Source organism: Streptomyces sp. NPDC044002 (assembly GCF_056434525.1).
The window spans coordinates 1-55,692 of the sequence record NZ_JBWKEZ010000003.1; the positions used below are offsets into that span (position 1 = coordinate 1).

At 75.4% G+C, this 55,692-nt stretch carries 51 protein-coding genes (1 of these 51 only partly in view); 28 read left to right on the forward strand and 23 right to left on the reverse strand.

The window, feature by feature from the left end; translation table 11 throughout:
• Positions 1-78 precede the first annotated feature (78 nt).
• Positions 79-1,125, forward strand: a complete 1,047-nt coding sequence (locus AC07A6_RS03090) for a hypothetical protein (protein ID WP_478775845.1) — start codon at positions 79-81, stop codon at positions 1,123-1,125.
• A gap of 757 nt (positions 1,126-1,882) precedes the next feature.
• Here the strand turns inward: AC07A6_RS03090 and AC07A6_RS03095 are convergent.
• Together AC07A6_RS03095 and AC07A6_RS03100 are read right to left on the reverse strand one after the other, a co-directional pair.
• Positions 1,883-2,806, reverse strand: a complete 924-nt coding sequence (locus AC07A6_RS03095) for an ADP-ribosylglycohydrolase family protein (RefSeq protein ID WP_478775846.1) — start codon at positions 2,804-2,806, stop codon at positions 1,883-1,885.
• Complete coding sequence (locus tag AC07A6_RS03100) at positions 2,803-3,399, reverse strand: TetR/AcrR family transcriptional regulator (protein WP_478775847.1); 597 nt, start codon at positions 3,397-3,399, stop codon at positions 2,803-2,805. The genes AC07A6_RS03095 and AC07A6_RS03100 overlap by 4 nt, the downstream gene beginning before the upstream one ends.
• A gap of 143 nt (positions 3,400-3,542) precedes the next feature.
• Here AC07A6_RS03100 and AC07A6_RS03105 point away from each other — a divergent pair, with 143 nt between their 5' ends.
• The 5 genes from AC07A6_RS03105 to AC07A6_RS03125 all read left to right on the forward strand — a co-directional run bounded on the left by AC07A6_RS03105 (position 3,543) and on the right by AC07A6_RS03125 (position 8,061).
• Entirely contained in the window at positions 3,543-4,664 is a 1,122-nt protein-coding gene (locus tag AC07A6_RS03105) for an FAD-dependent oxidoreductase (protein ID WP_478775848.1), read from the forward strand.
• Between the two features lie 113 nt (positions 4,665-4,777).
• Positions 4,778-5,293 (forward strand): hypothetical protein, encoded by a 516-nt coding sequence (locus AC07A6_RS03110; protein WP_478775849.1) that lies wholly within the window; start codon positions 4,778-4,780, stop codon positions 5,291-5,293.
• 53 nt (positions 5,294-5,346) lie between these two features.
• A complete protein-coding gene (gene lnt, locus AC07A6_RS03115) occupies positions 5,347-6,978 on the forward strand; it encodes an apolipoprotein N-acyltransferase (RefSeq protein ID WP_478775850.1) in 1,632 nt (543 codons plus the stop codon).
• Between the two features lie 37 nt (positions 6,979-7,015).
• The gene (locus AC07A6_RS03120) at positions 7,016-7,516 is read left to right on the forward strand and encodes an NUDIX hydrolase (RefSeq protein WP_478775851.1); all 501 of its coding nucleotides are present in this window, start codon (positions 7,016-7,018) and stop codon (positions 7,514-7,516) included.
• A 41-nt stretch (positions 7,517-7,557) separates the two neighbouring features.
• Complete coding sequence (locus tag AC07A6_RS03125; protein WP_478775852.1) at positions 7,558-8,061, forward strand: DinB family protein; 504 nt, start codon at positions 7,558-7,560, stop codon at positions 8,059-8,061.
• Positions 8,062-8,111: 50 nt separating this feature from the next.
• On the opposite strand, the gene AC07A6_RS03130 is transcribed toward AC07A6_RS03125, so the two are convergent.
• Positions 8,112-8,903, reverse strand: coding sequence for a trypsin-like serine peptidase (locus AC07A6_RS03130; protein WP_478775853.1), 792 nt, complete (start codon positions 8,901-8,903; stop codon positions 8,112-8,114).
• Between the two features lie 274 nt (positions 8,904-9,177).
• Here AC07A6_RS03130 and AC07A6_RS03135 point away from each other — a divergent pair, with 274 nt between their 5' ends.
• On the forward strand, positions 9,178-10,467 hold the full coding sequence (locus AC07A6_RS03135) for an ATP-binding protein (protein ID WP_478775854.1): 1,290 nt from the start codon (positions 9,178-9,180) through the stop codon (positions 10,465-10,467).
• Between the two features lie 385 nt (positions 10,468-10,852).
• Entirely contained in the window at positions 10,853-11,179 is a 327-nt protein-coding gene (locus AC07A6_RS03140; RefSeq protein ID WP_362472187.1) for a DUF6191 domain-containing protein, read from the forward strand.
• On the opposite strand, the gene AC07A6_RS03145 is transcribed toward AC07A6_RS03140, so the two are convergent.
• The 5 genes from AC07A6_RS03145 to AC07A6_RS03165 all read right to left on the reverse strand — a co-directional run bounded on the left by AC07A6_RS03145 (position 11,157) and on the right by AC07A6_RS03165 (position 16,444).
• Positions 11,157-11,774 (reverse strand): hypothetical protein, encoded by a 618-nt coding sequence (locus AC07A6_RS03145; RefSeq protein WP_478775855.1) that lies wholly within the window; start codon positions 11,772-11,774, stop codon positions 11,157-11,159. The two genes, AC07A6_RS03140 and AC07A6_RS03145, sit on opposite strands and share 23 nt — an antisense overlap.
• The gene (locus AC07A6_RS03150; RefSeq protein ID WP_478775856.1) at positions 11,771-13,396 is read right to left on the reverse strand and encodes a serine/threonine-protein kinase; all 1,626 of its coding nucleotides are present in this window, start codon (positions 13,394-13,396) and stop codon (positions 11,771-11,773) included. The genes AC07A6_RS03145 and AC07A6_RS03150 overlap by 4 nt, the downstream gene beginning before the upstream one ends.
• Before the next feature lie 126 nt (positions 13,397-13,522).
• A complete protein-coding gene (locus tag AC07A6_RS03155; RefSeq protein ID WP_362472180.1) occupies positions 13,523-14,779 on the reverse strand; it encodes a Tm-1-like ATP-binding domain-containing protein in 1,257 nt (418 codons plus the stop codon).
• 48 nt (positions 14,780-14,827) lie between these two features.
• Positions 14,828-15,319 carry an NUDIX hydrolase gene (locus AC07A6_RS03160; RefSeq protein ID WP_362472177.1) on the reverse strand — a complete coding sequence of 164 codons (492 nt, stop codon included), beginning with the start codon at positions 15,317-15,319 and terminating at the stop codon, positions 14,828-14,830.
• A 63-nt stretch (positions 15,320-15,382) separates the two neighbouring features.
• Positions 15,383-16,444, reverse strand: coding sequence for a cation diffusion facilitator family transporter (locus AC07A6_RS03165; protein ID WP_386274982.1), 1,062 nt, complete (start codon positions 16,442-16,444; stop codon positions 15,383-15,385).
• A gap of 160 nt (positions 16,445-16,604) precedes the next feature.
• Here AC07A6_RS03165 and AC07A6_RS03170 point away from each other — a divergent pair, with 160 nt between their 5' ends.
• From AC07A6_RS03170 to AC07A6_RS03180, 3 genes are read left to right on the forward strand one after another with little or no spacing between them, the layout of a single operon-like run.
• A complete protein-coding gene (locus AC07A6_RS03170) occupies positions 16,605-18,965 on the forward strand; it encodes an FHA domain-containing protein (protein WP_478775857.1) in 2,361 nt (786 codons plus the stop codon).
• A 9-nt stretch (positions 18,966-18,974) separates the two neighbouring features.
• Complete coding sequence (locus AC07A6_RS03175; protein WP_478775858.1) at positions 18,975-19,592, forward strand: hypothetical protein; 618 nt, start codon at positions 18,975-18,977, stop codon at positions 19,590-19,592.
• Positions 19,589-20,548, forward strand: coding sequence for a serine/threonine-protein kinase (locus AC07A6_RS03180; RefSeq protein WP_362472165.1), 960 nt, complete (start codon positions 19,589-19,591; stop codon positions 20,546-20,548). Before AC07A6_RS03175 ends, AC07A6_RS03180 begins: the two co-directional genes overlap by 4 nt.
• 7 nt (positions 20,549-20,555) lie before the next feature.
• Here AC07A6_RS03180 and AC07A6_RS03185 read toward each other — a convergent pair whose 3' ends face one another.
• The gene (locus tag AC07A6_RS03185) at positions 20,556-21,794 is read right to left on the reverse strand and encodes a streptophobe family protein (protein ID WP_478775859.1); all 1,239 of its coding nucleotides are present in this window, start codon (positions 21,792-21,794) and stop codon (positions 20,556-20,558) included.
• Between the two features lie 137 nt (positions 21,795-21,931).
• Here AC07A6_RS03185 and AC07A6_RS03190 point away from each other — a divergent pair, with 137 nt between their 5' ends.
• Both AC07A6_RS03190 and AC07A6_RS03195 read left to right on the forward strand, forming a co-directional pair.
• Positions 21,932-23,311 (forward strand): DUF6777 domain-containing protein, encoded by a 1,380-nt coding sequence (locus AC07A6_RS03190; protein WP_478775860.1) that lies wholly within the window; start codon positions 21,932-21,934, stop codon positions 23,309-23,311.
• A 102-nt stretch (positions 23,312-23,413) separates the two neighbouring features.
• The gene (locus tag AC07A6_RS03195; protein ID WP_478775861.1) at positions 23,414-25,483 is read left to right on the forward strand and encodes a SpoIIE family protein phosphatase; all 2,070 of its coding nucleotides are present in this window, start codon (positions 23,414-23,416) and stop codon (positions 25,481-25,483) included.
• 6 nt (positions 25,484-25,489) lie between these two features.
• Here AC07A6_RS03195 and AC07A6_RS03200 read toward each other — a convergent pair whose 3' ends face one another.
• The 4 genes from AC07A6_RS03200 to AC07A6_RS03215 all read right to left on the reverse strand — a co-directional run bounded on the left by AC07A6_RS03200 (position 25,490) and on the right by AC07A6_RS03215 (position 29,935).
• Positions 25,490-26,317 (reverse strand): DUF4328 domain-containing protein, encoded by an 828-nt coding sequence (locus AC07A6_RS03200; RefSeq protein ID WP_478775862.1) that lies wholly within the window; start codon positions 26,315-26,317, stop codon positions 25,490-25,492.
• Positions 26,318-26,450: 133 nt separating this feature from the next.
• Positions 26,451-28,376 carry an ABC transporter permease gene (locus AC07A6_RS03205; RefSeq protein WP_478775863.1) on the reverse strand — a complete coding sequence of 642 codons (1,926 nt, stop codon included), beginning with the start codon at positions 28,374-28,376 and terminating at the stop codon, positions 26,451-26,453.
• A 145-nt stretch (positions 28,377-28,521) separates the two neighbouring features.
• On the reverse strand, positions 28,522-29,343 hold the full coding sequence (modA, locus tag AC07A6_RS03210) for a molybdate ABC transporter substrate-binding protein (protein ID WP_478775864.1): 822 nt from the start codon (positions 29,341-29,343) through the stop codon (positions 28,522-28,524).
• Between the two features lie 196 nt (positions 29,344-29,539).
• Positions 29,540-29,935, reverse strand: a complete 396-nt coding sequence (locus AC07A6_RS03215; RefSeq protein WP_478775865.1) for a TOBE domain-containing protein — start codon at positions 29,933-29,935, stop codon at positions 29,540-29,542.
• Between the two features lie 134 nt (positions 29,936-30,069).
• Between AC07A6_RS03215 and AC07A6_RS03220 the strand changes: the two genes are divergently transcribed.
• Positions 30,070-30,453, forward strand: coding sequence for an RNA-binding S4 domain-containing protein (locus AC07A6_RS03220; protein WP_478775866.1), 384 nt, complete (start codon positions 30,070-30,072; stop codon positions 30,451-30,453).
• Positions 30,454-30,675: 222 nt separating this feature from the next.
• Here the strand turns inward: AC07A6_RS03220 and AC07A6_RS03225 are convergent, their stop codons facing one another.
• Genes AC07A6_RS03225 through dhaK form a run of 3 tightly spaced genes read right to left on the reverse strand, consistent with a single transcriptional unit; the run spans position 30,676 to position 32,689 of the window.
• Complete coding sequence (locus AC07A6_RS03225) at positions 30,676-31,083, reverse strand: PTS-dependent dihydroxyacetone kinase phosphotransferase subunit DhaM (RefSeq protein WP_478775867.1); 408 nt, start codon at positions 31,081-31,083, stop codon at positions 30,676-30,678.
• Positions 31,080-31,688 carry a dihydroxyacetone kinase subunit DhaL gene (gene dhaL, locus AC07A6_RS03230; RefSeq protein WP_478775868.1) on the reverse strand — a complete coding sequence of 203 codons (609 nt, stop codon included), beginning with the start codon at positions 31,686-31,688 and terminating at the stop codon, positions 31,080-31,082. The genes AC07A6_RS03225 and dhaL overlap by 4 nt, the downstream gene beginning before the upstream one ends.
• A 2-nt stretch (positions 31,689-31,690) precedes the next feature.
• Entirely contained in the window at positions 31,691-32,689 is a 999-nt protein-coding gene (gene dhaK, locus AC07A6_RS03235) for a dihydroxyacetone kinase subunit DhaK (RefSeq protein ID WP_478776010.1), read from the reverse strand.
• 135 nt (positions 32,690-32,824) lie between these two features.
• Between dhaK and AC07A6_RS03240 the strand changes: the two genes are divergently transcribed.
• A complete protein-coding gene (locus AC07A6_RS03240; protein ID WP_362464711.1) occupies positions 32,825-33,469 on the forward strand; it encodes a hypothetical protein in 645 nt (214 codons plus the stop codon).
• A gap of 119 nt (positions 33,470-33,588) precedes the next feature.
• Here AC07A6_RS03240 and AC07A6_RS03245 read toward each other — a convergent pair whose 3' ends face one another.
• On the reverse strand, positions 33,589-34,053 hold the full coding sequence (locus AC07A6_RS03245; RefSeq protein WP_478775869.1) for a MarR family winged helix-turn-helix transcriptional regulator: 465 nt from the start codon (positions 34,051-34,053) through the stop codon (positions 33,589-33,591).
• Between the two features lie 120 nt (positions 34,054-34,173).
• Between AC07A6_RS03245 and AC07A6_RS03250 the strand changes: the two genes are divergently transcribed.
• Together AC07A6_RS03250 and AC07A6_RS03255 are read left to right on the forward strand one after the other, a co-directional pair.
• Positions 34,174-34,734 carry a DoxX family membrane protein gene (locus AC07A6_RS03250; RefSeq protein WP_478775870.1) on the forward strand — a complete coding sequence of 187 codons (561 nt, stop codon included), beginning with the start codon at positions 34,174-34,176 and terminating at the stop codon, positions 34,732-34,734.
• A gap of 72 nt (positions 34,735-34,806) precedes the next feature.
• The gene (locus AC07A6_RS03255; protein WP_478775871.1) at positions 34,807-36,600 is read left to right on the forward strand and encodes a glycoside hydrolase family 15 protein; all 1,794 of its coding nucleotides are present in this window, start codon (positions 34,807-34,809) and stop codon (positions 36,598-36,600) included.
• A gap of 64 nt (positions 36,601-36,664) precedes the next feature.
• On the opposite strand, the gene AC07A6_RS03260 is transcribed toward AC07A6_RS03255, so the two are convergent.
• From AC07A6_RS03260 to AC07A6_RS03270, 3 genes are all read right to left on the reverse strand, one after another.
• Positions 36,665-38,071, reverse strand: a complete 1,407-nt coding sequence (locus AC07A6_RS03260; RefSeq protein ID WP_478775872.1) for an APC family permease — start codon at positions 38,069-38,071, stop codon at positions 36,665-36,667.
• A gap of 489 nt (positions 38,072-38,560) precedes the next feature.
• Positions 38,561-40,768 carry a PP2C family protein-serine/threonine phosphatase gene (locus AC07A6_RS03265; RefSeq protein WP_478775873.1) on the reverse strand — a complete coding sequence of 736 codons (2,208 nt, stop codon included), beginning with the start codon at positions 40,766-40,768 and terminating at the stop codon, positions 38,561-38,563.
• Between the two features lie 4 nt (positions 40,769-40,772).
• Positions 40,773-42,185, reverse strand: a complete 1,413-nt coding sequence (locus AC07A6_RS03270; RefSeq protein ID WP_478776011.1) for an MFS transporter — start codon at positions 42,183-42,185, stop codon at positions 40,773-40,775.
• Between the two features lie 258 nt (positions 42,186-42,443).
• On the opposite strand from AC07A6_RS03270, the gene AC07A6_RS03275 reads away from it, so the two are divergent.
• Positions 42,444-43,361: a LysR family transcriptional regulator gene (locus tag AC07A6_RS03275; protein ID WP_478775874.1), complete on the forward strand. Its 918-nt coding sequence runs from the start codon at positions 42,444-42,446 to the stop codon at positions 43,359-43,361.
• 99 nt (positions 43,362-43,460) lie between these two features.
• Positions 43,461-44,177 (forward strand): class I SAM-dependent methyltransferase, encoded by a 717-nt coding sequence (locus AC07A6_RS03280; protein ID WP_478775875.1) that lies wholly within the window; start codon positions 43,461-43,463, stop codon positions 44,175-44,177.
• 15 nt (positions 44,178-44,192) lie between these two features.
• Here the strand turns inward: AC07A6_RS03280 and AC07A6_RS03285 are convergent, their stop codons facing one another.
• Entirely contained in the window at positions 44,193-45,104 is a 912-nt protein-coding gene (locus AC07A6_RS03285; RefSeq protein ID WP_362464688.1) for an alpha/beta hydrolase, read from the reverse strand.
• A gap of 227 nt (positions 45,105-45,331) precedes the next feature.
• Here AC07A6_RS03285 and tdh point away from each other — a divergent pair, with 227 nt between their 5' ends.
• The 5 genes from tdh (at position 45,332) to AC07A6_RS03310 (ending at position 50,310) form a co-directional block, all read left to right on the forward strand.
• The gene (tdh, locus tag AC07A6_RS03290) at positions 45,332-46,360 is read left to right on the forward strand and encodes an L-threonine 3-dehydrogenase (RefSeq protein ID WP_362464686.1); all 1,029 of its coding nucleotides are present in this window, start codon (positions 45,332-45,334) and stop codon (positions 46,358-46,360) included.
• A gap of 474 nt (positions 46,361-46,834) precedes the next feature.
• On the forward strand, positions 46,835-48,043 hold the full coding sequence (locus tag AC07A6_RS03295) for a glycine C-acetyltransferase (RefSeq protein ID WP_362464683.1): 1,209 nt from the start codon (positions 46,835-46,837) through the stop codon (positions 48,041-48,043).
• 12 nt (positions 48,044-48,055) lie between these two features.
• Positions 48,056-48,970, forward strand: a complete 915-nt coding sequence (locus tag AC07A6_RS03300) for a LysR family transcriptional regulator (RefSeq protein WP_478775876.1) — start codon at positions 48,056-48,058, stop codon at positions 48,968-48,970.
• Positions 48,971-49,039: 69 nt separating this feature from the next.
• A complete protein-coding gene (gene cpt / locus AC07A6_RS03305; protein ID WP_362464723.1) occupies positions 49,040-49,600 on the forward strand; it encodes a chloramphenicol phosphotransferase CPT in 561 nt (186 codons plus the stop codon).
• A 74-nt stretch (positions 49,601-49,674) separates the two neighbouring features.
• Complete coding sequence (locus AC07A6_RS03310; protein ID WP_362464677.1) at positions 49,675-50,310, forward strand: VOC family protein; 636 nt, start codon at positions 49,675-49,677, stop codon at positions 50,308-50,310.
• 57 nt (positions 50,311-50,367) lie between these two features.
• Here AC07A6_RS03310 and AC07A6_RS03315 read toward each other — a convergent pair whose 3' ends face one another.
• On the reverse strand, positions 50,368-51,240 hold the full coding sequence (locus AC07A6_RS03315; protein WP_478775877.1) for a LysR family transcriptional regulator: 873 nt from the start codon (positions 51,238-51,240) through the stop codon (positions 50,368-50,370).
• A 71-nt stretch (positions 51,241-51,311) separates the two neighbouring features.
• Here AC07A6_RS03315 and AC07A6_RS03320 point away from each other — a divergent pair, with 71 nt between their 5' ends.
• Positions 51,312-51,695: a nuclear transport factor 2 family protein gene (locus AC07A6_RS03320; protein ID WP_362464671.1), complete on the forward strand. Its 384-nt coding sequence runs from the start codon at positions 51,312-51,314 to the stop codon at positions 51,693-51,695.
• A 54-nt stretch (positions 51,696-51,749) separates the two neighbouring features.
• On the opposite strand, the gene AC07A6_RS03325 is transcribed toward AC07A6_RS03320, so the two are convergent.
• Positions 51,750-52,538: a DeoR/GlpR family DNA-binding transcription regulator gene (locus AC07A6_RS03325; RefSeq protein WP_478775878.1), complete on the reverse strand. Its 789-nt coding sequence runs from the start codon at positions 52,536-52,538 to the stop codon at positions 51,750-51,752.
• Positions 52,539-52,715: 177 nt separating this feature from the next.
• On the opposite strand from AC07A6_RS03325, the gene AC07A6_RS03330 reads away from it, so the two are divergent.
• The 3 genes from AC07A6_RS03330 to AC07A6_RS03340 form a co-directional block, all read left to right on the forward strand.
• Positions 52,716-53,618, forward strand: coding sequence for an SIS domain-containing protein (locus AC07A6_RS03330; protein ID WP_478775879.1), 903 nt, complete (start codon positions 52,716-52,718; stop codon positions 53,616-53,618).
• Positions 53,615-54,457: a class II fructose-bisphosphate aldolase gene (locus AC07A6_RS03335; protein WP_362464662.1), complete on the forward strand. Its 843-nt coding sequence runs from the start codon at positions 53,615-53,617 to the stop codon at positions 54,455-54,457. Before AC07A6_RS03330 ends, AC07A6_RS03335 begins: the two co-directional genes overlap by 4 nt.
• Positions 54,458-54,576: 119 nt before the next feature.
• Positions 54,577-55,692: the 5' portion of an LLM class flavin-dependent oxidoreductase gene (locus AC07A6_RS03340; RefSeq protein ID WP_478775880.1), read on the forward strand. The gene runs 57 nt beyond the window's last position; the window shows 1,116 of its 1,173 coding nt (coding positions 1-1,116); it begins with the start codon at positions 54,577-54,579; the stop codon falls past the right edge of the window.

The following is a 55,692-nucleotide window of genomic DNA, read 5'->3' on the forward strand; positions in this document are numbered from 1 at the left end:
GGGGGGAGACGGGCGGGTGTGGGGGGGGAGGGGAGGCGTTGCGGTCCGGTGGTTGGGTTGGTGGCCTCCTTTCTTCTCTTGTACCTTTCCCCCCCCACCGCGGCCGCGGCGGCCGCCGCCCTGCTGGTCGCGGAGTCGGCCGCCGCGCTCTCCCGGGGGCCCGGGGCCGCCCTCGTGTGCCTGTCCGCCGCGTGGGCGCTGGCCGGGGCGCTGCTGCGGCTGCGGTCCCGGCGCGCGCAGGAGCGGCTGGCCCTCGACGCCGCCGGCCCGGCCCGCTTCCCGCTCCCCGACCGGCTGCCGTCCGGGCAGGAGCGGCGCGGGAACACCCGGATCATCGTCGGGGCGCTGCTCTGCCTCGCCGCCGCCGGGATCCTCGTGGACGGCCTCGTCGAAGACCTCGGGAGCGGGCCCGGCGGCTCCCCGTACGACGCGGTCGGCCAGCAGCGCGTGGCCCTGGTCCTGCTGGTGCTCGGGAGCACCCTCCTGGGCCGGGGCTGGGCCGCCGACCTGGCCACCCGGCGGCTGTACGAGGACGACCAGCCCGCGCTGGTGGTAGGCGTACGGATCTCCCCGTCGGGGCACTTCTGGCTGCTGCCCGACGCCGACGACACGGCGGGCCGGCCGCTGCTCTGCTACCGCCCGGCAGACCGGGACACCCTCAAGGGCGCCCGGCTGCTGGCCGCCGGGACGGAGGGCCTGCCGCGGGGCGGGCTGCACGACGTCGACGCCCGCGCCGAACCCTTCGAGGCGCTGCTCCACGGGGTGCCGCGCGAGGGGGCCGAGGTGGTGCTGGAGTACGCCGTGCACCAGGACTACGGCAGCGGCATCTCCTGCCAGGTCACGGGCGCCCCCCTGCTGCCCCGCCGGCGCCACGGGCTGGACCCCTGGAGTCCGGCCGGGGTGTCCTACCGGGAGACGACCCGGGGCTGGCGGGAACGGGAGGAGGCGCGCCGCAGGGAGGCCGAGCGGCTCCGGAGACAGGCCGACCGCGCGAAGAACGCCAAGCGGACCACGGCCTCCGGCACCGCCGGCACGACCGCGGCCGGCGGCTGCGGCGGGGGAGGCGGAAGCTGCGGGGGCGACGGCTGCGGCGGAGGCGGCTGCGGAGGCTGCGGCTGCGGCTGACCTCCGGTCGGGGGGCGGGGGCCGGTCCGGGTCCCGCCCGGAGCCGGAACCCCGAGCCGGGGCCCCGCCCGGAACCCCGAGCCCGGGCACACCCGCCCGGATCCCGGCCCGGGGCCCGCCCGGAGCCCCGGGCCGGGGCGATGGCCGGGGTCCGTGCCTGCTCCGCCCGGCGCCGTCGGCTGCGGCTGACCTCCGGTCCGGGGAGGGGCGGGCGACAGCCTGGCCGGGCCGCGCCCGAACCCCGGGCCGGCCGGACGCTCCAGGGGCCGGCCCCCGGCTGCGTGCCTCCGGGCCCGGATCGGCCCCGGAGCCCCGGGCCGCGGCGAGGTGCCGGCCGGTGTCCTGCCCGCTCCGCCCGGCCGCGCCGCTGGTCCGGCGCGGCCGGGTCGCCCGCGTCGGCGTCCGCGGGTGACCTCCGCTTCGGGGCGGGGCGGCGGCCGGGCCGGTTCCGCCCCGGAGCCCCGGGCCGGCCCGTCGGCCGGGGGTTGCAGCCGGGCCTCGGCCCCCGGCCGTGGGCCGTCGGGGCCAGGGTCGGCCCCGGCAGGGCTGAGCCGGACCCCGGGCCCGGAAGCTTCGCCGGGCTGGTCCGGAACCAAGCGCGCTCCCGGGCCGGTCCGGACCGCGGGCGGGACCGTGCTCGGCCGGGATGATCCGGACCCGGGCGCGGCCGGACTGGTCGGGACCCGGCCCCGCCGGGGCTCGGCCAGTCCGGCCGGGATGTCAGGGGCCCGCCCGGGCGTGGCCCGGGCGGCCGGGTTCAGGCCGGGGCTGCGAGGCGGCGGGCCAGGGTGCGGAGTGCGTCGGCGTCGAGGGTCCGGCCGTCGAAGCCGGGCAGCGGTACGTGCAGCGGGCCCGTCCACGCGTCCGGTACCGCCGCCTGCCCGTACACGGCGCCGGCCAGGGTCCCCGTCACGGCGGCGACCGTGTCGGTGTCCCCGCCCAGGTCCACGGCGGCCCGTACGGCCCCGGCGAACCCGCCGGTGGTGCGCAGGGCCCACACCGCCGAGCCCAGGCAGGGCCACACCGCCCCGTTGAACTCGGTGGCCAGACCGGGGTGCCAGTCGGGGGCGAGGACGCGGGCGTACCGGTCGCGATGGTCCGGGTGCACGGCGTCCAGCGCGTCGGGCAGCGCGGCCGCCGGATCGCCGCCGTCCAGGGCCACCCGGACGAGCTCGTGCAGGAGGGCGGTGCCCTCCCAGGCGGCCCGGTCCCCGTGGGTGAGGGCCGCGATGCGCCGGGCCGCGTCCATGGTGGCTTCGCGCCCGGCCGCCGCGAAGTACACCGCCGAGCCGGCGGCCCGCATCAGGCTGCCGTTGCCCGCGGCCCGCGCGTTCACCTGGAAGTGGACGGCGGCGGCCTGGTCCCAGGGCAGGCCGCTGGTGAGGACGTCCTCGGTCTGGAGCCCGATGTCCTTGGGCTCCGCGGCCGCCCAGCGCTGGAAGCGCGCGAAGACGTCGGGGAGTTCGAGACCGCCGTGCTCCAGCAGGGACTCGGCGACCAGGACCGTCATCTGGGTGTCGTCGGTCGCCTCGCCCGGATCCCAGCCGCCGCCCCCGCGCATCTCCTCGCCCCGCGCGCTCAGCTGCCCCGCGGGCCCGAACTCGTACGGAGCCCCCAGCGCGTCTCCCGCCGCCGAGCCCAGTACGGCTCCGACGGCCCGGTCCTGCCGGCTGGGGGTCACGGGGTCTGCACCCCCTCCGGGCACACGGCGGCGAGCAGGCCCCGTGTGAAGCGGTCGAGGTCGTCGAGCCCGGCCGCGGCCAGTGTCCCGGGGGAACCCGCCAGGAGGTGGGGGATCGCCCCGTGCAGCGCGAGGGTCAGGGCGCGGGTCGGCTCCGGCCCGGCCGGGAGGCCGGCCCCGGACAGGAGGGCGCGGTGCGCGGCGAAGTCCCCGGAGGCGATCGGGTCCAGCAGCGCGGCCAGCCAGGGCCGCCGGGTGGCTTCGGTCTGGAGCTCCAGGTAGGCCAGCACCCGCGGGCGCCCAGGGCCGGCCACGTTCCGCAGCAGCCCGGCGAGCAGCGCCGCCAGGCCCGCCCGGTCCGACGGCTCCGGTCCGGCTCCCGCCAGGGCGGCGGCCACGGCACGGTACTGCTCCAGGCAGCGTTCGGCCACGGCCCGCAGCAGCGCGTCGCGGGTCGGGAAGTAGTTCTTGGCCGTGCCCAGCGGCACATCGGCGGCGGCGTCGACGGCCCGGTGGGTGAGCCCGCGCCCGCCCGCCTCGGCCAGCACCGCGATGGCCGCGTCGCGCAGCCGGTCCCTCCGGTCCTGATTCACCTTGCCAGGATAACCACACCCGTGGTACCACGGATGGGGTACCACGGGTGTGGTGACGTGGTGCCGTGGTACCACGGATGGGGTACCACGGCTGTGGTGACGTGGTGCGGTTCTGTTCGTCCGACGGATCGAGGGGGCACGTCATGACAGACGACCGGCACGGCGAGAACGGCGAGAACGGCGAGAACAGCGAGAACGGCGAAAAGAACGGAAACGGCGAGAAGAACGGAAACGGCACCGCCGTGGTCGTCGGCGCGGGCGTCGGCGGGCTCGCCACCGCCATCGGGCTCCGCCGCGCCGGCTGGTCCGTACGCGTCCTGGAGGGCCGCACCGCCCTGGAGCGCTACGGCACCGCCTTCGGCATCCACCCCACCGCCCAGTCCGCCCTGGAGCGCCTCGGCCTCGGCGAAGCCCTCCGCGCGCGGGCCCTCCCCTACCGCCGGGCCCACATCCGGCGCCCGGACGGCAGGGTGCTCGCCGCCCTCCCCCTGGAACGCGTCGAACGCAAGGCAGGCCGCCCCGAACTGCTCGTCTCCCGGCCCCACCTGATCGACGCGCTGCTCGCCGAACTCGCCCGGCTCGGCGGCGCCGACGTCCAGTACGGGCAGCGGCTCACCGACCCCCGCACCCTCGACGCCGACCTCGTCGTCGGCGCCGACGGCATCAACAGCGCCGTCCGCACCGCCCACTTCGGCACCCGCAGCGCGGTGCGCGCCGTCGGCACCGTCGCCTGGATCGGCATCGCCGGCTTCGAGACCGGGATCTACGGGGAGACCTGGGGCGACGGCCGCTTCTTCGGGATGACCCCCGTCGAGCCGGGCCGCACCAACTGGTACGCCACCGTCCCCGAGGCCACCACCGCCGACGAACTGCGGGCCGCCTTCGCGGGCTGGCACGACCCGGTCCCGCGCGTGCTCGCCGAGACCGACCCCGCGACCTGGATCCGGTACGAGATGCGCCACCTCCACCCGGCGCTGCCCGCCTTCGTCACCGCCGGCCGGATCGCCCTGGTCGGCGACGCGGCCCACGCCATGACCCCCAACCTCGGCCAGGGCGCCTGCACCGCCCTCCTCGACGCCGAGGCCCTCACCCGCGCCGTCGCCGCCCACGGCCGTACGGGCCTGCCCGCGGCCCTGCGCGCCTACGACGCGGAGCGCCGCCGCAGCGCCCAGCGGGTGGCCCTCGGCTCCAGGACCCTGCACCGCTTCGTGACCACCCGCCGCCCGGCCCTCCGCGACGCCCTGATCGGCCTCCTCCCCACCTGAGCGGTGTCCGTTTCGGCGGGCCGGGCGCGGGCAGGCGCCAGCCCGTGAAGGACGATGCGCCGACTGGCGCAGAGGTGGTGGCAGGGATGCGGAACGTGGGTACGCTGCTGCTCATGACGGGTCACCCACCGGGCCCCCTCTGGACGGGCCGGGCTTCCAACCGCGCGCAGTGGCTGCTGGCCGCAGCCGGTGCGGCCTGCCTGGCCCTGGGGGTGGAGCTGGCCGTCGACAACTCCTGGACCGCCGGGTACGTCCCGCTGCTGATGTCCGTGATCGGCTGCCTCGCGGTCGGGCTGCTCATCCTCTACGGCACCCTCGCCTTCGTGCACGTCGCGGTCACCGTCGACGCGGAGGCCCTCGAAGTGCGCTGCGGCCACATCGGACTGCCCCGCCGCAAGATCCGCCTCGCGGAGGTCGCCTCCGCCGAGTTCCGCCCCCGCATCACCCCCCAGCAGTGGGGCGGCTGGGGCTACCGCTGGCGCCCCGAGAAGGGCACCGCCGTCATCGTCCGGCGCGGCGAGGGCGTCGAGCTGCGGCTCGGCGACGGCAAGCTGTTCACGGTCACCGTCGACGACGCCGAGAACGCCGTCCGGGTCATCCGCACCCACCTGCGCGCCCTCGCCCGGTAGCGTCGGGCGGCTCCTTACCGGCCCTTGGGGTGCGGGGACGTACACTCCGCCAGATGAGCAGCAGTGTCACCCGCGCCGCCGAGAGCGAGCCCTCGCAGCCCGCCGGACGGACCGCGGCCGTCGCCCCGTCCGAAGCCGCAGCCGGCACCTCCCCGCGCCGGGAGGAGCACAAGGCCGCCTGGCTGGTGCGCTCCGCACTGGCCGGAGCCGCCGGGGTGCTGCTCTACCTCAGCTTCCCGCCCCGCCCCCTGTGGTGGCTGGCCCCCTTCGCCCTCGCCCTGCTCGCCGGCTGCCTGCGCGGCCGCCGCGCCCGGGCCGGCTTCGGCCTCGGCTTCCTCTTCGGGCTCGGCTTCCTGCTGCCGCTCCTCGTGTGGACCAGCGAGGGCGTGGGCCCGGTCCCCTGGATCGCCCTCGTCACCCTCGAATCCCTCCTCATCGGCCTCACCTGCCTCGGCATCGCCCTCGTCAGCCGGCTGCCCGGATGGCCCCTGTGGGCCGCCGCCGTCTGGATCGCGGGCGAGGCCCTGCGCGCCCGGGCCCCCTTCGGCGGCTTCTCCTGGGGCAAGCTCGCCTTCGGGCAGGCCGACGGCGTCTTCACCCCGCTCGCCGCCGTCGGCGGCACCCCGCTGCTCTCCTTCGGCGTCGCCCTGTGCGGCTTCGGCCTGTACGAGGTCCTGCGCACCTCCCGCCGCGACCCCCGGCGCGGCGCCGCCGCGCTCGCCGCGCTCGCCGTCGCCGCCCCCGTCGGCGCGGGCCTCGCGGCCCGCCCGCTGGTCTCCGGCGCCGCCGAGGACGGCACGGCCGTGGCCGCCGTCATCCAGGGCAACGTGCCGCGGGCCGGCTTCGACTTCAACGCCCAGCGCCGCCAGGTCCTGGACAACCACGCGAACCGCACCGTCCAGCTCGCCGAGGACGTCAAGGCCGGCCGCGTCCCCAAGCCGGACTTCGTCCTGTGGCCGGAGAACTCCTCCGACATCGACCCGTTCACCCAGCCCGACGCCCACGCGGTCATCGACAACGCGGTCAAGGCCGTCGGCGTGCCCACCGCGATCGGCTCCGTCCTCGCCCCCGAGACCGGACCGCTGCGCAACACCATGATCCTGTGGGACCCGGCCAAGGGCCCCACGGACACCTACGACAAGCGCAAGATCCAGCCCTTCGGCGAGCGCATCCCCATGCGCTCCTTCGTCCGGCTCTTCAGCTCCGACGTGGACCGCGTCCGCCGCGACTTCGGCCCCGGCAAGGAGCCCGGCGTCTTCGACATGGCGGGCACCGGCGTCGGCATGGTCACCTGCTACGAGGCCGCCTTCGACGACGCCGTCCGCTCCACCGTCCGGGCGGGCGCCCAGGTCATCGCGGTGCCCAGCAACAACGCCACCTTCGGCCGGACCCAGATGACCTACCAGCAGCTGGCCATGGACCGGATCCGCGCCGTCGAGCACAGCCGCACCGTCCTCGTCCCCGTCACCAGCGGCGTCAGCGCCGTCATCCAGCCCGACGGCAAGGTCACCCAGCAGACCGAGATGTTCACCGCCGACGCCCTCGTCGCCGAGATCCCGCTGCGCTCCGGACAGACCCCGGCCACCCGCCTGGGCCCGCTCCCCGAGTACGCGCTGCTCCTCGTCGCGGCCGCCGGGCTCGGCCGGGTGCTGACCCGCCGGGTTCGCGCCCGCCGGGCCGCATGACGACGGCGGCCGCGCCCGGGCCCCGTAGGGTCGGGGCATGACCACACCCGAGTACATCCGCGAAATCAGGGAGAGCGGCGCCGGCCACCGGCTGCTCCTGCTGCCCGGCGTCACCGCCGTCGTCGTCGACGACCTGGGCCGGCTGCTCCTCGGGCGCCGGGCGGACAACGGGAAGTGGTCCCTGGTCGGCGGGATCGCCGAGCCGGGGGAGCAGCCCGCCGTGACGGCGGTGCGCGAGGTGTACGAGGAGGCGGCCGTGCGGTGCGTCCCCGAGCGGGTGGTCTTCGTGCAGATGCTCGAACCGATCACGTACCCGAACGGCGACGTCTGCCAGATCCAGGACATCACCTTCCGCTGCCGGGCCACCGGCGGCGAGCCCCGCGCCGCCGACGGGGAACTGCTGGAGGCGGCCTGGTTCTCCCCGGACGCCCTGCCCCCGCTGGACCGCTTCGCCCTGGACCGCATACGCCACTCCCAGGCGGACGGGCCCACCTGGTTCGAGGCCCCGGCCGGGACCGTGGACCAGGCGGTTTCCTGAAGGACATCGGACCGGGTGAACCTGTCACCTACGGTTTCGTCATGACGACCACCGAGCCCCGACCGGACCTCCGGCCCCCCGGCCTGAACGCCGACGAGAAGACCACCCTGCTGACCTTCCTGGACTACCTGCGCGAGTCCGTCCTCGCGAAGGCGGCCGGTGTCCCCGAGCCGGCCGTCCGCACGGCCGGTGTTCCTTCCGGGACGAGCCTGCTCCAACTGCTCAAGCACCTGACGGCGGTCGAGCTCAACTGGTTCGTCTGGGCCTACGCCGGCGCCGACCGCGAGCAGTGGGAGGACGAGGCCGCGGTGTCCGCCGACGACACCGCCCCGGACTTGGCGCACGCCTATCGCGAGGCGATCGCCCGGGCCAACGAGGTCGCCCTCGCCTGCACCGACCTGGACCGCCCCGGCGCCCGCTCGCTGCGCGAGACCCCGCCGCCGTCGATGCGCTGGGTGCTGGTCCACATGATCGAGGAGACCGCCCGGCACGCCGGCCACGCGGACATCCTGCGCGAGCAGATCGACGGCTCGATCGGACGGTGATACGGGCCCTGACCGTCCCGGCCGAGCCGCCCGAGCCGTTGTGACGCGGACTACGGCGACTGCTCCGCCGCCTCGCGGTACAGCTCCAGCGCCGTGGTGCCCAGGACCGCGCTGTAGGAGACGTCCGGGACCGTGCCGCCGCCCTCGTGGCCGCCCAGTACGCCGGCCAGGGTGCCGCCCGCCAGCCAGGGGCTGCCGCTGGTGCCGCCGCTGAGGGCGGGGCAGTCGATGCGGCGCTGCGTCGCCGAGAGCAGGCTCGTCGCGTTCGAGCAGCGCAGCGGGGCCTCCTCGGTGCTCGGGTAGCCGACGACGGTCACCGTCACGTCCCCCGGCTGCCCGGCGGCCACCGGGAAGCCGCCGACCACGTCCTCCACGTTCCCCGTCACCGCACCGTCCGCCGGGGCGACCGTCGCGAAGGCGATGTCCGCGTCCGGGTCCTCCCCCTCGGTCCAGGCCGGGGCCGTGAACACCCCGGTCACCCGCCACAGACCGTACGGGGCCTCCCCGTCCCGGTAGCCCGGGGCGAAGACCGTGCCCTCCGGGTGGCCCAGGCAGTGCGCGGCGGTGGCGATCACGTCGCGGCCGGCGCTGCGCACCACGGAGGCGGTGCAGAAGTGCCCGCCTTCCGTGCCGCCCGCGAACAGGGCGCCCACCCGGGCCGCCGTGGCGTCGGTGTCGGCGCGCACGGTCACGCCGAGCGGCGGCAGCGCCCCGGCCTCGGGGAGGTCCAGGCTCAGCAGGGCGGCCATCGAGGTCAGCGCGAGCAGGATCCGCGCCGCCCGCCGGGCGCGGGCACGGGAGCGGGGGCGGCCGGCCGGTCGGGGGAGGGTGCGAGGGATCATGCGTCCGAGCCTCCCCGGCGAAACTGTGCCCGGAGCCCGGTGTTCCGTATGAATCCGCTGTGAATGCGGATCCCCTGTGGGTGCGGAATCCGCCGTGGATGTGTCGGAAAGCCCGAAGGCGCGCCGGCCCCGGGCGGGCGGCTTCGGCGGAACGCACCGGTCTATGGACGCCGCGGCGGACTTCCCGGCCGGCTGTTGTGCACCGCGGTGCGTGATCGCCGGGCCCGCCCGCCCCTAGCCTCGGCGCAGGAGCACGAACGAGGGGCGGTACCGAGTGAACTGGCTCATCCACGACTACCGCGAGAGCGATCTCGCGGCGGTGGTCCATCTCATAGACACCACGGCCGAACTGGGCCAGGAGTCCGTCTTCTCGCTCGCCGAGTGCATCAGCGCGCTGACCGACCGGCAGCCCTGCGTCGTCGCCGTCCACCAGGGCGTCCCGATCGGCGCGGCCCTCGCCAGCGTCACCGGCGAGCGGGCCTGGGTGATGCGGATCGCGATCGCCTCCGGCTGGCGCGGCCGGGGCCTGGCCAGCGCGCTCCTCGTCGAACTGGAGCGGCGCCTGATCGCCGCCCGCGTCGGCCGGATCGCCTACGTCCTGCCCGAGGAGGACCTGCTCGGCGAGGGCCTGCTCAACGCCGGCTACACCCGGCAGCCCGCCGTCGCCTACTTCGAGAAGACCGAGCCCCTGCACGGCCCGGCGGCAGGCCTCCTCGACGACCTCGGCGGCCGCTTCCTGCCCAACGACCTGTGGGCCAAGGTCGCCGGCATGGAGACGGAGAAGGAGCTCATCGAACGGCGCGTGGTCCTCCCGCTCGCCGAACCGGAGCGGGCCGCCGCGCACGGGGTCCGGCCGCCGCGCGCGATCACCCTCTTCGGGCCGCCCGGCACCGGCAAGACCACCTTCGCCCGCGCCATCGCCTCCCGCCTGGGCTGGCCCTTCGTCGAGCTGCTGCCCTCCCGCCTCGCCGACGAGGGCAACCTCGCCGCCGCGCTGCGCGTCGCCTTCGCCCGGATCGCCGAGCTGGAGCGGGTCCTCGTCTTCATCGACGAGGTCGAGGAGATCGCACCCGTACGCACCGAGCCGGCGCAGCCGGGCGGCATCCACGGCGTGACGAACGAGCTGCTCAAGCTGATCCCCGGCTTCCGGGAGGGCGACGAGCGGCTGCTGGTCTGCGCGACCAACTCCATCCGCTCCCTCGACCCGGCCTTCCTGCGGCCCGGCCGCTTCGACTACCTGATCCCCATCGGCACCCCCGACGCCGGGGCGCGCGCCGCCATCTGGTCGCGCTACACGGCCGGGCGGACCGGCGTGGACGTGTCGGCACTGGTGGCGGCGACCGAGCTGTTCACCCCGGCCGACATCGAGCACGCCGCGCGGACCGCCGCGCAGGTGTCCTTCGAGCGGGACCTGGAGGCGGTGGGCGCGCGCGGCGCGGCGGCCGCGCAGCTCGGCGCCACCACGGAGGACTACCTGGCGGCCGTGGCGCAGTGCCGGCCGACGGTCACCCCCGCGATGACCGGCGAGTTCCAGGCCGACATCACCGCCCACGCGCGGTTCTAGCCACAAGACCCCCGGACGGGACACCGTCCGGACCGGGAGCCGACCGGCGCCGTCCCGCCGGCCGCTCCCCACAGGCACCGTCCCCCGGTTGCGGCGGGGGACGGGAACGCGAAACGGCCCGCGGCCGCTCCCCAAAGCGGCCGCGGGCCTCCCGCGCGGACTCGGCATCCGTGCGGGACGGCCGCGTTCCGTGGGGTGTCGCATGCCGGAACACGGCACGCAGCGGTGCCTGAGGGCGTCCTGCACGCCCTCGTCTACGCCTTCGATCCAAGCAGGGCGGCCCCCGCCCGGGCTTCGGCCGGACGGCCACACCCGCCCCGGCCGGAAGTACGGCTCAGGGTCCCCGCCCCTGGGGGCGAACGGCCCGGTGGGCTACGGTCGGGCCATGGGCTTCGTCATCTTCATGACCCTGCCGGGACTGGCGCTGCTGCTCACCGCGACGGCCTTCGCGGACTTCGCGCTCGTGCGCGCCGGCCGCGCCGGTCTGCTGCCCTGGCGGTGGAACGGCCGTCAGGGGCAGATCTCCGCCACCGGCTTCGAGCAGCTGCACGCCGGCTTTTCGCCGGGCAAGCAGAACGAGCTGAGGGAACGCCAGAGCGCCCTCCTCGTGCGCGACGACGAGGAGGACGGCGCCCCGCCGCACTCCCGCGTCGACCTCGACGGCGGACGCGCGGTGATCAGGCTCCCCGCTACCGGGGGCACCGGTAGGTGAACTCGACCGCGGCCGTCCGCTCGACCGGCGAGATCAGCTGGAGCTCGGCCCGCGCCGGGTAGCTGCCCGTGCCCTGGAAGGTCCACAGCAGGTGCAGCGTGGCCTCCTTCCGCCCGGCGGGCACCCGCTCCGTGAGCTCCTCCGACCGGGTGCCGTCGCTGCGGACCCAGCGGTAGGTGAGGGTTCCGGGGCGTCCGTCGGTGCGTACGACGGCCACCACATCGGCGGCCGCCCCGCACCCGGGACCCCGCGGGTCGGTGGAGACCGCCACCTCCCGCACCTCCACGGCCGGCCCGAACCGCTGCCAGGCCAGGTAGCCGAGCACCGCGGCCAGCACCACGGCCGCCAGGGTGTACCGCCGCCAGCCCCCGCCGCGCCGCGCGGGCGGCCGCGGCCCGGGCGGCGTGGCGGGCACCACCGGGAACGGCGGCGCCATGGCCGCCGTCACCCCCGGCCCGAACCGCATCACGGAACCCTCGACCCGGTCGGGCGCGGCGTCCGCCGGGGGCGGCGGGCCGCTGAACCAGTGGCTGCCGAGCACGGTGGCGCTGTATTCGTCGTCGGCGGGGTCCTGGGGGACGCGCGGGTCGTTCATCGGGGAACCTCCTGGGGTTCCTGGGTCTGGCAGCGGTACAGCAGTGCGGAGGCGGAGGCCGAGCCGTTCGCGGCGGCCGGCCTGGTGGTGACCCGGACCCCGCCGTAGCAGCCGTGGCCCCGGCTGAAGTTGTGCGCCTGGACCACGGGGGCCAGGGAGCCGGCCTGGACGACGACGGTGTCGGTGCCGTCGGGGACGGAGAAGGCGCCCTGCGAGCTGCCGAGGAACCACTCCAGGGTGACGGTGACCGGCCCGCTGCCCTGGGCGGAGAGGGAGACGGTCGCGTCGCCCCGGTAGACCCCGGGCTTGAGCGAGACGTCGAGCTTGGTGACCCGCAGCGTCGGCGACGGCGTCGGGGTCGGGGTCGGCGAGTGGCTGACCGTCGGCTTCGGGGTCGGGCTCGGAGAGGGGCTCCAGCTCGCGGAGGGGGAGTGCGTGGGCGTCGGGGACGCCGAGGTGCTCGGCGAAGCGGACGCCGACGCGGAAGGGCTCGCGGACGGCGAGTGCGAGACGGACGGCCCCGGCGCGGGCGAAGCCGGCCCCGGCGTGGCCGGGTTCGTCGTCGCGAAGTCGCTGAGCGCGGAGGCACCCGGCGGGGTGCCGGCGCCCGCGTCCGTCGTGAACACCAGCACCGCTCCCAGCACCAGCGCCAGGCCCGTCGCCAGCCAGCCGCCGCGCCCCGGCGCCCAGCCCGAGCCCCCGCCGACCGAGGTGGTGGCCACCGCGGTGGTGCCCGCCGCCGCGCCGGCCGCCGACGGGAACAGCAGCGGCAGCAGGGCCGCCAGCGCGGCGAGCTTGCGCTGCCCGCGCTCCTCCCACTGGGGGCCGTACGCGGCCACCGCCACGGCCTCCAGCTCGGCCACGAACGCCTCGGCGTTCTCCGGGCGCTGCTCCGGCCGCTTGGCCAGGCCCCGCCGGATGAGCGGCCGCACCGGCTCGGGGGCCTCGGTCTCCGGGACCGGGGCCTCGATGTGCTGGACGGCGAGTTCGGCGAAGCTCGCCCCGTCGTACGGTTTGCGGCCGGTCAGGAACTCGAAGAAGGTCGCGGTCGCCGCGTACACGTCGGCCGTCGGCGAGGCCGGCTGACCCTGCCACTGCTCCGGCGCCATGTAGGCGGGGGTGCCCGCCACCCCGGGGGTGGTGCCGCGGCCCGCCGCGATCCCGAAGTCCACCAGCTTGGAGGAGCCGTCGGGCGCGACCAGTACGTTCTCCGGCTTGTAGTCCCGGTGCACGACGCCCGCCCGGTGGGCCGCGGCCAGCCCGAGCAGGGAGCCCTTCAGCACCACCAGCGCGGCCTCGGCGTCCGCCCGGCCGGTCTCGCGCAGCACGGCGCGCAGGGAGATCCCGTTGACCAGCTCCATCACGATCGCCGCGCCGGCCGGGGCCTCCACGTACTCGTACAGGCCCACCACGTACGGCGACACGAGCCCGCCCAGCAGCCGGGCCTCGGCGCGGAACTCCCGGACGAAGGCCGGGTCCTCGCGCATCCGGTCGCTGAGGTACTTCACCGCGACGGCCGTGCCCGTGGCGTCGTGGAGCGCGAGCACGACCCGGCCGCTGCCGCCCGCGCCGAGCTCACGCACCTCGGTGTAACCGGGTACCGTCCAGCCGTTGCCCATCATGCGCCCCCGTCCGTGGCGTCACCGGCCGCCCGCGGGCGGCCGGCCGGTCGTCCCCCGACCGGCCACCTGCTGGGACACTTTTCCGCCACGGCCGGTTCCCAATCCGGCGCGCGTCCCGCATGCCGGTCAGGCGGCCGCCGACACCGCCCCGATCATCGCGTGCAGCCGGTCGGCCGCCGCCCGCCCGAAGGACGGGTCGTTGATGTGGGTGTCGTAGTCGTAGAGCCGGGCCGCACTGCCCCGCAGCCCCTCGCGCAGCGCCGAGAACAGCGCCAGGTCCGCCCGGGGGTCGTGGTACGGGCCGCCCGGCGCGCCGAGCGTGGACAGCCCGCGCAGGGGGACGCAGACCGCCGTCGGCCCGGTCGCCGCGCGCAGCTTCGCGGCCACCCGCCGGCCCAGCTCCGCGCACTCCGGCTCGGTCGTGCGGATCACCGTGATCGAGGGGTTGTGGACGCGGACCCGGCGGTAGCGGGCCCGTTCGGGCAGGGTCTCCAGCGGCCCGAACTTCACCATGTCCAGCGCCCCCAGGCTCACCACCTGCGGCACCCCGGCCCGCCCGGCCGCGCTGAGCCGGTCGGGGCCGGCGGTGAGGATGCCGCCGCACAGGTCGTCGGCGAGTTCGCTCAGGGTCAGGTCCAGCACCCCCGCGAACACCCCCTGCCCGGCGAGGGTCTCCAGGGTGCGGCCGCCCGCGCCGCTGACGTGGAAGACCAGGACCTCGTACCCCAGTTCCTCCAGCCGCTCCCGGGCCGCGTCCACGCCGATCGTGGTCACCCCGGCCATGCTCGCCGCCACCAGCGGCCGCGAGCCCGAGCCCAGGCGGGCCGGCCGGCTGCGGTCCAGCGCGGCGCGCGCGTACGCCTTCGCCATCCCGGCGACGGCCTCCGCGGCGTTGGCCAGCACCGGGGCCGAGACGCTGTTGATCCCGGCGATGTCCACCACGCTGTACATCATCGTGATGTCCGCCGAACCCACGTACGGGGACACGTCCCCGGACGCCATCGAGGAGACCATCACCTTCGGCACGCCCAGGGGCAGCGCCCGCATCGCCCGGGTCGCGATGGAGGTGCCGCCGCTGCCCCCGATCGCGAGCACGCCGTGCAGCCGGCCCTCGGCGTGCAGGCGTAACAGGGCCGCCTCGGCGCCCCGGGCCATCGTGGTCACGGCCGCGCCCCGGTCGGCGGCCGCGCGCAGTTCCGTCAGTTCCGTGCCCGCCGCCCGCGCCACCGCTTCGCGCGGCACGTCGGCGGGCACGCGGGGTTCTCCCATGATCCCCGTGTCCACCAGCACCACTTCGACGCCGGCGCGCAGCAGCCTCTCGCGCAGCCAGCCGTACTCGACACCCTTGGTGTCCAGGGTTCCCACCAGCACGACGTTCGTCATAGACGCAATGTCCATGCAGGTGGGGTTTGTTGGCAAGTAAAGGTCAGGTCAATCCGCCAATAGCACCAACAATCGTTCCAGGAACGGAATTTGACCGACAATCAGCTTGTTTCGTGCGATCGGGGGAGTGAACCAGGCCACCCGGTCCAGCTCCGGGAACTCCCGCTCGACCCCCGAGTGCGGGGGCCACTCCATCGTGAAGGTGCCCGGCACCGTCAGCGCCGGGTCGAGGTCCGCCTCCACCGCCCAGATCGTCACGAGCTTCCCGCTGCTCAGCCGGACGTCCCCCAGCGGCAGGTAGTCCCCCTCCGGCGGGGGCACCCCCAGCTCCTCCGTGAACTCCCGGCGGGCCGCGTCCCGGGGCGTCTCGTCCGGCCCGTACTCGCCCTTCGGGATCGCCCAGCCCCCGGCGTCCCGCCCGGCCCACAGCGGACCGCCCATGTGGCCGAGCAGCACCTCCACCCCGTGCCCCGCGGTCCGGCGGAACAACAGCAGGCCGGCGCTCCGCCTGTACCTCTTCGCATCCGTCACGGGAGCCATACATGCCCCGCCGGAGCCCCGCTCAGTGCTCGGGGCCTCGGTGCGCGCGCCGGTGCGCGTGCGTCAGTGCGCGTGCGGGCCCTCGCGGTGCACCGGACCGTGGGCGTCCGCGCAGTGCGGGTCCACGCCCTCCGGCTCCTCGCCCGGCCGGCCCACCGACAGCAGGGCGTCCTGGACGTGGTCCACCTGGAGGGTGGTGTGCGTGATCCCGTACTCCTTCGCCAGCAGCAGCTCCAGCTCCCGGCGCACCGCGTGGCAGTCGCCCTCCTCCTCCACCAGCACGTGCGCGGACAGGGCCGCCTGCCCGGAGGTGATCGTCCAGATGTGCAGGTCGTGGACCTCGGTCACCGGCACGTGGGCGACGAGCCGGTCGCCGACCGCGTCCGGGTCCACGTGCGCCGGCGCGGCCTCCAGGAAGATCCGCCCCGACTCCCGGACTAGCCCGTAGCCCGCCTTCACCATCAGCACCACCACCACGAGCGTGGCGATCGCGTCGGCCTGCACGAAACCGGTCGTGAGCACGATCAGACCGGACACCGCCGTCCCGATGAACGCGAACAGGTCGTTCAGGATGTGCTGGTAGGCGCCCTCCACGGCCAGCGAGGACCGGTTCGCCCGCGAGATGCACCAGGCCGCGCCGACGTTCACCACGATCCCGGCCAGCGCCGTCACCAGCACCAGCCCGCCCTCCACCGGCGGCGGGTCCAGCAGCCTGCGCACCGCCTCGTACGCCAGCCACACCGCGAGCAGCAGCAGCGTCAGCCCGTTGGCCTGCGCGGAGAGTATCTCCGCCCGCTTGAGGCCGTACGTGAACCCGCCCCGCGCCGGACGCGCCGCCAGCCGCATCGCGATCAGCGCGAGGACGATCGAGACGGCGTCCGTCAGCATGTGCGCGGCGTCGGAGATCAGGGCCAGCGAATGGGCCATCACGCCGATGACCACCTCGACGGCCATGAAACCGCCGATCAGGGCGAGCGCGATCGCCAGCCAGCGGCGGTCGGCGTCCGGGTCCACACCGTGGCTGTGCCCGCCGGGACCGTGCCCGTGCCCGTGCCCGTCGTGCCCGTGCCCGGTGTGGTCCGCCCCGGTGTGCTCGTGCGCGTGGTCGTGGTCGTGCCGGCTCATGGCTTCCCCCGTTTGTTCGGTTCCGACGCGTGAAGTGAAGCGCACCGCGACGAGATCGGCAAAGGCTGCAACGGGGACCGTTGTCATTCCCCATAAGAACCCTCTGACCTGCGGTGATGTCCCTCCTGCCGGTTTCCGCGGTTCGTGGGAAAATCTGTCCATGGTCCAGCGGCCCGGTGCGGCGACCGCGCCCGAACTCGTCCTGGAAACCGCCATGGGCTCCACCGAGATGAGCCCGGGCCGGAGCTACCGCGTCGGCCGCGACCCCCTCTGCGAGATCTGCCTCGACGACGACCGCGTCTCCTGGCACCACGCCGTCCTGCGCCCCGAGGGCGACCACTGGACCCTGGAGGACGAGGACAGCACCAACGGCACCTGGGCCGACGGCCACCGCGTCCACGAATGGGCCGTCGGCCCCGGCAGCGAACTGCGCTTCGGCAGCGCCCAGGACGGCCCGCGCGCCCTCCTCAGCAGCCGTACGCCGCCCCGCGCCGCCGCCTCCCGCCCCTCCCGGGTCGCCGACCCGGCCATGACCGGAACCTTCCGCAGCCCCACCAGCATCCGGCCACTGCCCGCCCGGACCAGCATCCGCATCGGCCGCGACCCCGGCAACGACCTCGTCATCGACGACCTCGTCGTCTCCCGCAGGCACGCCGAACTGCGCGCCCTCGCCGACGGCGGCTACGAGATCGCCGACCTCGGCAGCCACAACGGCACCTACCTCAACGGCACCCCCGTCGACACCGCCCCCCTCACCGACGGCGACATCGTCGGCATCGGCCACAGCGCCTTCTGCCTCGTCGGCGACCAGCTCCAGGAGTACACCGACACCGGCGAGGTCTCCCTCGACGTCCAGGACCTCGCCGTCGCCGTCGACCACGGCCGCAAGACCCTCCTCGACCACGTCTCCTTCCCCGTCGGCACCAAATGCCTGCTCGCCGTCGTCGGCCCCAGCGGCGCCGGGAAGTCCACCCTCCTCGGCGCCCTCACCGGACTGCGCCCCGCCGACCACGGCACCGTCCTCTACGACGGCCGCGACCTCTACCGCGACTACGCCGAACTGCGCTCCCGCATCGGCCTCGTCCCCCAGGACGACATCCTGCACACCCAGCTCACCGTCCGCCGCGCCCTCGCCTACGCCGCCGAACTGCGCTTCCCGCAGGACACCGGCAAGGCCGAACGCCTCGCCCGGGTCGACGAGGTCATCGGCGAACTCGGCCTGGAACAGCGCGCCGGCCAGCCCATCCACAGCCTCTCCGGCGGCCAGCGCAAACGCGTCTCCGTCGCCCTGGAACTGCTGACCAAGCCCTCCCTGCTGTTCCTCGACGAACCGACCTCCGGCCTCGACCCCGGCATGGACCGCTCCGTCATGCACATGCTGCGCGGCCTCGCCGACGACGGCCGCACCGTCATCGTCGTCACCCACAGCGTCCTCAGCCTCGACGTCTGCGACCGGCTCCTCGTCCTCGCGCCCGGCGGCCGCGTCGCCTGGTACGGGCCGCCCGCGGAGACCCTCGGCTTCTTCGGCTTCGACCAGTGGCCCGAGGCCTTCGAGGCCTTCGAGAACCAGCGCGACCGCGACTGGGCGGGCCAGTACGAGGCCTCGCACCAGCACCGCACCTACGTGGCCGGCCCCGGCCGCCGCCCCCGCGCCCCCGACGCCGCACCCCCCGGACCGGCCGGCTTCGCCGAGCCGCCGCCCCGGGCGCAGAGCGGGCGCGCCCAGCTCTCCACCCTGATCCGCCGCTACGCCACCGCCCTCGGCGCCGACCGCACCTTCCTCGTCATCATGGTCGCGCTGCCGTTCGTGATGGGCGCCATGGCCCGGGCCCTGGCCGGCAGCGCCCTCACCCAGGAGACCGCGATCAACGCCCTGCTCATCCTGTGCGTCGGCGGCGTACTGACCGGAGCCGCCAACGCGGTCCGCGAACTCGTCAAGGAACGGGTCATCTACCAGCGCGAACGCGCCGTCGGCCTGTCCCGGGGCGCCTACCTGCTGTCCAAGGTGGCGGTCCTCGGCACGATCACCGTGGCCCAGGCCGTCGTCCTCACCCTCGTCGGCCTGTTCGGGGTGCGGCTCGGACCGCCCGGCTCCACCGGGGTCTTCCTGCCCCGCCTCGCCGAAATCACCCTGGCCGTCGCCCTGCTGTCCTTCACCGCCATGATGCTCGGCCTGCTGGTCTCCGCCCTGGTCAGGAAGGAGGAGGTCACCATGCCCCTGCTGGTCCTCCTCGCCATCGTGCAGGTGGTCTTCTGCGGGGCCCTGCTCCAGCTCGACGGCGTGCCCGTCATCGGGCAGCTGGCCTGGCTCGTGCCCTCCCGATGGGCCCTCGGCGCCATGGCCGGCACCATCGACCTCGGCCGGACCGTCCCCGGCACCCTCACCGACGACCCCCTCTTCGCCCACTCCGCCGGGATCTGGCTGCTGGACGTCGGCATGCTCGCCGCCCTCTCCGTGCTCTTCGCGGTGCTCGTCGCCCGGCTGCTGCGCCGCCACGAGCCGGCCGTGATGCGGAAGTAGGCCCCGGCGATGACCGACTCCCCGGAGCCCGCGGCCTTCCACCCCACCCACGTGGTCCCGCAGGACGGGCTGCCCGCCTGGGAAGCCCCCGACGTCTCCCGGCCCACCGCCGCCCTCGACCCCTTCCTCCCCGTCCGGCTGCTGTCCCGGCGCGGCGAATGGGGGGAGATCCTGTGCGCCAACGGCTGGTCCGCCTGGGTCGACGGACGGCTCCTCGTCGCGGTGCCCCGGCCCCCGCCGACCGCCGGCCGGCCCCTCGAACGGACCGAGGACCCCGGACCGCTGCTCACCCGGACGGCCGACACCCTCGACCGCTACCGCCGGGCCCTGCGCGAGACCGTCCCCGGAGCCGCCGGCGACGGCTTCCGGCAGGCCGTACGGGGCCTGCGCGCCGGGATCGTCATCGACGGCGAGTCCGTGTGGCTGTACGAGGAGGCGGCGGGACGGTGGCTGTACGCCGACGGGAGCCGCCCGACCACCTACGCGGTCGTCTCGGAACCGGGACCCCCGCCCCCGCCGGAGCCGGAGCCCGGCGAGGCGGACACCGGCGCACGGGCCGGCGTACGGGAGACACCGCACGAGCCCACGCGCGTCGCCGACCGCCCCGACGGGGGAGGGAGCCCATGACGGACCCCGGACCACACGCCGGGCACCCCTCGGAACTGACCGGCACGCGGTTCGCCGGCTACCTCGTCGAGGACGAGATCGGGCGCGGCGGGATGGCCGTCGTCTACCGCGCCCGCGACCTGCGCCTGGACCGGACCGTCGCGCTGAAACTGCTGGCCCCCCAGCTCGCCCGCAACGACACCTTCCGGCAGCGCTTCACCCACGAGTCGAAGGTCGCCGCCGCCATCGACCACCCGCACATCGTCCCCGTCTTCGAGGCCGGCGAGACGGACGGCATCCTCTACATCGCCATGCGCTACGTCGCCGGCCAGGACCTGCGGGCCCTGCTCGACCGCACCGGCCCGCTGCCCGTGGAGACGGCCGCCCGGATCGCCGGCCAGGTCGCCTCCGCACTCGACGCCGCCCACGCCCACGACCTGGTCCACCGGGACGTGAAGCCCGGCAACATCCTCGTCACCGAGGGCACCGACAGCGAGCACCCCGAACACGTCTACCTCACGGACTTCGGCCTGACGAAGAAGTCCCTCTCGCTCACCGGGTTCACCAGCGTCGGACAGTTCGTCGGGACCCTGGACTACGTCGCGCCCGAGCAGATCGCCGGGAAACCGGTCGACGGGCGGTGCGACGTCTACAGCCTCGGCTGCGTGGTCCACGAGATGCTCACCGGCGGCCCGCCCTTCCGGCGCGAGGACGACATGGCCCTGCTCTGGGCCCACCAGTACGATCCCCCGCCCGCCCCGAGCGAAAGCCGCCCGGAACTCCCGGCGGCGGTGGACGAGGCGCTGGCCAAGGCCCTCGCGAAGCAGCCCGGGGAACGGTGGGGCAGCTGCCTGGAGTTCACCGCCGCGCTGCGCCGGGCCGGCGCCGGGGCACCACACGGCCACGGGGAACGGGAGGAGCAGGGCCCGCCGCCCCCGCCGCCGCGGTGGGCGCTCCCGGTGTTCCGGGGACGCTAGGCCCCGGCTAGGCGACCCGGCCCGGGTGGCGCAGGGGGCGGGCCAGGAGGGCGCCGAGGAAGCCGGCCACCGCGCCCCACAGCAGCGCCAGGCCGGTCGTGCGCCAGAGGTACGGGGTGAGCTCGACCCGGCCGCCCAGCCCGGAGACGTCCCCGAGCCCCAGGAGCGACAGCCCGAACCGGGCCTGGACCCCGGCCAGCAGGCACACCGTCAGGGTGGCCAGGCCCAGCGCCACCGCCAGGTGCACCGCGTGCTGCCACGGCCGGACCCGCGCGGGGGAGCGCACGGCGGCCAGCACGCCCGTGCCGAGCAGCGCGACGGCGGCCAGCACGACCAGCCACCACGCCCGGGAGTCGCGCTGCGCGAGCGAGGCCACGTCGACCGTGGACGGCACGGGGCCGCGCAGGACCTGGTCCAGCAGCGGCGGCACCGGCAGGCCGAACGGCCCCTCGGCCACGCCGCGCCAGGCGCCGCCGAAACCCGTGGTCAGGGCGAGCCAGGCCAGGTTCGGCAGGCCGAGCAGCAGCACCGCCAGGGTGCGGGCCGCGTGCCCCTGGACCGCCGCCGTCACCAGGCCGGCGCCGAGGCCGAGGACCACGTACGCCAGGAACAGCACGGCCGTCGCGTGGGCGGCCGGCCGCACCGCCGTGTGGAAGCGGAGCAGCCCGGGCGGGAGCGGCGTGCGGCGGGAGACCAGCAGGGCGATCAGCAACAGGCCCAGGAACCAGAGCAGTCCGTACAGCAGGGTGGGCCCGAGCGCGGCCCGGAAGCCCACCGTCGGTGCGGAGTCCAGCAGTTCGCCGATCTCCCCGAGCGGGGAGTCGCCCGTGGTCAGGCCGAAGGTCTGGCGGGCCAGGAGTGCGAACAGGGCGAGCAGGGCCAGCCACAGCACCGCCGACCGGCCCGCCCGGCCGAGCAGTTCGCGGGTCCCGGCCACCGCCCGGTGGCGCAGCGGACGCAGCAACAGCCACCCGGTGGTGAGCGCTCCGGCCAGGCTCACCGAGAGCGGCAGCACGGACAGGCTCGCGTCGGCGCCGGCCAGGAACCCGGCGTCGCCGGACACCTCGACCGAGCCCCCGGCCGCCATCACGACCACGGCGGCGACCACGCGGGCGAACGCCCCGTCCGGCAGGTCGCCGGCGCCGGCGCAGGCCAGCCCGGCGGCGGCCGTCGCGGTCATCACCGCGAAGCCCGCCACGACGGCGACGAGGGCGTCCCGCCACGCCCGGGCGGAGGTCCGGCTCACCCTGCCACGGTGGCATCCCCGGCTTGCGGTCACCACCTGGACGGCGCACACAATGGTCGGCAAGAGTGCCGGAAATCGCCGGTGTTCCAGGGATTCACGCCATTTCCCCGGATGCGTCCGCCTGGGAAGAGGAGTCCGTGACCACGCAACCCTCCGGCGAGCGGCCGCCGCAGCCGCCGCGGCCGTCACAGCGGTCGCAGCCGTCGCAGCCGTCACAGCCGTCACAGCCGCCGTCCGGGCGGCCCACCGGTCCGCCGTCCGGCCCGCTCTCGGGCGGCGGCGGGGAACCCCCGCCGCCGCCCCCTCCCGGCGGGCCCGGCGTCGGGGAGCCGCCGCGGGGGCCCTGGTGGCGGTCGGTGCCCGGGGTCGCGGCGGCGGCCGTGGCGCTCGTCGCGGTGGTCACCCTGGTGGTCGTGCTGACCAGGCCCGGCGGTGGCGGGGGCGGCACCCCGCAGCGGGCCGCGGCCGAGGTGTTCCTCCAGCCGGCCGCCGAGCCCGGACGGGACCCCTTCACCGACTCCAGCGCGGCGAAGCAGGCCACCCCGCCGCCCGAGACCCCGTCCCGGGGAACGGCCGCGCCCACGGAGCCCGCGGGCACCCGCAGCGTCAGCGGCTCCTCGCCCGGGCTCTACGGCGGCACGAAGGACGTCGCCAGCTGCGACGTGGAGCAGCAGATCACCGCCCTGACCTCGCAGCCCGCCATCAATGCCGCCTTCGCCTCGGCCCTGGGCCTGCGGCCGGACGCCGTCGCCGGCTACCTGCGGGCCCTCACCCCCGTGCAGCTGAGGATCGACACCCGGGTCACCAACCACGGCTACCGCGACGGCCGGGCCACCCCCTACCAGGCCGTGCTCCAGGCCGGGACGGCCGTACTGGTGGACGACCGGGGAGTGCCGAGGGTGCGCTGCGCCTGCGGGAACCCGCTGGGCCCGCCGGTCGCGCTGCGGGCCGATCCGAAGCGGTTCGGCCGGCCCTGGTCCTCGTACCGGCCGGCCGGGGTGGTGGTCGTCGCCCCGTCGGTGACGGTCGTGAACAAGTTCGTCATCTACGACCACCACGACCACCGCTGGCTGGAACGCGACCGCGGCGCCGCCACCCGGCCCGACAAGCCCGTCAAGCCGCCGGTCGGCCCGCCCGTCGTCTCCCCGCCGGTGGTCTCCCCGCCCGTGGTCTCGCCCCCGGTGGCCGCGACGCCGACGGTCTCCCCGCCGGAGGTCCTCCCCCCGCCGCTCGTCGTCACCCCGGCGGAGCCGTCAAAGCCCCCGGCCGCGACCACGCCCGCGCCCCCGACCACCCCGCCGCCCCCGGCCCGGACCCCGGCCCCCACCCCGGCCGGGACGCCGACCGGCGCGGGGACCCCGACGGAGACGGCCCCTCCGGCGGACAAGGGCACGCCTACGGCCAGGGCCACGGCCACGGCCACGAAGACCGCGCGCCCGCCGGCCCTGACCGGCGACGGGCCGACGGTCCCGCCGAGCACCTCTGCCCCGCCGCCGACCGCCCCGCCGCCGCCCTGAGCCCGGATGATCCGATCGTCCGCTCGTGCGGCGCCCCCGGCAATCCACCGGCCCGGCCGCCAGCGCATGCCGTGCACCCGGGAACGGTGAGACCCTGGCTGCATGGACCAGCGGGGACGGACCCCGGAGGTCGACTGGCCCGCGCGGCCCGACCTGAGCCTCGCGCTCAACCGGATGGGCACCTTCGACTGGGACCTCGACAGCGGGCGCCTGTACCTGGACGCCACCGCCCTGGAGGTCCTGCACCTGCGCCCGGAGCAGTTCGACGGGACCCCCGGCGGACTGCGCCGCCGGGTCGTGCCCGGCGACGGGGCACGGCTGGACGGGCGGGTGGCGCGGGCGCTGGAGGACGGCCGCAGCCACTACGGGGCGTACTTCCGCACCCTGCGCGAGGACGGGACGGCGGGCTGGACCCACCTCCAGGGCCACATCCTGCGGGACCCGCACGGCCGCGCGTACCGGGTCATCGGCATCCTCCGCGACGCCGACCAGGACCCCGGGGAGCCCGGCGCGGCGGGGGAGCGGGACGAAGGACGGCGCCGGATGACCGGGGTCGTGGAGCGGACCACCGCGATCCTCGCGCACGCCCGCACCGTGAACGACGTCACCGACGTCCTCAAGGACCCCGAGGCCCTCGGCCACCTCGGCGCCGTCAGCGTCATGCTCGGCATCGTCGACGGCGGCCGGATCCACCTGGTCGCGGAGGGCCAGCTGGGCTCGTACGTGCCCGAGATCGAGTACACGCGCATCGACGCCGAGTTCCCGATGAGCGAGGCCGTACGGAGCCTGCAGCCGGTCTTCATCGCCTCCCGGGAGGAGTTCCAGCGGCGCTACCCGCTGCTGTGGCCGTACATCGAACCGCTGGCCGTGCGCAGCGGGGTGTACCTGCCGCTGATCGCGCAGGGCCGGCCCGTCGGCGCGCTCGGGCTGCTGTACACCCGCGACGGGGACTTCGACGCGGAGGAACGCAACCTGCTGGTGGCGCTCGGCAGCGGGATCGCGCAGGGCCTCCAGCGGGCCATGCTCTTCGAGCAGGAGCACGACCTCGCCGAGGGGCTCCAGCGGGCCATGCTGCCCCGGGTCATCCCGGAGGTGCCGGGCGCGCTGATCGCCGTACGGTACCGGGCCGCCCGGGTCGGGCGGGACATCGGCGGCGACTGGTACGACGTCGTCCCCCTCGGCGAAGGCCGGGTCGGGGTGACGATCGGCGACGTCGAGGGCCACGACACGGACGCGGCGGCCGTCATGGGACAGCTGCGGATCGTGCTCCGCGCCTACGTCCTGGAGGGCCACACCCCCGGCACGGCGCTGGCGCGGGCCTCCGCCTTCCTCCGCGACCTGGCGACGGAGCGCTTCGCCACCTGCACCTACGCCGAACTGGACCTGAACACCGGGATGCTGCACATCGTGCGGGCCGGCCACCTCGACCCGGTCGTGCGGCGCGGGGACGGCAGCTGCCACCGGATCCAGGTGGCGGGCGGGCTCCCCCTCGGCCTGCCCCCGCGCGAGCAGCACGGCAGCGGCTCCGGCTACCCCGTCACCACCCTCGAACTGCACCCCGGGGACACGCTGCTGCTGTGCACCGACGGCCTCGTCGAACGGCCCGGCGGCGACTCCGAGACCGGGATGCGGGAGTTCATGGAGGCCGCCGAGCACGGCCCGGCCGAAGTCGAGGAACTCGCCGACGTGCTGTGCGACCTGGTCGGGGACGCGGGCGGCGGGGACGACATGGCCCTGCTCCTGCTGCGCCGGCGCGGCACCCCCGCCCCGCGCGGCGGCGGGCCGCTGCGCCAGCGCCTGGAACCGGGCGACGCGGACGGCCCGGCGATGGCCCGGCACCTGATCCGGGCGGCGGTGACCGCCTGGGGCGCCCGGGACCGGGCCGACGAGATCGAGCTGGCGGCGGACGAGCTGATGACCAACGCCCTCGTCCACACCGACGGCGGCGGGCAGGTCGCCCTGCGGCTGACCGCCGCGGGCCGGATCCGGATCGAGGTCGAGGACCGCAGCAGCGCCCTGCCCCGCCGCCGGGAGGCCGACGACTGGGCGGTGTCGGGCCGGGGCCTGCTGCTGGTCGAGCGGCTCGCGGACGCCTGGGGCGTGGAGCCCCGGGGCGCCGGGAAGTGCGTGTGGTGCGAGTTCGCCGTGCCGGTCCCCGCCGCCGCCCGCTAGCGGGTGTCAGACGGACGCGTACGGGCCCTGGGTGGCCTTCACGTTCTGCAGGGCCGTCAGCTTGCGGACGAACTGCACCGCGAGGACGGCCGCGGCGACCACCGCCAGGTCGGTGACGACGCCGAGCAGCGAGGCGGCGCCGAGGCTCTCGGGGGTCTCGGCGCGGACGTACACCACGCCGAGGACCCGGTCGAGGACCAGGGACAGGACCCACACGAGCCACCAGGCCGTCACCGGGGCCGCGGAGACGCGGCGGTACGAGCCGTCCGGCGCGAGCTGCACGCTCGCCTCCCAGGTCTGCCTCGCCACCCTGTACGGCAGGAAGAGGTTGCCGAGGGGGACGAACCAGGACCCGATGGCCCAGCCGCTCGCCAGGGTGAAGGCGTCGGGGCGGAACACCTGGCCGTTGACGCGCACCCGGTAGAACCAGATGACGAAGACCACGGCCGTGGCGGCCAGGGCCAGCCACTGCAGGCCGGCGGCGACGCCGACCAGCATGTCGGACTGGTCGAGCGTGTCGTCCGGGACCGAGGAGGGGTCCGCGGCGACGTCCCCCATCAGCGACCAGGTGTTCAGGTTGGCGGCGGCCGAGTACACGTTGACCACGGCCGTCCCCAGGAGCAGCACCGTCAGCGCGGTCGCGCGGCCCTGCGGGGAGCGCAGCTGCTGCACGGGCGGCGGCGGGGGGAACGGGAACGCCTGGCCGGGGTACGGGGTCCCGGGGAGCGGCGGGCCGGCCGGGTACGGGGGCGCCCCGTACGGGTTCGCCCCGTACGGCGGCTGCGGGCCGGGGCCCTGCGGTGGCGGCGGCGATCCGGGCGCGCTGAAGGACATGGTGAAGGACCCCCCACGGGACGTGCGGACATGCGGACATGCGGTGGCGAACGGGATACCGGCCGGTCGAACGCCGGTACGACAAGCGCTGAACATATGTCAGCTCCGCGTCCGCCGTCCAAACCCCTCCCGTCTAGAGCGGCACCAGCGTGACCTCGGTGGCCTTCACGCTCGTCCACACCGGCGCGCCGTCGGCCACGCCGAGCTCGGCGGCCGCCTCCGGGGTGATCTCCGCGACCAGGTCGGGCGCCCCGGCCGAGGCGACGAGCACGCGCAGCCGGCTGCCGGCCGAGGTGACCTCCCGTACGGTTCCCGGCCAGACGTTGCGGGGGCTGCCGCCCGGACGGTCCTGGTGCAGCGACACCGCCTCCGGGGCGATGATCGCCAGGGCCTGCGTCCCCTCGGGCAGGGTCTCCGCCACCACCAGCCGGCCGCCTCCCGGGAGCGCGAGCCCGTCGGCGGAGGCGGTGCCGGGCCAGGCGTTGCGGCCCAGCATCCGGGCCACCCACGGCGAGCGCGGATGCCGGGTGACCTCGGCGGGCGGCGCGTCCTGGAGGGTGCGCCCGTCGGCCAGGACGAGGACCCGGTCGGCCAGCGACACCGCCTCGACGGGGTCGTGCGTGACGATCAGGCAGACCCCGCCGAACCCGGCCAGGTGCCGGCGCAGGGTGTGCCGTACGTGTGCCCGGGTCGTCTGGTCCAGGGCGGCGAGGGGCTCGTCGAGCAGCAGCAGCCGGGGCCGCGCGGCCAGCGCCCGGGCGAGGGCCACCCGCTGCGCCTGCCCGCCCGACAGCTGTGCGGGCCGCCGCTGCGCGAGGTGGCCCACCCCGAGCCGGTCCAGCCACAGCTGCGCCTCGCGGCGGGCTTCGGCGCGCGGGACCCGGCGGGCGCGCAGCCCGTAGGCGGTGTTGGCCAGGGCGCTCAGGTGCGGGAACAGCGCCCCGTCCTGCGGGACCCAGGCCACCTGCCGCCGGTGCGGGGGCAGGGCGGTGACGTCGGTGTCGCCGAGCCGCAGCTCGGCGCGGGCGCGCGGGGTCAGGCCGAGCAGGGCGCGCAGCAGGGTGGTCTTGCCGGCGCCGTTCTCGCCCACCACGGCGATGGTGGTGCCGGGGCCGGCGTCGAGGGTGAGTTCGTTGAAGCCGGTGACCTCGGCGTGCAGGGGCCAGCGGCCGTCGTCCGGCACGGTCGGAGCGGGGGCCTCGTCGGGGGCGGCGGCGGGGGCGGGGGCCTCCGGCCCGGATGCCGCCCGGGTCTTCGCGGCCACGGGCGTGCCCGTCCAGCGGCCGCGCAGGGCGATGAGCACGCCCATGGCGATGGCCAGCAGCAGCAGCGAGACCGAGGTGGCCGCCTCCGGCTGGTCCTGGAGCAGCAGGTAGACCTGGAGGGGCAGGGTCTGGGTGGTGCCCGGCAGGTTGCCGGCGAAGGTGATGGTCGCGCCGAACTCGCCGAGCGCGCGGGCCCAGGTGAGGGCGGCGCCGGCGATCAGGCCGGGGGCGACCATGGGCATGGTGACCGTGAAGAACACCCGGACCGGCGAGGCGCCGAGGGACGCGGCGGTCTCCTCGTAGCTCTGCTTCAGCCCGCCGAGCGCCCCCTCCAGGCTGATCACCAGGAAGGGCATGGCGACGAAGGTCGCCGCGACGACCGCCCCGGAGGTGTGGAAGGGCAGCGTGACGCCGAAGGTGTCCTCCAGCCAGGGGCCGAGCAGTCCGCGCCGCCCGAAGCCGAGCAGCAGCGCGACACCGCCGACGGTCGGCGGCAGCACCATCGGCAGCAGCACCAGAGAGCGGACGAAGGCCTTGCCCTTGAACTCGACCCGGGCCAGCAGCCAGGCCAGCGGCACGCCCAGGAGCAGAGAAAGCCCCAGCGCCCACAGGGACACCAGCAGCGAGAGCTTCAGGGCCGTGACCACGCCCGGGCTGGTGAGGTGGGCGCCGAGTTCGCCCCACTGCGTACGGGTGAGGATGCCGACGAGCGGCAGCAGCAGGAACGCGACGGCGAGCAGCGCGGGGAGCGCCAGCGTCACGGGGGGCCGGGTGCGGGTGCGGAGTCTGCTCATGGGGTGATGGGGGTTCCTGGTCGGGTCCGGGGCCGGGGCCGGGGAGGGATCCTACGGAGCGTACGGGCGCGGCGCGGGCGCCGGACACGCCGAGGGGGGCCGCCCGTCCCCCCGGACCGGGCGGCCCCCCTCGCGGCCGTGCCGCCTAGGCCTTCTGGAAACCGGCGTCCTGGAGGATCTTCTGCGCCTCGGGGCCGCTCAGCCAGGCCACGAACGCGGCGGCGGCCTCGGCGTTCTTGGACTGCTTGAGGGTGGCGGCCGGGTAGGAGGCGACGGCGTTCTGCTCGTCCGGGATGTCCACGGAGACGACCTTGTCACCGGACTTGACGGTGTCGGTCTTGTAGACGAGGCCGGCGTCGGCCTCGCCCAGCTCGACCTTGCTCAGGACGGCGCGGACGTTGGGCTCCTGGGAGACCGGCTTCACCTCGATCTTCTGGGCGTCGAGGATCTGCTTGCTGTAGCGGCCGACCGGGACCTCGGGCGCCGCGAGGACGACCTTGATCTTGGAGTCGGCGAGGTCCTTGAGCTCGTCGACCTTGAAGGGGTTTCCCTTGCCGGTGGCGATGACCAGGCGGTTCTTCGCGATGACCGTGGCGTTGTCGGTCTCGGCCTTCAGGCCGTCCATGGTCTTGGTGTCGGCGGTGACCAGGGCGTCGGCCGGGGCGCCCTGCTTGACCTGGGCGGCGAGCTCCTGGGAGCCGGCGAAGGAGATGGTCACCTTGGTGCCGGGGTGGGACTTCTCGTAGGCGGCCTTCGCCGTGTTGAACACGTCGGTGAGGGAGGAGGCGGCGAGCACCGTGAGGTTCGCGGCCTTGGCCCCGGCGGAGGCCGGGGCCGAACTGGAGGGCGAGGCGGCCTCGTCGGCCTTCTTCTCGTCGCCGCCGTTCCCGCAGGCGGAGAGGGGGACGAGCAGGGCGGCGGTGAGCGCGACGGCGGCGATGCGGCGGGTGTTCGGGGTGGCGGACATGAGCGGGTGCTCCTCGGTCGGGTCGGCGGCCGGCCGGGTGCCGGAGCCGCGCGGTAGTGACCCGCGCCGGTGACGGGCGGAGCGGGTGGGAACGAGCGGGTGGGAACGAGCGGGTGGGAACGAGCGGAGGGGGACGGGCGGAGGGGGGGGCGGAGGGGGCGGGCGCCGGGTCTCGGTCCGGCGTCGCCGGGCCGGGTCAGGCGCGGTCGATGTGCACGCTGGTCGACTTGACGCGGGCGGTGGCCCGCATGCCGACCTCAAGCCCGAGTTCCTCGACGGCCTCGCGGGTGAGGAGGGAGACCAGCCGGTGGGGACCGGCCTGGATCTCCACCTGGGCGGCGACGTCGCCGAGCCTGACGGCCGTGACGATGCCGGGGAAGGCGTTGCGCACCGAGGTGTAGGACTCGCCGTCCTCGGTGTGGGCGCCCTGCCCCACCTCGACGGAGAAGGCCGCCAGGTCGCGGCCGTCGATCAGGCGGCGGCCGCCCTCGTCGCGATGGGTCGCGACCCGGCCGGCGTCGGCCCAGCGGCGCGCGGTGTCCGGGCTGACGCCCAGCAGACGCGCCGCCTGTCCGATGGTGTAGGACTGCATGTGCGACAAGGTAGGGGGCTCGGGCCCGCATGTGCAATTCGTTTGGCTTGATCTCTATCGCATATGCCATGGCCCTTGTGGTATCTGCCAAAAACGGTTCCGCTTCGGGGCGGCCGGATCGCTAGAGTCGGGGCATGACTGACGGTACGAGCACCACGGAGACCGCGCGGGTCGACGCCTGGATCTGGTCGGTGCGGCTCACCAGGACCCGGTCCGTGGCGGCGACGGCCTGCCGGGCGGGCCACGTGAAGGTCAACGGCGAACGGGCGAAGCCGGCGCAGCAGGTGCGGGCGGGGGACGAGGTACGGCTCTTCCACGCGGGCCGCGAACGGATCGTCGTGGTCCGGCGCCCCGTGACGAAGCGGGTCGGGCCGCCGGTCGCCGCCGAGTGCTACGTGGACAACAGCCCGCCGCCGCCGACCCCGGTGGAGGCGGCGGTGACCGGCATCCGCGACCGGGGCGCGGGGCGCCCGACGAAGCGGGACCGGCGCGAAATGGAGCACCTCCGCGGCCGCTAGCCCCTGCCCTGGCCGGGCGGTGCGGGTGCCGCCGCGCGGGGCGAGGTCCCTGGGGGCTCCGCCCCCAGACCCCCGCGCCTCAAACGCCGGCGGGGCTGGATTCTCCAGCCCGCGCGGCGTTTGAGCGCAACGGGGTCAGGGGCGGAGCCCCTGGGAACGGTGGAAGGGCGGGTAGGGGACCCCGCCCCGCGCAGCGGCGCATGCGCAGCCCCCCTCGCGGGGTCACGCCTTGCGGTACGCGTACGCCTCCTCGGCCGCCGCCACGACGGCCTCCAGCGGGGCCCCCGCCGACGCGGCGACCACCGCCGCCACCGCGCCCTCCAGGAACGGCGCGTCCACCAGGCGGGAGCCGGCCGGGAGTTCCTCGTCCTCCAGGAGCGCCTTGACGGTCAGCACCGAGCTGCCCAGGTCCACCAGCAGCGCGACCCCGGCCCCCCGGTCCACTGCCGACGCGGCCGCCGTGATGAGCTCCGCGCTCGTGCCGAGCCCGCCGTCGGCGGTGCCGCCCGCCGGGGCCACCGGGGCCACCGCCCCGCCCGCCGCGATGCCCCGCGCCAGCTCCGCCACCGACCCGGCGACCCCGGCGCTGTGCGACACCAGCACGATCCCGACCAGCGCCCCGCCGCTCACGCCGCCCCCTCCGCCGTGTCGGCCAGCGCGCCCAGCAGCAGGGCGGCCGAGGTGGCTCCCGGGTCCTGGTGCCCGACGCTGCGCTCCCCGAGGTAGCTGGCGCGGCCCTTGCGGGCCAGTATCGGAACCGTCGCCAGCGCCCCGCCCTGCGCCGCGCCCCCGGCGGCACGGTAGGACGTACCCAGCGCCGCCACCCCAGGGACCAGCGCGTCCAGCATCGTCTTGTCGCCCGGGGCCGCCCCGCCCAGCCGGGCCACCGCGTCGACCCCCGCGTCCAGGGCTTCGCGCAGCTCCTCGTCGGAGACCTCGGCGGCCTCCCCGAGTTCCTTGCCGGTGCGCCGCAGCAGCGTCCCGTACAGCGGTCCGGACGCGCCGCCCACCGTGGAGATCAGGGTGCGCCCGGCCAGCTGGAGCAGGGCTCCGGGCGCGGCCTCCGGGTCGGCTCCGGCGAGCGCCGTGCGCACGGCCGTGAAGCCCCGCAGCAGGTTGGCCCCGTGGTCGGCGTCCCCGATGGGGGAGTCGAGTTCGGTCAGCCGGTCCGCCTCCCGTTCCACCGCCGCCGCGGCGGCCTCCATCCAGCGCCGGAAGAACTCAGCGTCCCGCATGCTCAGCACCCCCAGCGCAGGGCGGCCGTCCGCACCGGCGCGTCCCACAGCCGCAGCAGCTCCTCGTCCGCCCGGCACACGGTCACCGAACAGCCCGCCATGTCCAGGGAGGTGACGTAGTTCCCGACGAGCGCCCGCGCCACCTCCACGCCCCGCGCCGCCAGCGCCGCGGCCACCTCCGCGTGGAAGCCGTACAGCTCCAGCAGCGGGGTCGCGCCCATCCCGTTGACCAGGAGCAGCACCGGACCGGCCGGCGGGCCGGCCTCCGCGAGGTCGTCCAGTACGGCCGCCACCGCCACCTCCGCGATCTCCCGCGAGGTCATCATCGCGCGCCGCTCCCGGCCCGGCTCGCCGTGGATGCCCACGCCCAACTCCAGTTCCCCGTCGGGGAGGTCGAAGGTCGGGCTGCCCTTCGCGGGCGTGGTGCAGGCGCTGAGCGCCACCCCGAAACTGCGGGAGGAGGCGTTGACCCGCCGGGCGAGGGCGGCGACCCGCTCCAGTGGCGCGCCCTCCTCGGCGGCCGCCCCGGCGATCTTCTCGACGAAGAGGGTGCCGCCGGTGCCGCGCCGGCCGGCCGTGTAGAGGCTGTCGGTCACGGCGACGTCGTCGTCGACGAGCACCCGCTCCACCCGCAGGCCGTCCTCCTCCGCCAGTTCGGCGGCCATCTGGAAGTTCAGCACGTCGCCCGTGTAGTTCTTGACGACGAACAGCACCCCCTGGCCGGCGTCCACGGCACCGGCCGCGTACAGCATCTGGTCGGGCACCGGCGAGGTGAACACGGCGCCGGCGCAGGCGGCCGAGAGCATCCCGGGTCCCACGAACCCCGCGTGCAGCGGCTCGTGCCCGGAGCCGCCCCCGGAAACCAGCCCGACCCGCCCGCCGGCCCGCGCGTCCCGGCGCACGACGACCTGCCGCTCCACGTCGACGTCGAGCTCGGGGTGCGCGGCCGCCATGCCGCGCAGGGCGTCGGAGACCACGGTGTCTGGTGAGTTGATGAGCATCTTCACGTAAGCCTCCCGGTGCGGTGGAGTCGTGTTCTGCGACCTGCTGCCGACCGTATGGCAGAGGGCCCCGCCGAGGTGGCGGAACGCGGACGCGGCGCGGCCGGCGCACACCGGCCCTGGCATGATCAGGCCATGGGTCTGAACGTGGTCGTCGGGGTGCTCGCCGACGCCGAGGACGAGTACGCCGACATGGTCCGCGCCGACTTCGCCGCGATCGGCGGGCTGCTGCAACGCGCGGGAGCGCCGCCGTGGACCGAGCCCGAAGGGCGCGCGGGGGAGTCCGCCGAGTTCGAGTCCTGGGGCTACTCGGGGCTGCACGCCCTGCGCCGTCTCGCCGTCCACCTGGCGGCGCACGGGCAGCTGCCCGAGCCGTTGGCGGAGCCGCACCGGGCGACCGCCGACCCGCTCCTGAGAGAGGCTTACGGCGCCCTCCCGGCAGCTCCTCCCGGACCGTACGACCACCTGATCCACCACTCCGACTGCGAGGGCTACTACGTCCCCGTGGACCTCGCGCACGTCATCGTCGACGAGCGGGCTCCGGGCGGCGGCCTCGGCTCCTCGGTACGGCTCCTGGCGGAGACCCGCCGGCTCGCCGCCGCCCTCGGTCTCCCCGAGGACCTCGACCCGCACTCCGAGGAGCTCTTCGAGGCCGCCGACGCGGCCGAGCCGGCCGCCGCGGGCTGGCAGCGCCACGGAGTCGAGTCCTACGTCTGCGTACAGCTCCTCCGGGCCGCCGAACTGTCGGTCGCCACCGGGATGGCCATCGCCTTCACCTGAGCAGGCGGGCCCGTTCGCGGCGATGATGGCGGCCAACCTCCCGCACGCCCTGGGCCTGCGCCCCGAGTCCCCCGCCCCCGACGCCCCCTGGTCCCGCCCCGGGCTGCCGGGCCAGGCGGTCAGGCGCCCTGTTCGCGCAGGCGGCGGCTGACCTCGCCGAGGCCGTCGGCGAGGGCGTCGAGCTGTTCGGAGGTGAGGACGTCCACGAGGGCCTCGCGGACCGCCGTGACGTGGCCCGGGGCGGCCTCCTCCAGGCGGGTGCGGCCCGCGTCGGTGAGGACGGCGAAGACGCCCCGGACGTCGGAGGGGCAGCTGCGGCGGCGGACCAGGCCCGCCTTCTCCATCTGGCCGACCTGGTAGGTCAGGCCGCTCTTGGAGTTGATCAGCCCGTTGGCGAGCTCCGTCATGCGCAGCTCCTGGTCGGGTGCCGCGGCGAGCCGCACGAGGATCTCGTACTGGGGGTGGGAGAGTCCGGAATCATCCTTGAGCTGCTGGTCGAGCCGGCGGTTCACCAGGGCGGAGGCGGCCAGGAAGCCCCTCCAGGCGCGCATCTCCCGGTCGTCAAGCCATCTCGGTTCGTCCATGGCGCCAGGGTACACGAGTTGTTCGAATTTGAATCAACGGCTCGTCCGTGGCTATGGTCGGACTCAAGCAGGTTCGAATTTGAACCAATCACCTCGGGCCGCCCGACCGGAAGGACCCCCATGAGCAGCGCCACCGCCACCGCGACGAAGACCCCGGCCGCCGCCCAGGCCGCCGCCCCCACCGCCGGCACCTCCGCCCACGACGCCGGACTGCTCCTGCTGCGCGTCGTCCTCGGTCTCACCGTGGCCGCCCACGGCACCCAGAAGCTCTTCGGCTGGTTCGGCGGCGGCGGGATCAGCGGCACCGGCCAGTTCTTCACCGCCAGCGGCTACCCGGCGGGCGACGCCATGGCCGCCCTCGCCGGCCTGACCGAGACCCTCGGCGGCCTCGGCCTCGCCCTCGGCCTGCTCACCCCGCTCGCCGGTGCGGCCGTCACCGGCACGATGATCAACGCCCTGGCCGTCCACGGCGCCGGCGCCTTCTTCGCCCCGAAGGGCATGGAGTACGAGCTCCTGCTCGCCGCGGCCGCCGCCGCCCTCACCCTGGCCGGCCCCGGCCGCCTCGCCGTCGACCGGCTGCTGCCCGTCCCCGCCCTGCGTACCCACCGCCTCGCCCTCGGCGCCCAGGCCCTCGCCCTCGGCGTGCTCCTCGCCGTCGTGACGCTCTTCATCCGCGGCTAGGGTCCCGCCGACGGGCGGCGGCGGGCGGCCGCGGGCTGATTGACCCCAGAGGTTTGGGGGAAAAGCGGATGAATGACACAACCCATCGAAGACTACGCACTCATCGGCGACCTGATGACCAGCGCGCTGGTCGGCCGTGACGGGTCCATCGACTGGCTGTGCCTGCCGCACTTCGATTCCGCAGCCTGCTTCGCCGCCCTCCTCGGCACCAAGGAGAACGGCCACTGGCGCATCGCCCCGGCCACCGCAGAGAACGGCGAACGGTGCACGCGGCGGGCCTACCTGGACGGCTCGCTGGTCCTGGAGTCGTACTGGGAGACCGACGAGGGCACCGTCAAGGTCGTCGACTTCATGCCGCAGCGCGACGAGGCACCCGACGTCATGCGGATCGTCGAAGGGGTCTCCGGCCGGGTCGTCGTCCGCAGCACCCTGCGGCTGCGCTTCGACTACGGCCACGTCGTCCCCTGGGTCCGGCGCAGCGAGGGCGACCGGGTCGCGGTCGCCGGACCCGACTCGGTCTGGTTCCGCAGCGAGCCCCCCGTGCGGACCTGGGGCGAGGACCGCAGCACCCGCTCGGAGTTCACCGTCGGCCCCGGCGAGAAGGTCGCCTTCGTGCTGACCTGGCACCCCTCGCACGAGCCGCGCCCCGAGCCCGTCGACCCGTACGGGGCGCTGGAGCAGAGCCTCGCCGACTGGCGGGAGTGGGCCGGCCAGTGCCGCTACGAGGGCCCGTACGAGGAGGCCGTCACCCGCTCGCTGATCACCCTCAAGGCCCTCACCTTCGCCCCCACCGGCGGGATCGCCGCCGCCGCGACGACCTCCCTGCCCGAGGAGATCGGCGGGGTCCGCAACTGGGACTACCGCTACTGCTGGCTCCGCGACGCCACCCTGACCCTGGGCGCCCTGCTGTCCACCGGCTTCCTGGACGAGGCACGGGCCTGGCGGGGCTGGCTGCTGCGCGCCGTCGCCGGCGACCCGGCCGACCTCCAGATCATGTACGGCATCGCCGGCGAGCGCCGCATCCCCGAGACCGAACTGCCCTGGCTGCGCGGCTACGCGGGCTCCGCCCCGGTCCGGGTCGGCAACGCGGCCGTCGACCAGCTCCAGCTGGACGTGTACGGAGAGGTCCTGGACGCCCTGCACCTGGCGCGGGCCTCGGGGCTGGCCTCGGAGCGGCACGCCTGGAAGATCCAGCTCTCCCTCCTCGACTTCCTGGAGCGCAACTGGCACCGCCCGGACGAGGGGCTGTGGGAGGTGCGCGGCCCGCGCCGCCACTTCACCCACTCCAAGGTGATGGCCTGGGTGGCGGCCGACCGGGCCGTACGGACCCTGGAGAACGCCCCGCACATGCCGGGCGACGTCGAGCGCTGGCGGGCCATGCGGGACGAGGTGCACCGCGACGTCTGCGACAAGGGCTACGACCCCGAGCGGGGCACCTTCACCCAGTACTACGGCTCGCGCGAGCTGGACGCGGCCACCCTGCTCATCCCCCGCGTCGGCTTCCTCCCGCCCGACGACCCCCGCGTGATCGGCACCGTCGACGCCGTCCGGGCGGAGCTGGGCAGCAGCGGCCTGGTCCGCCGCTACAGCACCGAGGGGCCCTCCGTCGACGGGCTGCCCGGGGACGAGGGCACCTTCCTGGCCTGCTCGTTCTGGCTGGTCGACGCCCTGCACATGACCGGCCGGACCAAGGAGGCCCGCGAGCTCTTCGAGAAGCTGCTCGCGGTGCGCAACGACGTGGGCCTGCTCGCCGAGGAGTACGACACCCGAGCCGGACGCCAGCTCGGCAACTTCCCGCAGGCGTTCAGCCACGTCGGCCTGGTCAACACCGCCATCGCCCTGTCCGCCGCCGAAGCGGCCGGCTGACCCCGGCGGGCACGGCCGAGGGGCCGCCGCGAACCGCGACGGCCCCTCACCCGGGCGGAAGCGGTCAGACCGCCGGCTCGTCCTCCGCGTCGGGGATGCTGACCAGCCAGCGCGAGTCCGTCCGCGGCCGCAGGTACAGCGCCCAGTAGAGGGTGGCGACGGCGGTGATGCCGCCGGTCCACAGCAGGTACTGGGTCTCCTGCTGGGTCAGGATGTACGCGAACACGAGGACCAGCGCGATCGGCACGGCCGGCCACAGCGGCATCCGCCAGGCGGCCTTCTCGCCGTGCGCGCCGCGCCGGCTGAACAGCGCGGCCACCGCCACCAGCAGGTACATGCCGGTCACCGACACGCCGGTCACCCCGTACAGGGTGTCGAGGTTGACGAAGCACATCGCCGCGCCGGGCAGGCCGACCAGCAGTGTGGCCACCCAGGGGGAGCCGAAGCGGCCCAGCCGCGACAGGCCGCGGTTGACCGGCTCGGGCCAGGCCTTGTCGCGGGCCGAGGCGAAGAGCACCCGGGAGTTCTGGATGACCATGACGATGCCGGCGTTGACGATGGCCAGGGCCACGCAGAGGCTGACGAAGGTGCCGACGGCCGAGTTCGACCAGGCCGTCACCATCGCGCCGAGGTCGCCGGAGGTCAGCGCCTCCAGGTCCGGGGCGCCCATGGTGATCGCGATGACCGGGACCAGGATCACGGCGGAGGAGATCGCGAGGGTCGCGAGCACGGTCCGCGGGACGTTGCGGCGCGGCTGCTCCAGCTCCTCGGAGAGGTAGACGGCGGTGGAGAAGCCCTGGGTGACGAACAGCGCGATCGCCAGCCCGGAGACCACCATCATGGCCGTCACCGTGGAGACGCCGCCGCCCTCGGCGGCCACCGAACCGTGCACGAGGGCGTCGGCGCCCCGCTCGCTGTGGGCGAAGCCGAGCACGGCGACCAGCGCGGCGGCGACCACCTCCAGCACCAGGAAGATGCCGGTGATCCAGGCGTTGGCGCGCAGGTCCAGCAGACCGGCGAGGGTGGCGAGCAGCATCACGCCGGCGCCGGCCACCGGGGCCGGTACGTCGATCACGGGGGAGAGGTAGTCGGCCGTGCCCATGGCGATCACGGGCGGCACGATCATCACCACGAGCAGGGACAGCACGAAGACGAGCCAGCCGGCGAGCCGGCCCGCGAGGGTGGAGACCATGGCGTACTCGCCGCCGGCGCTGGGTATGAGCGTGCCCAGTTCCGAGTAGCAGAAGGCCACGCCCACGCAGAGCAGCGAGCCGATGGCGATGGTGAGCGCGGTCCAGGTGCCGAGGCCCGAGAAGAGGTCGGGCACGACGACGAAGAGGGTCGAGGCGGGCGTCACGCACGACAGCGTGAGCAGGGTCCCGCCGACGACGCCGATGGAACGCTTGAGCTTCTGCGGGGTGGGACCGGTGGCCGGGGCGAGGGCCTGGGGTGCGCTGATCGTGTCAGTCATCGGTGCGAGGTTCCGATCGGCAGTGTGGTGAAGGAGTGCGGGAGCGGTATCGCCTCCGGGGCGGTGGTGGGTACTTCGTTCGCGTGGCTCCCGGGCCGCTATGCAAGCTCCACGAGATCCGCAGGTCAATAGCTGTTCACCTGCGGAATCCATCGTGGATCACCCCTCCGGCGCACCGGCTTCGGTGTTAAGGCCGCGTAAATATTGACCGGGTGGGGGGTGCGGGAACCGCAGCGAGATCCAATGAATTTCCCTCCGCTTTGCCTGCGGGGAGGAGACCTTCCCGGGCGGCCGGACGGGAGCGCGGCGGGGGTTGTGACGGGGCCTGGGGTCCTGTGCCGCATGCGCCGGGATCGTCCCAGGGGGCGATGGGCGCGCGGCGGCGGGCCGTGAGACTTCCGGGACGAGACCGCTCGGCGGCCCCGGGCGGCCGCCGTACTGATCCGGGAGATCCGCGTGGCACGTGTACAGCAGCAGGGGCAAGGCCGGTTACGGGGCGCGGTGACGGCCGCGGCCGTCGGACTGCCCGGGGGCTCCGTCAGCGGTGCGGGAGGCCAGCAGCAGGGCGATGTCGTCCGGGCGGTCCGGCGTGCGGGCGGCCTCGGCGACCAGGCGGTCGGCCGTCTCCGTCAGCGGGGACGGCCGGGCCGCGGCCAGCGCCGCCCGCAGCCGTTCCACCCCGTCGTCGATGTCCGCCCCCGGCGTCTCCACCAGCCCGTCCGTGTACAGGGCGAGCACCTCGCCGGGCGCCAGCGCCACTTCCGTCACCGGGTACCGCGCCCCCGGGTCGATGCCGAGCAGTACCCCGCCCGCCAGGTCGAGCACCTCCGCCCGGCCGTCGGCCCGCCGCAGCAGCGGCTGCGGGTGCCCGGCGCGGGCGGCCAGCGCCCGGCCGGAGCCGGGGTCCAGCAGCACGTAGCAGCAGCTGGCGAACTGGCCCGGGTCGAGGTCGATCAGCAGCTGGTTCGTACCCCGCACCACCTGGTCCGGGGCGTTCCCGCTGAGCGCGAAGGCCCGTACGGCGCTGCGCAGTTGGCCCATGGTCGCGGCGGCCGCCACCCCGTGGCCCTGGACGTCCCCGATGACCAGCGCCAGCCGGCCCCCGTCCGTCTCGATGACGTCGTACCAGTCGCCGCCGACCTCCATGCCGTCCGTCCCCGGCAGGTACCGGCCCACCGTGGCCACCTCCCCCCGAACCGGCAGCCGGTGCGGCAGCAGGGCCGCCTGGAGCCCCCGGGCCAGCGCCGCCTCGCTGTCGTAGCGCCGGGCCCGCTCCAGGGCCTGCGCGATCAGGCCCGCCAGTGCCGTGAGGACCGTACGCTCCTCGGGGCTGAAGCCGCGCCGCTGGTCGAAGCCGAGGATGCAGGAGCCGACCGGGCGGCCGGAGGCGATCAGTGGCAGGAAGGCGCGGGCCCCCACCTCGGCGTCCAGCGGGATCCCCGGATAGGCCGCGGCGAGCTGCTCCATCGACTCGAAGAACAGCGGCCGGCCCGAGGTCAGGGTCTCCACCCCCGGCAGCCGCTCGTCCAGCGGGACCCCGTCGAAGCGGTCCAGGAACCCCACGGGGAAGCCCGTCTCCCAGGCGAGGTAGAGGTGCCGCTCGTCGAGCATGTAGATGGCCAGCTGCCGGCCGCCGAACGCGGGCAGCAGCTCCTCGGTGACCACGGCCGACACCTGGCGCGCGGTGACCGCCTCGGTCAGCGCGATCGCCAGGGCCACCGGCCGGTACAGGGCGGAGGCCCGGTCGGCGGGTGAACCGAGGCCGGGGCCCGGCCGGGCCACCGAGGCGGGCGCGTAGGCGGGCGGTTCGGCGGCCTCCAGGGTCACCGTCACCCCCGAGGGGCCCGGGTACAGGCCCACCGACAGCCACTCGGTGCCGGTCCGGTCCGCGTCGGACCCGGCGTCGGCATCTGCGGGCCCGCACCGGGCCGCGAAGCGCGCGGGCTCCCCGGAGACGAACACCCCGCGCACGTGGTCCTCGTACGCGGACTGGCCGAGCCACGGCAGCACCTCCCACAGCGCGCGCCCGTGCAGCAGGGCCGCGGGCCGCCCGAGCAGTTCCCCGGCGGCGGTGTTGGCGAAGCCGACGGCACCCTGCCGGTCCACGGACAGCACCGCCGCCCCGAGCCGGTCCACGGCCTCCCGGGCGGCCTCCGCACCGGCCGCGGGCCAGGGCACGCACAGCGGATCACCGTCCCACAGCACCGGCTCCCCGGCGGCCCGCAGCGCCTCCAGCTCCCCGGCCAGCCCGGCGGCCGTCGCCCGCAGCCGCTCCCGCTCACCGGCCCCGAGCACCGCCCCCGGCGTGGCCGGCCGCAGCACCAGCAGCACCCCGAACCGCTCCGGCCCGGCGCCGACCGGCTCGTAGAACGACCCGAAGCGGAAGGGCAGCCCGGCCATCAGCTGGGGGAAGCGCCGCATCGCCGATTCCGCGTCCGGCAGGTGCACCGCCTGCCCGGTGCGGTACGCCTCGGCGACCGGGTACGGCCGGTTCACCTGCATCCGCCACCACGGCCGGAACAGCCGCCCCGGCAGGCCCGTGACCACCGCCATCCGCAGCAGCCCGTCCGTGCCCGAGCGCAGGTAGACCCCGCCCGCGTACCCGTCGACGGCCCGGGCGGCGCCCACCGCCGCCCGCGCGAGCGCCCGGTCCCTGGCGGCGGGGGCCGGGCCGGAACCGTCCGCTCTCGCCGTCACACAGTCAGGATGCGCCCTCGCCCCCGGCGGCTGCACCCGTTCGTCCCGGGCCGCTCCCGCGGAATCCGCGGACCACCCCCGCCGCGGCGACGAGCAGCACGCACGCCACCGCGCGCAGCGCCACCCCCATCGCGTCGGTGAAGGCGGCCGCCTGCGCGGGATCCGACGGGTTCCCGTGGAAACGGGAGGCCAGCACCGTGCCGACCACCGCCACGCCCAGCGCCGCGCCGATCTCCCGGGCGGCGGTGTTCAGCCCCGAACCCAGCCCCGCCTGGTGCGGCGGCAGCTGCGAGACCACCGTCAGGGTCAGCGAGGGCGCGCACAGCCCGGTCCCGGCCGACAGCACCAGCAGGTAGCAGCCGTAGACGGCGTACGGGGTGCCCCCGTCGGCGGTGGACACCAGCAGCAGCCCGGCCGCGATCAGGAGCAGCCCGGCCCCGACCGGCAGCCGGGGCCCGGTCCGCTGGGCGAGCCGCGCGCCCAGCCGGGGCACCACCGCCATGCCGACGGTGAGCGGGACGATCGCCAGTCCCGCCAGGGCCGGCGAGAAGCCCTTGGCGTACTGGAGGTACTGGGCGTTGACGAAGAACAGGGAGAACAGCCCGAAGAAGGCGGCCCCGATGCCCAGCGTCCCCGCCCGCAGCCCGCGCGAGGCGAACACCCGCGGGTCCAGCAGCGGGCGGGCGGCGCGCAGCGCGTACCCGGTGAAGGCGGCCAGCAGCACCGCCCCGGCCCCGAAGGAGCCCAGGACGCGGAGCGAGGACCAGCCGTACGAGGGCCCCTCGATGATCCCGTGGACCACCGCGAACAGCGCCCCGGCCAGCACCAGGGCCCCGAGCGGGTCGACGGCCGCGTCGGCGCGCGACGGCGTGCGCGGCACCGCGAGGGCCACGGCGAGGGCGAGCAGCGCGCCCACCGGGACGACCCCCCAGAACAGGGCTCGCCAGGTGAGGAACTCGCCGGCCAGGCCGCCGAACACGTTGCCCGCCAGGCCCCCGAGGCCGGCGGACAGCGTCCAGGTGGCCAGCGCCTGCGCGCGCCGCTCGGGCGGGGTCAGGTGGACCAGCACGGACATGGTGGCGGGCATGACGAGCGCCGCCCCGGCCCCGGACAGCCCGCGTCCGGCGATCAGTACCGCCGGGCCGGGGGCGAGGGCGCTGAGTGCCGCGCCGGCGGAGAACAGGCCGAGCCCGGCCAGCAGGGCGCCCTTGCGCCCGTACCGGTCGCCGAGGGCCCCGGCCGGGATCAGCAGCGCGGCGAAGACGATCACGTACGCGTCGACCGTCCACAGCAGCCCGCCCGGGGACGGGTGCAGGGCGGAGGCGGCGAGCTGGGGGATCAGCAGGTTGACGGCGGCGACCATGCCCTGGGCGACGAGCACGCAGGCACACAGCACCAGCAGGGCGGGGCGGGACAGGCCCGGGGTGGCCGGCTCGGACGGTCCGGGCGGTCCGGCCGGGGGCTCCGTTCGGGCGGGGGCGGGGGCGGGGGCCGGGGCGGCGGCCGGGGGCCGGGCCGGGGACGGTGTGCGGGCATGGCGGAGCACGGCTCCTCCTCGGAGTCGTCGAAAGGCGGTGGAAGGGGGGCGGGGGAGGGCCGGTCCGGCCCGATCGCCCCGGAAACCACCGTAGGGTTGGCCCGACCTGCTTTCCAGTGCAAGTTCTGCAAGGGATGAATGCGTGTGACGCAATCCGGATCCGGCCTGCCCGGGGTGGACCTCAACCTGCTCGTCGCCCTGGACGTCCTCCTGGAGGAGTCGAGCGTCTCCCGGGCCGCCGCCCGGCTGCACCTCTCCGAGCCCGCCATGAGCCGCACCCTGGGCCGGATCCGCAAGGCCCTCGGCGACCCCGTCCTCGTCCGCGCCGGGCGCACGATGGTCCCCACCCCGCACGCGCTCTCCGTCCAGGGGGAGGTCCGGGCCGTGGTGGAACGCGCCCGCGCCCTGTTCCTCACGGGCGGCCGGGTCGACCTGGAGACCCTGACCCGCACCTTCACCGTCCTGGCCCACGACTCCTTCGCCGCGGCCTTCGGCGCCGCGCTCTTCCGGCGGGCGGCCGGCGAGGCGCCGGGGGTGCGGCTGCGGTTCCTCTCCGAGAGCCACGTCGACCTCCCGCTGCTCCGCGAAGGGGCCGCGGACCTGGAGTTCGGCGTCATCGACTCCCGCTCGCCCGAGGTGCGCACCGAGCACCTCTTCGAAGACCGGGTGCTCGGCGTCGTACGCGCCGGACACCCGCTGCTGCGCGGCCGGATCACCGCGCGCCGGTTCGCCGACGGGGAGCACCTGACCGTGTCGCGGCGCGGCCGGCTGGAGGGGCCGGTGGACGACGCCCTCGCGGAGCTGGGGCTGGCCCGCCGGGTGGTGGGCAGCATGGCCTCGTTCTCGGCGTCCCTCTTCGTGCTGCGCCAGACCGACCTGATCGGCCTGGCCGCCTCCAGGACCGTCCCGCAGACCGAGGCGCTCGGCCTCGTCACCTTCGAGGTCCCGCTGGAGCTGCCGCCGCTGCCGGTCGGTCTCGCCTGGCACCCCCGCCACGACGCCGACCCGGCGCACCTCTGGCTGCGCACCTGCGCCCGCGAGCTGCTGCCCGCCTGACACCCCCAGGCGCTGCGATGCGCCGAACGCCTCCCCCGAAGGGGGGAACAGGCCGCCGGGCACGCCGTCGGCCGCACCCCCGCCGGGGAGGCTTCCGGCATGCGACACCAGTACGACGACACGCACCCGGCACCCCGCGCGGCGTTCACGGCGGCCGACGCCTTCACCCTGCGCACCGCCCTCGACGCCCTCGGCGGGGTCCGCGACCTCGACACCCTCGACGTGGCCTGCGGGCACGGCGGAACCGCCGCACTGCTGGCGAGCGGCGGCGCCCGGCGCACCGTCGGCGTCGACAACTGCCCGGACCGGGTCCGCCGGGCCCGGGCGTCCGCGCCGTCCTCCGCCACCGTCGAGTACGTGGTCGCGGACGCCGCCGACATGCCGCAGCTCGGCCCCTTCGACCTGGCCACCGCCGTCTACCTGTTCAGCCACGCCCCCGACCGGGCGGCCCTGCACGCCATGTTCCGCGGCATCCGCGCCAACCTGCGCCCCGGCGGGCGGCTGCTGTCGCTCGTCCGCAACCCGGGCGCGTACCCGCGCGTGGACTGGTCCCCGTACGGGATGCGCATCCTCGACCGGCTGCCGGAGGGCGACGCCCCGCTGCTGAAGGCGCAGTTCCTGACCGAGCCCCCGCAGCACTTCGAGTACCGCGAATGGGCGCACGCCGACTTCGCCGAAGCCGCCGTCGACGCCGGCTTCAGCACCGTCGGCTGGCAGCCCTCCCGCACCCCGCCCGCCGACGCCGCGCGCGACGAGGCGTACTGGACGGCGTACCGGGCCTGGCCGGTCAGCTCGCTGATGACGTGCACCGCGTAGGCGGCGGCCCCCGGATCAGTCCTGCTCGGCGGTCTCCCCGATGAGCTCGACGATCCTCTCCCTGGCCGCCCGCCCCTCCGGGACCGGCAGCAACGGGTACCCGTGCGGCATGCCCGGCTCCTCGTGCCACTCCACCCGCGCCCCGGCCGCGGCGGCCCGCCGCCGCAGCTCGTGGCTGTCGGTGGCCAGCACGTCCCGGGTCCCGGTGAACACCGTCAGCGGCGCCAGCCCCTCGAAGGAGCCGTGCAGCGGGCTCACCCGGGGGTCGTCCGACGCGAGGGTCCCCGCGTACAGCCGCCCCGCCTCGGCCAGTCCCGCCCGGGCCAGCACCGGATCGGCCGCCTCCAGCGCGGCCTGGCCGGGGTGGCTCATGCTCAGGTCGAGCCAGGGGGAGATCAGCACGATCCGCGACGGCTGCGCCCCGGTCCGCTCCCGCAGCCGCTGCGCGGCGGCCAGCGCCAGCCCGGCGCCCGCGGAGTCCCCGATCAGCACCGTCCCGCCGGCGCCGCCGCTCTCGATGAGACCGCTCAGCAGATCGGCGGCCACCGGGACGTTCCGGTCGGCGGTGCCGCGCGGGGCGAGCACGTACGCCGGGACGACCACCCGGGCCCGGGCCCGGGTCACCAGGGTCCGGATCAGCGACCAGTGCGGCCGGACCAGCTCGTCGATGTACGCCCCGCCGTGCACGTACAGCACCCGCGCCACGGGCTCCTGCCCGCGCGGCGAGGCGTCGTACACCGGCCAGGCCCCGACGAAGGTCCGCGACAGCTCCGCGACCCGCCCCAGCGAGCGCGGCGGCAGATGCGAAGCGGGCCTGCGGGCCGCCTGGGCCACGGCCGCCCGGACCGCCTCCGCGGTCGCGAAGCGTCTTCGCCGCCCCGTCGCCACCAGTGCGGCCGAAAGCGCCCTGCTGCGCAGACTCGGCACGCCCCTCACCTCCCCTTTTCCCCGGTGAGGGACCATAGCGCGGCTTCCGCCCCCGGGCCCCATCCCCGTCCAGGGAGGAGCATAGGCGTGAAGCTGCGCTGTCGACCCGCTTAAGAAAGTCTCGATGGACTGATCACCGCGACGATCGGCAGATTGGTGCCCGTCACCAACGCCACCCGCGTCACAGCGGGAGCGGCAACACCCTTCGCACGCCTGGAGCCACCGCCATGAAGGCACTCGTCAAGCACAAGGCCGAGCCCGGGCTGTGGCTCATGGACGTCCCCGAGCCCGAGTACGGCCCCGGCGACGTGCTGATCAAGGTGCTGCGGACCGGTATCTGCGGCACCGACCTGCACATCCGCGCCTGGGACGGCTGGGCGCAGGGCGCCGTCAAGACCCCGCTCGTGCTCGGCCACGAGTTCGTCGGCGAGGTCGCGGCGGTCGGCGCGGACGTCCGCGACATCGAGACCGGCGCCCTGGTCAGCGGCGAGGGCCACCTGGTGTGCGGGAAGTGCCGCAACTGCCTGGCCGGCCGCCGCCACCTGTGCCGCTCCACGATCGGGCTCGGGGTCGGCCGTGACGGCGCCTTCGCCGAGTACGTGGTCCTGCCCGCGCAGAACGTGTGGGTGCACCGGACCGCCGTGGACCTCGACGTGGCGGCCATCTTCGACCCCTTCGGCAACGCCGTGCACACCGCGCTGTCCTTCCCGCTGGTCGGCGAGGACGTGCTGATCACGGGGGCCGGCCCGATCGGCATCATGGCGGCGGCCGTCGCCAAGCACGCCGGCGCGCGGAACGTGGTCATCACCGACGTCAGCCCCGAGCGGCTGGAGATCGCCCGCAAGGCCGGCGCCACGCTCGCGGTGAACGTCGCCGAGTCCTCCATCGCCGAGGCGCAGACCCGGCTGGGGCTGCGCGAGGGCTTCGACATCGGCCTGGAGATGTCGGGCCGCGCGGAGGCGATGCGCGACATGATCGACAACATGACGCACGGCGGCAGGATCGCGATGCTCGGCCTGCCGGCCCAGGAGTTCCCGGTGGACTGGGCGAAGGTCGTCACCTCGATGATCACCATCAAGGGGATCTACGGGCGTGAGATGTTCGAGACCTGGTACGCGATGACGGTGCTGCTGGAGGGCGGGCTCGACCTGTCCCCGGTCATCACCGGCCGCTACTCGCACCGCGACTTCCAGGCCGCCTTCGACGAGGCCGCGACCGCCCGCAGCGGCAAGATCATCCTCGACTGGACCGCGTAGCCCTCCGGCGGCAGCCCGGCCGGGCCCCTGACCTTGACCCGGACCCGGGTCCCGGGCGGCGGCCGCCCCGGACCCCCGCACACGGGCCTCGGCCCGGGGCATGGGCCGGAAACGGTCAGGGTCCTGTTCCGGGTGTCCCGGTCGGGACTCCGGGACAGGGCCTCGGCCCCGGGCCGGGACTCCGGGCCGGAGGTCCGACGGCGGAGCCGTCCGCGGGCCGACGGCGCGGGGCGGCCGCGTACGGCCCGAGCCCGCCGCCGCAGGGGTCGGGAGTCGCCAACGTCGTCCCTGGCGGGAGCCGACCGGCCGGCCGCCGCAACCACAAGACCATCTCCCTCCGGGCCGGGCCCCGCACACCCTCCCCCCTCCGCGGGGCCCGGCCCCCCTCAGACCACTCCCGCCCCGCCGGGCGGCACCCGGCCCCCTCCTCCCCGTCCGCCGGACGGCGACCCGCACAAGGAGAAACCGAAGCCCATGTTCGAGTCCGTACGCGAAGACCTCCGCACCACCCTCGACGAGATCCGCGCCGCGGGCCTGCACAAGCCCGAGCGCGTCATCGGCACCCCGCAGAACGCCGCCGTCGCCGTCACCGCGGGCGGCGCCCCCGGCGAGGTGCTGAACTTCTGCGCCAACAACTACCTCGGGCTGGCCGACCACCCCGAGGTGGTCGCCGCCGCCAAGGACGCCCTCGACCGCTGGGGCTACGGCATGGCCTCGGTCCGCTTCATCTGCGGCACCCAGGAGGTGCACAAGGAGCTGGAGGCCCGCCTGTCGGCCTTCCTCGGCCAGGAGGACACGATCCTCTACTCCTCCTGCTTCGACGCCAACGGCGGCGTCTTCGAGACCCTGCTCGGCGCCGAGGACGCGGTGATCTCCGACGCCCTCAACCACGCCTCGATCATCGACGGCATCCGCCTCTCCAAGGCCCGCCGCTTCCGCTACGCCAACCGCGACATGGCCGAGCTGGAGGCCCGCCTCAAGGAGGCCTCCGAGGGCGGCGCCCGCCGCAAGCTCATCGTCACCGACGGCGTCTTCTCCATGGACGGCTACGTCGCCCCGCTCCAGGAGATCTGCGACCTCGCCGACCGCTACGACGCCATGGTCATGGTCGACGACTCGCACGCCGTCGGCTTCGTCGGCCCCGGCGGCCGCGGCACCCCCGAGCTGCACGGGGTCATGGACCGCGTCGACATCATCACCGGCACCCTCGGCAAGGCCCTCGGCGGCGCCTCCGGCGGCTACGTCGCCGCCCGCGCCGAGATCGTCGAGCTGCTGCGCCAGCGCTCGCGCCCGTACCTGTTCTCCAACTCCCTCGCCCCGGTCATCGCCGCCGCCTCCCTCAAGGTCCTCGACCTGCTGGAGTCCGCCGGCGACCTGCGCGAGCGCCTCGCGGACAACACCAAGCTGTTCCGCACGAAGATGACCGAGGCCGGCTTCGAGATCCTGCCCGGCGACCACGCCATCGCCCCCGTGATGATCGGCGACGCCGCCGAGGCGGGCCGGATGGCGGAGCTGCTGCTGGAGCGCGGCGTGTACGTGATCGGCTTCTCGTACCCGGTCGTCCCGCTCGGCGCGGCCCGCATCCGCGTCCAGCTCTCGGCGGCCCACTCGACGGCCGACGTGGAGCGCGCGGTGGCCGCCTTCGTGGACGCCCGCGCGGCGCTTTCCGCTGCTCAGGGCTGACATCATGGGGGTGTGATCGACCCCCGCCGGCTGCGCATCCTGCGGGCCGTGGCGGACCACCGTACGGTGACCGCCGCGGCCGCAGCGCTGTACCTCACCCCCTCCGCCGTCTCCCAGCAGCTCGCCGCGCTGGAACAGGAGACCGGCCACGCGCTGCTGACCCGCAGCGGCCGGGGCGTACGGCTCACCGCGGCCGGGGAGATCCTGCTGGGCCACGCCCACGAGGTGCTGGCCCAGCTGGAGCGCGCCGAGGCGGAACTCGCCGCCTACGCGGGCGGTTCCGCGGGCGAGGTCACGGTGGCGGCCTTCGCCACCGGCATCGCCGAGGTGCTGGCCCCCGCCATCGCCCGCCTCGCCCTGGAACACCCGGGCATCCGGCTCCGGGTCCGGGACGCGGAGGGCGACCAGAGCCTGCCGCTGCTGCTCGACGGGGAGGCCGACCTGGCCCTCGCGGTGGAGTACCGGGGCGCGCCCGGCGCCGACGACGGCAGGCTGTCGGTTCTCCCGCTGTACGCGGAGCCCTTCGACGCGGTGCTGCCCGCCGGGCACCCGCTCGCCGACCTGCCCGCCGTGGCGCTGGCGGACCTCTCCGACTCGGACTGGGTCGGCCAGTACCCGGGCAACCCCTGCTACGACGTGACCCTGCTGGCGTGCGAACTGGCCGGGTTCCAGCCGCGCTTCGTGCACTCCTCCGACGACTTCCGCGCGGTGACCGCCCTGGTCGGCGCGGGCGCGGGGGTGGCGCTGGTGCCGCGTTCGGCGCTGCGCGGCATGGACCTCAAGGAGGCCCGGGTACGCCCGGTCGCGGGCCCGGCCGCCACCCGCCGGGTCTTCGCCGCCACCCGCCGCGGCGCCGAGTCCCACCCGCTGATCGCCCCGGTCCTGGCGGCCCTGGCCCGTGAGGCCCAGCGGGTCCCGGCGCACTGAGGACGCCCGGCCGAAACCCCCTGGCCAAGCGGCGGGCGGCCGCCCTACGGTGGCGCGGTGACCATTCGGATGATCGTTCTCAACGGCGCGTCCAGCTCGGGGAAGTCCGGGATCGTGCGCTGCCTCCAGGCCGAACTGCCCGAGCCGTGGCTGGCGTACGGATGCGACTCCTTCGTCGACTCCCTTCCCGCGAGGATGCGGGGTTCGGACGGGGGGATCGTCTTCGCCGAGGACGGCGGCGTGGACGTCGGGGCGGACTTCAGGGAGCTGGAGGCGGCCTGGATGGAGGGCATCGCGGCGATGGCCCGGGCCGGCGCCCGGATCGTCGTCGACGACGTGTTCCTCGGCGGGGCCGAGTCCCAGAAGCGCTGGCAGCGGGCCCTGGACGGCCTGGACGTGCTGTGGGTCGCCGTCCGGTGCGACCCCGGGGCCGCCGTGGGCCGGGAGATCGCCCGCGGCGACCGCATCCCGGGCATGGCCGCCTCTCAGGCGGCCGTGGTCCACGTGGGCGTCACCTACGACCTGGAGGTCGACACCACGCACACCGAGTCCATGGCCTGCGCCCGCACGATCGCCGCCCGTCTGCGCCAGGGGGCGTCCGCCCGGCCCGGCGATCCGCTCCACGGCTGAATCCGCGGCGGCCGCGGCCGGGGCGGCGGGCGTGGCGTCGGGATCCGTACCGGTCGTCGGGGGAGGATGGCGCGGTGCGACTTGATCACGTGTCCTATGCGGTGGCCCGCGACAGCTTCGTCTCGACCGTTCAGTGGATCGGGTCGGCCCTCGGTGCCGGGTTCGTCGACGGGGGCGTGCACCCGCGGTTCGGCACCCGCAACTTCATCCTCCCGCTGAGCGGCGGCACCTACGTCGAGGTCGTCACCACGCTCGACCACCCCGCCGCCGACCGTGCACCCTTCGGCCGGGCGGTCGCGCGCCGCGCCGCCGAGGGTGGCGGCTGGCTCGGCTGGGTGGTCTCCGTCGACGACATCGCCCCGGTCGAGGCCCGCCTCGGCCGCACTTCGGCCGAGGGCCACCGCGTCCGCCCCGACGGGTTCGACCTGAGGTGGAAGCAGATCGGCCTGCTGGAGCTGATGGAGGACCCGCAACTGCCGTACTTCCTCCAGTGGCTGGTCCCCGCCGAGGAACGCCCGAGCGCCGACCCGCGCACCCCCACCAGCATCCACGGGGTCTCCCTCGCGGGCGACGCCGCCTCCATCGCCGAATTCCTCGGCGAACCGGCCGACCACCCGCTCGACCAGATCGACGTCACCTGGGTCGAGGACGAGGAACCGGGCCTGGTCGCGGTCGAGTTCGCCACGGCCAAGGGCCCGGTCACGATCTGACCGGTCCCCGACCCCGGCCCCGACCCCGACCGCCCCGCGCGAGCGGCCGGCCGGGGTTCAGGCGCGCAGCGCCGCGAGGAGGCCGGTGCGCAGGAGCCGTACGGCCGGGGAGTGCTGGTCGGGGCGGGTGACGAGGCCGAGCCGGGCGTGCGTGGCGGCGTCGGTGAGCGGGACCGTCCGCAGGCCGGAGCCCTGCGCGGAGGAGGCGCTGAGGACGGCGACGCCCGCGCCGCGCTCGGCGAGGCGGAGCAGGGCGGCGGGGGAGCTGGCGTCGAGGTCCACGCGGGGGTCCAGGCCGAGCCGGCGGCAGGAGTCCTCGTAGGCGGCGCGGATGCCGGTGCCCCGGGACAGGCACAGGACCTTCTCGTCCCCGAGGCCGGCGAGCCGCAGTGCCGGCCGGTCGAGCGGGTGCCCGGCGGGCACGACGGCGGCGAGGGGCTCGTCGATGACGACGTCCGCCTCCAGGCCCGGGGCGGCCTCGCCCGCGTAGCCGATCAGGGCGAGGTCGAGGGCGCCGGCCAGGACCTGGGACTGGAGGGCGTCCGAGTGGTCCTCGTGCAGGCTGAGCTCGATGCCGGGGTGGGTGCGGCCCAGGTCGGCGACGGTGTCCAGGAAGGGCGCGATCGAGCAGCCCGCGATCATGCCGAGCCGGACCCGGCCGCGGACGGCTTCGGCGAACTCGGCGGCGGTGTGCCGGATGGCGTCGAGGGTGGCGAGGGCGTTCTTCGCCAGGGGGAGGACGGCTTCGCCGGCCGAGGTGAGGGCCACCCGGCGTCCGCCGCGGTCGAGCAGCTGCTGCCCCAGCTCGCGCTCCAGCTTCGCCACCTGGGTGCTGATGCCCGACTGGCTGACGTGCAGGCGCTGGGCGGCACCGGTGAAGGTGCCCTCGTCCACGACGGCGGCGAAGTAGCGCAGCTGATGCATCTCCATATCCAGTGATGATAGTTCCCATCGGAACCATCTGTTGGACGGATGGAGGAGCCCGGCGGAAGGATGGGGGCATGACGACGACGAAGACCGCGCGAGAGCTTGCCGAGACCTACTTCACCGCCTGGGAGGCGGGCGACTTCGAGACCCTGCGGGGGCTGCTGGCCGATGATGTCGACTTCGTCGGGACGCTGGGCAAGGCGTCGGGGGCGGACGAGGCGCTGGCCGGACTGAGGCGGATGGGCCGGGTGCTGGAGCGGATCGACGTGAAGGCCCGGGTGGCGGAGGGTGCCGAGGTGATCACCTGGTTCGAGCTGTGCAGCAGCATCGCGCCGCCGGCCCCCACGGCGAACTGGATGCACGTGGAGGACGGGAGGATCGCCCGGATCCGGGTTACCTTCGACCCGCGCGAACAGCTGGCGGGGTTCGCGAAGACGGAGGGCCAGGCGAAGGGTTAGCCGAAGGGCCAGGCGAAAGCCAGGCGAAGGGCTGGGCGCCCCTCCCGAGCCGGGTCAGACGCGTACGACCTCCACGCCCGCGTCCCGGAAGGGCCGGGCGGCGGCGTCCGTCAGGGCGGTGTCCGTCACCAGGACGTCCACGGCGGAGGTGGCGCAGATGCGGGCGAAGGCGCGGACGCCCAGCTTCGTGGAGTCCGCCGCGACGACGAGGCGGCGGGCCCGCTCGCACAGCAGGGCGTTGACGGCGGCCTCGTCCTCGTGCCGGGTCGCCGCGCCGTCGGCGGGGTCGAAGGCGTCCACGCCGAGCACGGCGGTGTCCATCGAAAGCCGGCTCAGCGTCTGCTGCGCCAGCGGGCCGGTCAGTTCGTACGACTGGGGGCGGGCCACTCCGCCCGTCAGGACGATCTTGAACTGCGGCCGGATCACCAACTCGCCCGCGATGTTGAGGGCGTTGGTGACCACCGTGAGCGCGGGCGAGCCGCCCGCCGGCGCGCAGAGGTCGGGGCGGGCCGCGAGGGCGCGGGCGACCTCCGTCGTGGTGGTGCCGCCCGTCAGGCCGACCACCTCGCCCGGCGCGATGAGCGCCGCGACCGCCTCGCTGATCCGGCGCTTCTCGGCGGCCCGGCGGGAGGTGCGGTAGCGCAGGGGGAGTTCGTACGAGACCCCGTGCGGCACCGCCCCGCCGCGCGTGCGGACCAGCAGCTGCTGCTCGGCGAGCTGGTCGAGGTCGCGGCGGATGGTCGCCGCGGACACGCCGAGCGCCTCGGCGGCGGCCTCCACCTCCAGTCCGTCCCGCTCCACCAGCAGGTCCAGCAGTCTCCGCCAGCGTTCCTCGCGGGTCATGGCGCCCCTCCCTGTCGTCCCCCGGCATACCGCCGGGCCCCGCCGTCGAGATTAACCCAGCGGATCACCCCGTAGATGCTTGAAGTTGCGCGAAACGGCCCGCTACCTTGCAGGAACACGCAGGGAAGTCCGGTCGGTTCGCAGCCGACGTACGCATCACACGCGCAAGGAGCCCGCATGAGTCACGTCGCGTACGAGTTGGCCACCCAGCCCGACAGCTGGGAACGGGCCGCCGAACTGGCCCCGGCCCACCGGGCGGTGCTGCCGGGGGCCGGCGAGCGTACCGCGGTCATCGGCTGCGGGACCTCGTACTACATGGCACAGGCCGCCGCCGCCCTGCGCGAGGAGGCCGGGCACGGGGAGACCGACGCCTTCCCCGCCTCCGAGTTCCCCCGCCACCGCCGCTACGACAGGGTCGTCGCCCTCACCCGGTCCGGGACCACCACCGAGGTGCTGGACCTGCTGGCCGGACTGCGCGAGGCCGGGATCCCGACCACCGCCGTCATCGGGGACCCGGACACCCCGGTCGCGACCCTCGCGGACGACCTCGTCGTACTGGACTTCGCCGACGAGCGGTCCGTCGTCCAGACCCGCTTCGCCACCACCGCCCTCACCCTGCTGCGGGCCCACCTAGGCGGGCACACCCCGGGCGTGGTCGCCGACGCCCGCACCGCCCTCGACCTGCCGCTGCCGAACGGGCTGGAGGCCCGAGGCCAGTTCACCTTCCTCGGGCGGGGCTGGAGCGTCGGCCTGGCCCACGAGGCCGCCCTGAAGATGCGCGAGGCCTCCCTGTCGTGGGCCGAGGCCTACCCCGCGATGGAGTACCGCCACGGCCCCGTCAGCGTCACCGGGCCCGGCTCCGTCACCTGGTCGCTGGGCGGCACCCCCGACGGCATCGCCGAGCAGGTCCTGCGCACCGGCGCCGAATGGGTGGACGGGGAACTCGACCCGCTCGCCGAGCTGGTCCGGGTGCAGCGCCTCGCCGTCGCCGTCGCCGCGCACCGGGGACTGGACCCCGACGCCCCCCGCAACCTCACCCGCTCGGTGATCCTCACCGCGGGCGAGGGGGCGGTCCGATGAGCCTCGCCCCCGCCGGGACCCTCGTCGCAGAGGCGGCCGCGGCCGGCGGCGCCGTCGCCGCCTTCAACATCATCACCCTGGAGCACGCCGAGGCCGTCGTCGAGGGCGCCGAACGGGCCGGCCTGCCCGTCATCCTGCAACTCAGCGAGAACGCCGTGAAATTCCGCCGCGGAGCCCTGCTGCCCATCGCCCGGGCCGCCGCCGCCTGCGCGGAGGCCGCCCGGGTGCCCGTCGGGCTCCACCTCGACCACGTCAAGAGCCCCGACCTGCTGCGGCAGGCAGCCGACGCCGGCTTCGGATCGGTGATGTACGACGCCGCCCACCTGCCCTACGCCGAGAACCTGGAGTCCACCCGGTCCGCCGCCGACTGGGCCCACGCCAACGGCCTGTGGATCGAGGCGGAACTGGGCGAGGTCGGCGGCAAGAACGGGGCCGCGCCCCTCGATCCGCACGCACCGGGCGCCCGCACCGACCCGGACGAGGCGCGGCGGTTCGTCGCCGACTCCGGGGTCGACGCCCTGGCCGTGGCCGTCGGCAGCAGCCACGCCATGACCACCCGGACCGCCTCCCTCGACCACGCCCTGCTGGCCCGCCTCGCCAAGACCCTGGACGTACCGCTGGTCCTGCACGGCTCCTCCGGACTGCCCGACCGGGAACTCGCGGCGGCAGTGGCCGGCGGCATCCGCAAGGTCAACATCGGCACCGCCCTCAACCTGGCCATGACCGACGCCATCCGCACCCACCTCACCCCGGCCGACCCCCGCCCCTACCTCACCGCCGCCCGCACGGCGATGGCGGCGACGGCCGAGGCGATGATCGGAGTCCTGGCCCGGCCCTGACACCCGGGCCCCACCCGGAAATCCCACTGAGCGGGAGGACTGCACCGCTTCCGTTGCGGGGGCGGCGCGCGCGGTGTTGGGTCGGACGGCCGTCCGCGCCGTCCGAAGGGGCACCGCACATGCCGCAGCCGTACCTGCCCTCCCGCTTCGGGGTGTTCCTCGCCCCCTACCACCGGCCCGACCGCGACCCCGCCCTCCAGCTGCGCCGCGACCTCGACCTCGTCGTCGAGCTGGACCGGCTCGGTTACGAGGAGGTGTGGGCGGGGGAGCACCACTCCGCCGGGTACGAGATCATCGCCTCGCCGGAGCTGTTCCTGGCGGCCGCCGCCGAACGCACCTCCCGGATCAGGCTCGGCACCGGCGTCAACTCCCTTCCGTACCACCAGCCCCTGATCCTCGCCGACCGCATCTGCCAGCTGGACCAGCAGTCGCGCGGCCGCGCCATGCTCGGGGTCGGCCCGGGACAGCTGCCCTCCGACGCCCACATGACGGGCGTCGACCCGCTGGAGTCCCGCGCCATGACGGCCGACTCCCTGGACGCCGTCACCCGGCTGCTGCGCGGCGAGACCGTCACCGCCGCCACCGACTGGTTCACCCTGCGCGAGGCCCGGCTCCAGCTCGGGCCCTACCGGGGCCGGGAGCTGGAGGTGGCCGTCGCCTCCGCCGTCTCCCCGACCGGCGCCCTCCTCGCCGGGCGGCACGGCGCCGGGATGCTATCCCTGGCCGCCGCCGACCCCGCCGGGTTCGCCACCCTCGACACCAACTGGGCCGCGCACGAACGGGCCTGCGCCGAGAGCGGCCGCACCGCCGACCGGGCGGGCTGGCGCCTGGTCACCCCCGTCCACCTCGCCGAGACCCGGGAAGAGGCCCTGCGCCAGGCCGAGTTCGGCACCCCGGACCTGGTCGCGTACATCGAGGCGCTCGGCGGCGCCCGGCTCGACGGCTGCGCCACCCCCGCCGGCGCCGTGCGCCGCTGGACCGAGGAGGGGCTGCCCACCTTCGGCCGCGCCGTCATCGGCACCGCCGACGACGCCGTCGAACGCATCCGGCAACTCGCCGCGAAGACCGGCGGGTTCGGCACCTTCCTGATCCTCCAGCCGGACATCGCCGAGCCCGCCGCCGCCCTGCGCAGCCTGGAACTCTTCGCCGAACGGGTCGTCCCCCGCCTCACCGGCACCACCGACGCGCGCACGGCCAGCCTCGACTGGGCCGCCCGCAACAGCGCCGGCTTCACC

Excerpts from the sequence above, each read along its gene's own strand:
- AC07A6_RS03105 (WP_478775848.1), top strand. The coding sequence starts at position 3,543 with ATGACAGACGACCGGCACGGCGAGAACGGCGAGAACGGCGAGAACAGC.
- AC07A6_RS03110 (WP_478775849.1), top strand. The coding sequence starts at position 4,778 with ATGACGGGTCACCCACCGGGCCCCCTCTGGACGGGCCGGGCTTCCAAC.
- lnt (WP_478775850.1), top strand. The coding sequence starts at position 5,347 with ATGAGCAGCAGTGTCACCCGCGCCGCCGAGAGCGAGCCCTCGCAGCCC.
- AC07A6_RS03120 (WP_478775851.1), top strand. The coding sequence starts at position 7,016 with ATGACCACACCCGAGTACATCCGCGAAATCAGGGAGAGCGGCGCCGGC.
- AC07A6_RS03125 (WP_478775852.1), top strand. The coding sequence starts at position 7,558 with ATGACGACCACCGAGCCCCGACCGGACCTCCGGCCCCCCGGCCTGAAC.
- AC07A6_RS03130 (WP_478775853.1), bottom strand. The coding sequence starts at position 8,903 with ATGATCCCTCGCACCCTCCCCCGACCGGCCGGCCGCCCCCGCTCCCGT.
- AC07A6_RS03140 (WP_362472187.1), top strand. The coding sequence starts at position 10,853 with ATGGGCTTCGTCATCTTCATGACCCTGCCGGGACTGGCGCTGCTGCTC.
- AC07A6_RS03145 (WP_478775855.1), bottom strand. The coding sequence starts at position 11,774 with ATGAACGACCCGCGCGTCCCCCAGGACCCCGCCGACGACGAATACAGC.
- AC07A6_RS03150 (WP_478775856.1), bottom strand. The coding sequence starts at position 13,396 with ATGATGGGCAACGGCTGGACGGTACCCGGTTACACCGAGGTGCGTGAG.
- AC07A6_RS03155 (WP_362472180.1), bottom strand. The coding sequence starts at position 14,779 with ATGACGAACGTCGTGCTGGTGGGAACCCTGGACACCAAGGGTGTCGAG.
- AC07A6_RS03160 (WP_362472177.1), bottom strand. The coding sequence starts at position 15,319 with ATGGCTCCCGTGACGGATGCGAAGAGGTACAGGCGGAGCGCCGGCCTG.
- AC07A6_RS03165 (WP_386274982.1), bottom strand. The coding sequence starts at position 16,444 with ATGAGCCGGCACGACCACGACCACGCGCACGAGCACACCGGGGCGGAC.
- AC07A6_RS03170 (WP_478775857.1), top strand. The coding sequence starts at position 16,605 with ATGGTCCAGCGGCCCGGTGCGGCGACCGCGCCCGAACTCGTCCTGGAA.
- AC07A6_RS03175 (WP_478775858.1), top strand. The coding sequence starts at position 18,975 with ATGACCGACTCCCCGGAGCCCGCGGCCTTCCACCCCACCCACGTGGTC.
- AC07A6_RS03180 (WP_362472165.1), top strand. The coding sequence starts at position 19,589 with ATGACGGACCCCGGACCACACGCCGGGCACCCCTCGGAACTGACCGGC.
- AC07A6_RS03195 (WP_478775861.1), top strand. The coding sequence starts at position 23,414 with ATGGACCAGCGGGGACGGACCCCGGAGGTCGACTGGCCCGCGCGGCCC.
- AC07A6_RS03200 (WP_478775862.1), bottom strand. The coding sequence starts at position 26,317 with ATGTCCTTCAGCGCGCCCGGATCGCCGCCGCCACCGCAGGGCCCCGGC.
- AC07A6_RS03205 (WP_478775863.1), bottom strand. The coding sequence starts at position 28,376 with ATGAGCAGACTCCGCACCCGCACCCGGCCCCCCGTGACGCTGGCGCTC.
- modA (WP_478775864.1), bottom strand. The coding sequence starts at position 29,343 with ATGTCCGCCACCCCGAACACCCGCCGCATCGCCGCCGTCGCGCTCACC.
- AC07A6_RS03215 (WP_478775865.1), bottom strand. The coding sequence starts at position 29,935 with ATGCAGTCCTACACCATCGGACAGGCGGCGCGTCTGCTGGGCGTCAGC.
- AC07A6_RS03220 (WP_478775866.1), top strand. The coding sequence starts at position 30,070 with ATGACTGACGGTACGAGCACCACGGAGACCGCGCGGGTCGACGCCTGG.
- dhaL (WP_478775868.1), bottom strand. The coding sequence starts at position 31,688 with ATGCGGGACGCTGAGTTCTTCCGGCGCTGGATGGAGGCCGCCGCGGCG.
- dhaK (WP_478776010.1), bottom strand. The coding sequence starts at position 32,689 with ATGCTCATCAACTCACCAGACACCGTGGTCTCCGACGCCCTGCGCGGC.
- AC07A6_RS03240 (WP_362464711.1), top strand. The coding sequence starts at position 32,825 with ATGGGTCTGAACGTGGTCGTCGGGGTGCTCGCCGACGCCGAGGACGAG.
- AC07A6_RS03245 (WP_478775869.1), bottom strand. The coding sequence starts at position 34,053 with ATGGACGAACCGAGATGGCTTGACGACCGGGAGATGCGCGCCTGGAGG.
- AC07A6_RS03250 (WP_478775870.1), top strand. The coding sequence starts at position 34,174 with ATGAGCAGCGCCACCGCCACCGCGACGAAGACCCCGGCCGCCGCCCAG.
- AC07A6_RS03255 (WP_478775871.1), top strand. The coding sequence starts at position 34,807 with ATGACACAACCCATCGAAGACTACGCACTCATCGGCGACCTGATGACC.
- AC07A6_RS03260 (WP_478775872.1), bottom strand. The coding sequence starts at position 38,071 with ATGACTGACACGATCAGCGCACCCCAGGCCCTCGCCCCGGCCACCGGT.
- AC07A6_RS03275 (WP_478775874.1), top strand. The coding sequence starts at position 42,444 with ATGCGTGTGACGCAATCCGGATCCGGCCTGCCCGGGGTGGACCTCAAC.
- AC07A6_RS03280 (WP_478775875.1), top strand. The coding sequence starts at position 43,461 with ATGCGACACCAGTACGACGACACGCACCCGGCACCCCGCGCGGCGTTC.
- tdh (WP_362464686.1), top strand. The coding sequence starts at position 45,332 with ATGAAGGCACTCGTCAAGCACAAGGCCGAGCCCGGGCTGTGGCTCATG.
- AC07A6_RS03295 (WP_362464683.1), top strand. The coding sequence starts at position 46,835 with ATGTTCGAGTCCGTACGCGAAGACCTCCGCACCACCCTCGACGAGATC.
- cpt (WP_362464723.1), top strand. The coding sequence starts at position 49,040 with ATGATCGTTCTCAACGGCGCGTCCAGCTCGGGGAAGTCCGGGATCGTG.
- AC07A6_RS03315 (WP_478775877.1), bottom strand. The coding sequence starts at position 51,240 with ATGGAGATGCATCAGCTGCGCTACTTCGCCGCCGTCGTGGACGAGGGC.
- AC07A6_RS03320 (WP_362464671.1), top strand. The coding sequence starts at position 51,312 with ATGACGACGACGAAGACCGCGCGAGAGCTTGCCGAGACCTACTTCACC.
- AC07A6_RS03325 (WP_478775878.1), bottom strand. The coding sequence starts at position 52,538 with ATGACCCGCGAGGAACGCTGGCGGAGACTGCTGGACCTGCTGGTGGAG.
- AC07A6_RS03330 (WP_478775879.1), top strand. The coding sequence starts at position 52,716 with ATGAGTCACGTCGCGTACGAGTTGGCCACCCAGCCCGACAGCTGGGAA.
- AC07A6_RS03335 (WP_362464662.1), top strand. The coding sequence starts at position 53,615 with ATGAGCCTCGCCCCCGCCGGGACCCTCGTCGCAGAGGCGGCCGCGGCC.